The organism is Variovorax sp. UC122_21, from assembly GCF_044056785.1.
GTDB lineage: Bacteria > Pseudomonadota > Gammaproteobacteria > Burkholderiales > Burkholderiaceae_C > Variovorax.
In genome coordinates, this window is sequence record NZ_CP172004.1 from 5846914 (window position 1) to 5904584 (window position 57671).

The 57671-nt window shown below is 69.4% G+C and carries 44 protein-coding genes and 4 pseudogenes (2 of these 48 only partly in view); 13 read left to right on the forward strand and 35 right to left on the reverse strand.

All coding sequences use genetic code 11. The annotated features are described in order from the left end of the window. Positions 1 to 1258, reverse strand: a pseudogene (locus tag ACHMXE_RS40240) (benzoate/H(+) symporter BenE family transporter) (its annotated part extends 20 nt beyond the left edge of the window); the annotation flags it as partial. 107 nt (positions 1259 to 1365) lie between these two features. Between ACHMXE_RS40240 and ACHMXE_RS40245 the strand changes: the two are divergent. Further along, on the forward strand, positions 1366 to 2289 hold the full coding sequence (locus tag ACHMXE_RS40245; RefSeq protein WP_395349141.1) for a polysaccharide deacetylase family protein: 924 nt from the start codon (positions 1366 to 1368) through the stop codon (positions 2287 to 2289). Between the two features lie 73 nt (positions 2290 to 2362). Here the strand turns inward: ACHMXE_RS40245 and ACHMXE_RS40250 are convergent, their stop codons facing one another. From ACHMXE_RS40250 to ACHMXE_RS40280, 7 genes and pseudogenes are all read right to left on the reverse strand, one after another. Further along, positions 2363 to 4231: a potassium transporter Kup gene (locus ACHMXE_RS40250; protein ID WP_203204032.1), complete on the reverse strand. Its 1869-nt coding sequence runs from the start codon at positions 4229 to 4231 to the stop codon at positions 2363 to 2365. A gap of 189 nt (positions 4232 to 4420) precedes the next feature. Further along, on the reverse strand, positions 4421 to 5719 hold the full coding sequence (gene gshA / locus ACHMXE_RS40255) for a glutamate--cysteine ligase (protein ID WP_203204031.1): 1299 nt from the start codon (positions 5717 to 5719) through the stop codon (positions 4421 to 4423). Positions 5720 to 5864: 145 nt separating this feature from the next. Then, positions 5865 to 7156: pseudogene (locus ACHMXE_RS40260) on the reverse strand (glutamate-5-semialdehyde dehydrogenase). 47 nt (positions 7157 to 7203) lie between these two features. After that, the gene (gene holA, locus ACHMXE_RS40265; RefSeq protein WP_395349143.1) at positions 7204 to 8280 is read right to left on the reverse strand and encodes a DNA polymerase III subunit delta; all 1077 of its coding nucleotides are present in this window, start codon (positions 8278 to 8280) and stop codon (positions 7204 to 7206) included. A gap of 15 nt (positions 8281 to 8295) precedes the next feature. After that, a complete protein-coding gene (gene lptE, locus ACHMXE_RS40270) occupies positions 8296 to 8814 on the reverse strand; it encodes an LPS assembly lipoprotein LptE (RefSeq protein WP_203204028.1) in 519 nt (172 codons plus the stop codon). An 11-nt stretch (positions 8815 to 8825) separates the two neighbouring features. Then, complete coding sequence (leuS, locus tag ACHMXE_RS40275) at positions 8826 to 11456, reverse strand: leucine--tRNA ligase (RefSeq protein WP_395349144.1); 2631 nt, start codon at positions 11454 to 11456, stop codon at positions 8826 to 8828. A gap of 89 nt (positions 11457 to 11545) precedes the next feature. Next, positions 11546 to 13054: an FAD-dependent oxidoreductase gene (locus ACHMXE_RS40280; protein ID WP_395349145.1), complete on the reverse strand. Its 1509-nt coding sequence runs from the start codon at positions 13052 to 13054 to the stop codon at positions 11546 to 11548. A 94-nt stretch (positions 13055 to 13148) separates the two neighbouring features. Here ACHMXE_RS40280 and ACHMXE_RS40285 point away from each other — a divergent pair, with 94 nt between their 5' ends. The 7 genes and pseudogenes from ACHMXE_RS40285 (at position 13149) to ACHMXE_RS40315 (ending at position 25359) form a co-directional block, all read left to right on the forward strand. Then, the gene (locus ACHMXE_RS40285; protein WP_395349146.1) at positions 13149 to 14819 is read left to right on the forward strand and encodes an alpha-amylase family glycosyl hydrolase; all 1671 of its coding nucleotides are present in this window, start codon (positions 13149 to 13151) and stop codon (positions 14817 to 14819) included. Between the two features lie 4 nt (positions 14820 to 14823). Beyond that, positions 14824 to 16995, forward strand: a complete 2172-nt coding sequence (gene glgB, locus ACHMXE_RS40290; protein ID WP_395349147.1) for a 1,4-alpha-glucan branching protein GlgB — start codon at positions 14824 to 14826, stop codon at positions 16993 to 16995. A gap of 762 nt (positions 16996 to 17757) precedes the next feature. Beyond that, the gene (locus ACHMXE_RS40295) at positions 17758 to 18222 is read left to right on the forward strand and encodes a hypothetical protein (protein WP_395349148.1); all 465 of its coding nucleotides are present in this window, start codon (positions 17758 to 17760) and stop codon (positions 18220 to 18222) included. Continuing rightward, positions 18219 to 19883 carry a glycogen debranching protein GlgX gene (gene glgX / locus ACHMXE_RS40300; RefSeq protein WP_395349150.1) on the forward strand — a complete coding sequence of 555 codons (1665 nt, stop codon included), beginning with the start codon at positions 18219 to 18221 and terminating at the stop codon, positions 19881 to 19883. Before ACHMXE_RS40295 ends, glgX begins: the two co-directional genes overlap by 4 nt. Positions 19884 to 19988: 105 nt before the next feature. Continuing rightward, positions 19989 to 21317 (forward strand): glucose-1-phosphate adenylyltransferase, encoded by a 1329-nt coding sequence (gene glgC, locus ACHMXE_RS40305; protein WP_203204022.1) that lies wholly within the window; start codon positions 19989 to 19991, stop codon positions 21315 to 21317. Between the two features lie 8 nt (positions 21318 to 21325). Further along, positions 21326 to 22825 carry a glycogen synthase GlgA gene (gene glgA / locus ACHMXE_RS40310; protein ID WP_395349151.1) on the forward strand — a complete coding sequence of 500 codons (1500 nt, stop codon included), beginning with the start codon at positions 21326 to 21328 and terminating at the stop codon, positions 22823 to 22825. Positions 22826 to 22874: 49 nt separating this feature from the next. After that, positions 22875 to 25359: pseudogene (locus ACHMXE_RS40315) on the forward strand (glycogen/starch/alpha-glucan phosphorylase). A 21-nt stretch (positions 25360 to 25380) separates the two neighbouring features. Here ACHMXE_RS40315 and ACHMXE_RS40320 read toward each other — a convergent pair. The 4 genes from ACHMXE_RS40320 to ACHMXE_RS40335 form a co-directional block, all read right to left on the reverse strand. Further along, positions 25381 to 25848: an ExbD/TolR family protein gene (locus ACHMXE_RS40320; protein WP_395349152.1), complete on the reverse strand. Its 468-nt coding sequence runs from the start codon at positions 25846 to 25848 to the stop codon at positions 25381 to 25383. 13 nt (positions 25849 to 25861) lie between these two features. Continuing rightward, positions 25862 to 26569, reverse strand: coding sequence for a MotA/TolQ/ExbB proton channel family protein (locus tag ACHMXE_RS40325; RefSeq protein WP_395349153.1), 708 nt, complete (start codon positions 26567 to 26569; stop codon positions 25862 to 25864). 28 nt (positions 26570 to 26597) lie between these two features. Then, on the reverse strand, positions 26598 to 27437 hold the full coding sequence (dapB, locus tag ACHMXE_RS40330; RefSeq protein ID WP_395349154.1) for a 4-hydroxy-tetrahydrodipicolinate reductase: 840 nt from the start codon (positions 27435 to 27437) through the stop codon (positions 26598 to 26600). Between the two features lie 112 nt (positions 27438 to 27549). Then, positions 27550 to 28113, reverse strand: a complete 564-nt coding sequence (locus ACHMXE_RS40335; RefSeq protein WP_203204017.1) for an outer membrane protein assembly factor BamE — start codon at positions 28111 to 28113, stop codon at positions 27550 to 27552. A gap of 87 nt (positions 28114 to 28200) precedes the next feature. Between ACHMXE_RS40335 and fur the strand changes: the two genes are divergently transcribed. Next, positions 28201 to 28620, forward strand: coding sequence for a ferric iron uptake transcriptional regulator (fur, locus tag ACHMXE_RS40340; protein WP_057593829.1), 420 nt, complete (start codon positions 28201 to 28203; stop codon positions 28618 to 28620). 1 nt (position 28621) lies between these two features. Here the strand turns inward: fur and hprK are convergent, their stop codons facing one another. The 4 genes and pseudogenes from hprK to ACHMXE_RS40360 form a co-directional block, all read right to left on the reverse strand. Further along, complete coding sequence (hprK, locus tag ACHMXE_RS40345) at positions 28622 to 29581, reverse strand: HPr(Ser) kinase/phosphatase (RefSeq protein WP_057593828.1); 960 nt, start codon at positions 29579 to 29581, stop codon at positions 28622 to 28624. Positions 29582 to 29679: 98 nt separating this feature from the next. Further along, positions 29680 to 30147, reverse strand: a complete 468-nt coding sequence (locus tag ACHMXE_RS40350; RefSeq protein ID WP_057593827.1) for a PTS sugar transporter subunit IIA — start codon at positions 30145 to 30147, stop codon at positions 29680 to 29682. Between the two features lie 208 nt (positions 30148 to 30355). Beyond that, on the reverse strand, positions 30356 to 30685 hold the full coding sequence (hpf, locus tag ACHMXE_RS40355) for a ribosome hibernation-promoting factor, HPF/YfiA family (protein ID WP_057593826.1): 330 nt from the start codon (positions 30683 to 30685) through the stop codon (positions 30356 to 30358). A gap of 356 nt (positions 30686 to 31041) precedes the next feature. Further along, a pseudogene (locus ACHMXE_RS40360) lies at positions 31042 to 33175 on the reverse strand (ATP-dependent helicase). Between the two features lie 230 nt (positions 33176 to 33405). Here ACHMXE_RS40360 and corA point away from each other — a divergent pair. Beyond that, the gene (gene corA, locus ACHMXE_RS40365; protein ID WP_057593823.1) at positions 33406 to 34392 is read left to right on the forward strand and encodes a magnesium/cobalt transporter CorA; all 987 of its coding nucleotides are present in this window, start codon (positions 33406 to 33408) and stop codon (positions 34390 to 34392) included. On the opposite strand, the gene ACHMXE_RS40370 is transcribed toward corA, so the two are convergent. The 10 genes from ACHMXE_RS40370 to ACHMXE_RS40415 form a co-directional block, all read right to left on the reverse strand. After that, positions 34385 to 35119 (reverse strand): 5'-methylthioadenosine/adenosylhomocysteine nucleosidase, encoded by a 735-nt coding sequence (locus tag ACHMXE_RS40370; protein WP_395353013.1) that lies wholly within the window; start codon positions 35117 to 35119, stop codon positions 34385 to 34387. The two genes, corA and ACHMXE_RS40370, sit on opposite strands and share 8 nt — an antisense overlap. A 39-nt stretch (positions 35120 to 35158) precedes the next feature. Further along, complete coding sequence (locus tag ACHMXE_RS40375) at positions 35159 to 36790, reverse strand: ABC transporter substrate-binding protein (RefSeq protein ID WP_395349156.1); 1632 nt, start codon at positions 36788 to 36790, stop codon at positions 35159 to 35161. Between the two features lie 44 nt (positions 36791 to 36834). Next, entirely contained in the window at positions 36835 to 37872 is a 1038-nt protein-coding gene (locus tag ACHMXE_RS40380) for a peptide ABC transporter ATP-binding protein (protein WP_395349157.1), read from the reverse strand. Continuing rightward, a complete protein-coding gene (locus tag ACHMXE_RS40385; protein WP_093350487.1) occupies positions 37869 to 38906 on the reverse strand; it encodes an ABC transporter ATP-binding protein in 1038 nt (345 codons plus the stop codon). Before ACHMXE_RS40385 ends, ACHMXE_RS40380 begins: the two co-directional genes overlap by 4 nt. A gap of 17 nt (positions 38907 to 38923) precedes the next feature. Beyond that, positions 38924 to 39832 carry an ABC transporter permease subunit gene (locus ACHMXE_RS40390; RefSeq protein ID WP_395349158.1) on the reverse strand — a complete coding sequence of 303 codons (909 nt, stop codon included), beginning with the start codon at positions 39830 to 39832 and terminating at the stop codon, positions 38924 to 38926. Between the two features lie 4 nt (positions 39833 to 39836). Next, complete coding sequence (locus tag ACHMXE_RS40395; RefSeq protein ID WP_395349160.1) at positions 39837 to 40841, reverse strand: ABC transporter permease subunit; 1005 nt, start codon at positions 40839 to 40841, stop codon at positions 39837 to 39839. A 50-nt stretch (positions 40842 to 40891) separates the two neighbouring features. Continuing rightward, positions 40892 to 42571 (reverse strand): long-chain-fatty-acid--CoA ligase, encoded by a 1680-nt coding sequence (locus ACHMXE_RS40400; RefSeq protein WP_395349161.1) that lies wholly within the window; start codon positions 42569 to 42571, stop codon positions 40892 to 40894. Positions 42572 to 42675: 104 nt separating this feature from the next. Next, entirely contained in the window at positions 42676 to 44100 is a 1425-nt protein-coding gene (locus ACHMXE_RS40405) for an NAD(P)(+) transhydrogenase (Re/Si-specific) subunit beta (RefSeq protein WP_395349162.1), read from the reverse strand. Then, entirely contained in the window at positions 44097 to 44426 is a 330-nt protein-coding gene (locus ACHMXE_RS40410; RefSeq protein ID WP_093350473.1) for an NAD(P) transhydrogenase subunit alpha, read from the reverse strand. Before ACHMXE_RS40410 ends, ACHMXE_RS40405 begins: the two co-directional genes overlap by 4 nt. A 23-nt stretch (positions 44427 to 44449) precedes the next feature. Further along, positions 44450 to 45592: a Re/Si-specific NAD(P)(+) transhydrogenase subunit alpha gene (locus tag ACHMXE_RS40415; RefSeq protein ID WP_395349163.1), complete on the reverse strand. Its 1143-nt coding sequence runs from the start codon at positions 45590 to 45592 to the stop codon at positions 44450 to 44452. Positions 45593 to 46040: 448 nt separating this feature from the next. On the opposite strand from ACHMXE_RS40415, the gene ACHMXE_RS40420 reads away from it, so the two are divergent. Together ACHMXE_RS40420 and ACHMXE_RS40425 are read left to right on the forward strand one after the other, a co-directional pair. Next, positions 46041 to 46766 carry a response regulator transcription factor gene (locus ACHMXE_RS40420; RefSeq protein ID WP_203204007.1) on the forward strand — a complete coding sequence of 242 codons (726 nt, stop codon included), beginning with the start codon at positions 46041 to 46043 and terminating at the stop codon, positions 46764 to 46766. Between the two features lie 102 nt (positions 46767 to 46868). Then, entirely contained in the window at positions 46869 to 47351 is a 483-nt protein-coding gene (locus ACHMXE_RS40425) for an NUDIX hydrolase (protein WP_395349164.1), read from the forward strand. A gap of 6 nt (positions 47352 to 47357) precedes the next feature. Here ACHMXE_RS40425 and mnmA read toward each other — a convergent pair whose 3' ends face one another. The 6 genes from mnmA to ACHMXE_RS40455 form a co-directional block, all read right to left on the reverse strand. Further along, a complete protein-coding gene (gene mnmA / locus ACHMXE_RS40430) occupies positions 47358 to 48470 on the reverse strand; it encodes a tRNA 2-thiouridine(34) synthase MnmA (protein WP_203204005.1) in 1113 nt (370 codons plus the stop codon). Positions 48471 to 48535: 65 nt separating this feature from the next. After that, on the reverse strand, positions 48536 to 49528 hold the full coding sequence (locus ACHMXE_RS40435; protein WP_395349165.1) for an LLM class flavin-dependent oxidoreductase: 993 nt from the start codon (positions 49526 to 49528) through the stop codon (positions 48536 to 48538). A gap of 44 nt (positions 49529 to 49572) precedes the next feature. Continuing rightward, a complete protein-coding gene (locus tag ACHMXE_RS40440) occupies positions 49573 to 51246 on the reverse strand; it encodes an FxLYD domain-containing protein (protein ID WP_395349167.1) in 1674 nt (557 codons plus the stop codon). Further along, positions 51243 to 53087: a VanW family protein gene (locus ACHMXE_RS40445; protein ID WP_395349169.1), complete on the reverse strand. Its 1845-nt coding sequence runs from the start codon at positions 53085 to 53087 to the stop codon at positions 51243 to 51245. Before ACHMXE_RS40445 ends, ACHMXE_RS40440 begins: the two co-directional genes overlap by 4 nt. Beyond that, positions 53084 to 53689: a DUF6891 domain-containing protein gene (locus tag ACHMXE_RS40450; protein WP_395349170.1), complete on the reverse strand. Its 606-nt coding sequence runs from the start codon at positions 53687 to 53689 to the stop codon at positions 53084 to 53086. The genes ACHMXE_RS40445 and ACHMXE_RS40450 overlap by 4 nt, the downstream gene beginning before the upstream one ends. 540 nt (positions 53690 to 54229) lie before the next feature. Beyond that, positions 54230 to 54610 carry a helicase SNF2 gene (locus ACHMXE_RS40455; RefSeq protein WP_395349171.1) on the reverse strand — a complete coding sequence of 127 codons (381 nt, stop codon included), beginning with the start codon at positions 54608 to 54610 and terminating at the stop codon, positions 54230 to 54232. Positions 54611 to 54896: 286 nt separating this feature from the next. On the opposite strand from ACHMXE_RS40455, the gene ACHMXE_RS40460 reads away from it, so the two are divergent. Then, the gene (locus tag ACHMXE_RS40460; protein WP_395349172.1) at positions 54897 to 55382 is read left to right on the forward strand and encodes a DUF6314 family protein; all 486 of its coding nucleotides are present in this window, start codon (positions 54897 to 54899) and stop codon (positions 55380 to 55382) included. Here ACHMXE_RS40460 and ACHMXE_RS40465 read toward each other — a convergent pair whose 3' ends face one another. The 3 genes in view from ACHMXE_RS40465 to ACHMXE_RS40475 are tightly spaced (at most 32 nt apart) and all read right to left on the reverse strand, a layout consistent with a single transcriptional unit that may run on beyond the window. Beyond that, the gene (locus ACHMXE_RS40465) at positions 55383 to 55976 is read right to left on the reverse strand and encodes an energy-coupling factor transporter transmembrane component T family protein (RefSeq protein ID WP_395349174.1); all 594 of its coding nucleotides are present in this window, start codon (positions 55974 to 55976) and stop codon (positions 55383 to 55385) included. After that, complete coding sequence (locus ACHMXE_RS40470) at positions 55969 to 56709, reverse strand: energy-coupling factor ABC transporter ATP-binding protein (protein WP_395349176.1); 741 nt, start codon at positions 56707 to 56709, stop codon at positions 55969 to 55971. The genes ACHMXE_RS40465 and ACHMXE_RS40470 overlap by 8 nt, the downstream gene beginning before the upstream one ends. Before the next feature lie 32 nt (positions 56710 to 56741). Further along, a protein-coding gene (locus ACHMXE_RS40475) for a sensor histidine kinase (RefSeq protein WP_395353015.1) crosses the window boundary here: on the reverse strand, positions 56742 to 57671 show its final stretch. The gene runs 957 nt beyond the window's last position; 930 of the gene's 1887 nt are visible here — the last part of the coding sequence; its start codon lies beyond the right edge, outside the window; its stop codon occupies positions 56742 to 56744.

Genomic DNA, 57671 nt, shown 5'->3' on the forward strand with positions numbered 1-57671 from the left:
CCGGCGGGGCCGCCATGTTGCTGCTGTCGGTCGCGATGTTGCCGGAAGCCGCGAGGCCCTGGCCGGCCGGGGCTTTTGGCGGGCCCGGCCGGCGGCCCAGCCGCTGCACCGCGAGCGCGAACGCGCCCGCCACCACGCCCCAGAAGGCCGAGCCGATGCCGACGATGGTCACGCCCGAGAGCGTGACCAGGAAGGTGATCAGCGCGGCCTCGCGGTGCGGCTCGTCGCGTACCGCCGCAGCCAGCCCGCCGCCGATGGTGCCGAGCAGCGCGAGCCCCGCGATGGCCGCCACCAGTTCCTTCGGGAAGGCCGTGAGCAGCCCGGTCACGGCCGCGCCGAACAGGCCGATCACGACGTAGATCGCGCCGCAGCTCACGGCCGCGGTGTAGCGCCGCGCCGGGTCTTCATGGGCTTCGCGGCCCATGCAGATCGCGGCGGTGATGGCGCTGAGGTTGAGCGCGAAGGCGCCGAAGGGCGCGAGCACCAGCGTGGCGAGGCCGCTGAGGGTGATGAGCTTGCTGACCGGCAGCTCGCCATAGCCGGCGGCGCGGATCGCGGCCACGCCCGGCAGGTTCTGCGAGGCCATGGTGACGACGAACAGCGGCAGCGCCAGGCTCACGATCGCCTGCCAGTGGAACACCGGCATGACGAACACCGGCCAGGTCAGCGAGACATGCACCGCCGACCAGGCGAGCTCGCCGCGCGCGGCCGCGAAGGCGATCGCCACCAGCAGCGTGAGCGGCACCGCATAGCGCGGCAGCCAGCGCTTGCCCACGAGGTAGGTGGCCAGCATCAGCAGCACCAGCGGCAGCGCGGTCTGCGCCGCGGTGAAGGCCGCGAGGCCGAAGCGCGCGAGCACGCCGGCCAGCAGCGCCGAGGCGATGGCCATCGGGATGCGGTTCATCACGCGCTCGAACCAGCCGGTGGCACCGGCCGCCACGATCAGCAGCGCGCAGACGACGAAGGCGCCGACCGCCTCGCCCATGCCGTGGCCCACGCCGGCCACCGCCAGCACCGCGGCACCGGGCGTGCTCCAAGCGATCATCACGGGCTTGCGCCACCACAGCGAGGGCAGCGCCGAGGCCAGCCCCATGCCGATGCCCAGCGCCCACATCCACGAGGCCACCATCTCGGGCGTGGCGCCGAAGGCCTGCGCGGCCTGGAACACGATGGCCACCGAACTCGTGAAACCGACGAGCACGGCGACGAAGCCGGCGGTGAAGGCGGAAAGGCTCAGGTCCTTGAAGAAACGCATCGCGCGATTGTGCCGGGCCGCCCGCGCCGGCTTGCGCTGGCCGAACGATGGTCAACAATTTCCGATAGATATGCCAACCATCGGGCACGAGGCTTGCAGGCGGCCTGGGCATGACGACACGCTGGCCCGAACTGCTGCCCTCGCACGACCGCTTCGACTACCGGCCGATCACGCGCCGGCCCGACTACCGCTGGCCCAACGGCGCGCGGCTCGCGGTCTACCTCGGCTTCAACCTCGAGCACTTCGCCTTCGGCGACGGGCTGGGCGCCTGCCTCGGCCCGGCCTCGCCGCAGCCCGACGTGCTCAACCACGGCTGGCGCGAATACGGCAATCGCGTGGGCGCCTGGCGCTGCCTCGAGCTGTTCGACGCGCTCGCGCTGCCCACGGGCGCGCTGGTCAACACCGCGCTCTACGACCACTGCCCGGAACTGGTGCAGGCGGTGGTGGCGCGCGGCGACGAGCTGATCGGCCACGGCCACAGCAATGCCGAGCGCCAGGGCACGCTCGGCGAAGACCACGAGCGCGCGCTGCTGGTGCGCTGCCGCGAGCGCATGGCGCGCGAGAGCGGGCAGGCGCCCGCGGGCTGGCTGTCGCCGTGGATCTCCGAGAGCCCGCGCACGCCCGACCTGCTGGCCGAGACCGGCTACGGCTACACGCTCAACTGGTGCCACGACGACCAGCCGGTGCGCATGCGCACGCGCGGCGGCGGCGCGATCTGGTCGGTGCCCTATCCGCAGGAGCTCAACGACATCCCGATGATCGTGGGCCGGCTGATGGACGCGAAGGACTTCTGCGCGATGGTGCTCGACAACTTCGAGGAGATGCTCGCTCAGTCGCGCGCCCAGCCGCTGGTGATGGGCCTCGCGCTGCATCCCTACATCGTGGGCCAGCCCTACCGGCTGCGCCACCTGCGTGGCGTTCTGACGCAGCTGGCGCTCGCGCGCGACCGCGGCGAGATCTGGTTCACCACGCCCGGCGCGATCGCGGCGCACATGGGGCAGCTCGCGCGGGAGCGGCCAACGGACTTCGACTGAAAGCGAAAAGCCGAACGCAGAAGAAAGCCAAAAGCACGCAGAGGCCACGACTTCTGCGGTCGGCTGTCCGAATTCAGATCTCTATCTTCGAGCCCAGCTCCACCACCGCGTTGTTCGGCAGCCCCAGGAAGGCGGCCGCGCCGCTCGCGTTGTGGTGCATCTGCGCGAACAGCTTCTCGCGCCACGGCGCCATGCCGCTGCCCAGCGTCGGGATCACGACATCGCGCGAGAGGAAGTAGCTGGTCAGCATCGGCTCGAGCTGGCAGCCGCGCAGGCGCGCGTTGTCGAGCGCGCGCGGCAGGTCGATGTCGTTCTTGAAGCCGTAGTGCACGATCACCTGCCAGCAATGGCGGCCCAGCGGCTCGATCTCGATGCGCTTGTCCATCGGGATCCACGGCACCTCGTGGTTGCGCACGGTGACGAACAGGTTCTGCTCGTGCAGCACCTTGTTGTGCTTGAGGTTGTGCAGCAGCGCGTTGGGCACCACGCCGGGCTCGGCCGTGAGGAACACGGCGGTGCCGTCCACGCGCACCGGCGGGTTCTCGAACACCGAGTCGAGGAAGGCCTGCAGCTCGATCGCGTCGGAGCGCTGCACCTCGCCCATGAGGCGGCGCCCTTCCTTCCAGGTGATCATGAGCATGAACACCGCGCCGCCGATCACCAGCGGGAACCAGCCGCCCTCGGGCAGCTTGAGCAGGTTCGACGCGAAGAACATGAAGTCGATGAAGAAGAAGGCCGCGGTCGAGGCGATGCACAGTGCCAGCGGCAGCTTCCAGGCGTAGCGGATCACGAAGAAGGTCAGCACCGTGGTGATCAGCATGTCGGTGGTCACGGCGATGCCGTAGGCCGCAGCCAGGCTGCTCGAGGAACGGAACATGACGACCGCCAGCACGATCGCCACGAACAGGCCCCAGTTGACCAGCGGGATGTAGATCTGGCCGGCCGTGCGCACGCTGGTGTGCTCGATGTTCAGGCGCGGCAGGTAGCCGAGCTGGATCACCTGGCGCGTGACGCTGAAGGCGCCGGTGATCAGGGCCTGCGAGGCGATCACCGTCGAGGCGGTGGCCAGCAGCACCAGCGGGATCAGTGCCCACTCGGGCGCCATCATGAAGAACGGGTTCTTCACCGCCTCGGGGTTGGCCAGGAGCAGCGCGCCCTGGCCGAAGTAGTTGAGGATCAGCGCCGGCATCACCACGGTGAACCAGGCGATGCGGATCGGCGCCTTGCCGAAGTGGCCGAGGTCGGCGTACAGCGCCTCGGCGCCGGTCACGCACAGCACGATGGCGCCCAGCAGGATGAAGCTGGTGCCGGGGTTGTCCCAGATGAACTTGAGCGCGTAGAACGGGCTCAGGGCCTTGAGGATCTCGGGGTGGTCGACGATGTGCCACACGCCCAGCACCGCCAGCGCGAGGAACCACACCAGCGTGATCGGCCCGAAGAAGCGGCCGATGCCCGCGGTGCCGTGCTTCTGCACCGCGAACAGGCCGAACAGCACCACCAGGGTGATCGGGATCACGTAGTGCTTGAAGTGCGGCGACACCACCTCCAGGCCCTCGACCGCCGAGAGCACCGAGATCGCCGGCGTGATGACCCCGTCGCCGTAGAACAGCGAGGTGCCGAAGATGCCGATCACCAGCAGCAGGTGGCGCAGCCGCGGCTTGTCGGCCACCGCGCGCGAGGCCAGCGCCAGCATCGCGACCAGGCCGCCCTCGCCCTCGTTGTCGGCGCGCAGCACGAGCACCACGTACTTGAGCGAGACGATGGTGGTGAGCGTCCAGACGAACATCGAGAGGATGCCGTAGACGTTCTCGACGGTGAAGGGAACGTGGCCGTGGCCGAAGACTTCCTTGACGGCGTACAGCACGCTGGTGCCGATGTCGCCATAGACGACGCCGATGGCGCCGACGATCAGGCCGGCGGAGAGGGATTTGGGGGCTGACACGAGGTCGATGGGAAAAGGGCCGGTGGCTCGCGATGACGACGCATCAGGTATGCCAGGGGGCGTGCCCGGGCGGACGGTGCATCCGCCGCGCCTCGATCCTCGCCCTCGCCGCCCTTCGATTTCCGTTGCTGTGGGGCCGCTTATTCTGCCGTCACCCGCGCGGGCCGCAAAGACGGCGCGCGGCGGGGGTCATTCGTAGACTTCGGCGTCCGGGTCGGTGGCTTCCATCTCGTAGCTGGCGGCGACCATCGCGAGCCGGCCGACCACGCCATACATGTAGAAGCGGTTGGGCGCGCTGGCGCCGGGCTTGGCGCCGGGCTGCGGCATGTGGGCGCTCTCGGAGAAGGCCAGCGGCACGAAGCTCGCGCCCGGCAGCTTGAGGTTCTCGTCGGGCGCGCTGTCGGCATGCACGCGGTAGAAGCCGCCGACCACGTAGCGGTCCATCATGTAGACCACCGGCTCGGCCACGCCGTTGTGCACGCGCTCGTTGGTCAGCACGCCTTCCTGCACGATGATCTCGCCGGGTTCGCGCGCACCCGCCGGCCGGGCCGCCGCGCCGCGCGCCTTGGCCACGAGGCCCTCGACCTCCTTGGCGTCGCGCACCGTCAGCACGCGCGGGCCCTCGGCGCCGCTCTGGCCCTTGACCACCACGAAGGGCTTCTCGTTGATGCCGTATTCCTTGTACTTGCGCCGCACCTTGGTCAGCACCGCGTCGACGTGGCTGGTCAGCACGTCGAGGCCGCGGCCCTCGGCCAGGTCGACGCCGTCGGCGCGCGCGTAGATCGGGTTGATGAGCCAGGGATCGATGCCCAGCAGCTTGCCGAAGCGCTTGGACAGTTCCTCGTAGCTGTGCAGGTGGTTGCTCTTGCGGCGCACCGACCAGCCCGCGTGCAGCGGCGGCAGCAGGTACTGCTCGTGCAGGTCCTCGAGGATGCCCGGCGTGCCCGCCGAGAGCGAGTTGTTCAGCAGGATGGTGCAGGGATCGAAGTTCTTCAGCCCCAGGCGGCGCTTGGTGCGCACCACCGGCTCGAGCGTGACGACGTCGCCGTGCGGCAGCTCGATCTTCTTGGGCGACTTGATCGCCGGATCGATCGAGCCCACGCGCACGTTGAGCCCGGCCATGTGGAAGATCCGCACCATCTGCGCCACGTTGGCGAGGTAGAAGCTGCTGCTCTTGGCGTTGTTCTCGGGGATCACCAGCAGGTTGCGCGCCTCGGGACAGATCTTCTCGATCGCGGCCTGCGCGGCCTGCACCGCCAGCGGCAGCATTTCCTTGGTGAGGTTGTTCCAGCCGCCGGGGAAGAGATTGGTGTCGACCGGCGCCAGCTTAAAGCCCGCGTTGCGGATGTCGACCGCGCTGTAGAACGGCGGCGTGTGCTCCATCCACTCGAGCCGGAACCAGCGCTCGATGGCGGGCATCGAGTCGAGCACCCGCTGCTCCAGTTCGTTGATCGGGCCGGTCAGGGCTGTGACGAGATGCGGAACCATGCGGCGGCCTTCTTTGTTTTCTACTGAACGGTATGCGGATTCTAGGATTTGGGGACGCGCCCCTCGATGACAAGCACCATGGCCTACGTGGAATCCACACGCGCCGCCGGTGCGAAGGGCACCGGACGGCGCCTGTCGCGCCCCCTCAGGTCCGGACTTCGCCCTGCCCCAGCACCACGTACTTGAGCGAGGTCAGCCCTTCGATGCCCACCGGTCCGCGGGCGTGGAACTTGTCGGTGCTGATGCCGATTTCGGCCCCCAGGCCGAACTCGAAACCGTCGGCGAAGCGTGTGCTCGCATTGACCATGACGCTGGCCGAATCGACCTCGCGCAGGAAACGCTGGGCATTCACGTGGTCGCGCGTGACGATCGCGTCGGTGTGATGGCTCGAGTAGTGGTTGATGTGCGCGATGGCCTCCTCGAGGCCCGCCACCACCTTGATGCTGATCACCGCGGCCAGGTATTCCTCGGACCAGTCGGATTCGACCGCATCGACCACCTTTGCTCCCGGATCGATAGCACCATCGGCGCGCAGGATCTGGGCCGCGGCCGGATCGCAGCGCATCTCGACGCCCTTGGCGGCGAAGACGGCGCCGATCTTCGGCAGGAAGTCCTCGGCCACCGAGGCCGCCACCAGCAGGCCTTCGGCGGCGTTGCACGGGCTGTACTTCTGGGTCTTGGCGTTGTCGACGATGCGCAGCGCCATGCCGAACTCGGCCGTGTCGTCGACGTAGACGTGGCAGTTGCCGTCCAGGTGCTTGATGACCGGCACCTTGGCGTCGCGGCTGATGCGCTCGATCAGGCCCTTGCCGCCGCGCGGGATGATCACGTCGACGAACTGCGGCATCGCGATCAGCTGGCCAACGGCCTCGCGGTCGGTGGTCTGCACCAGTTGCACCGCCTCGACCGGCAGGCCGGCCTCGGCCAGCGCCTCGGACACCAGCAGCGCCAGCGCCTTGTTCGACTCGATGGCCTCCGAGCCGCCGCGCAGGATGGCGGCGTTGCCCGACTTGATCGCCAGGCTCGCGGCCTCGATGGTCACGTTGGGACGGCTCTCGTAGATCATGCCGAAGACGCCGATCGGCACGCGCATCTGGCCGACGCGGATGCCGCTGGGCTGCTGCTTCATGCCGATGATCTCGCCGATCACGTCGGCCATGCCCGCGAGCTGCTCGCAGCCGAGGGCGACGGTCTCGATCACCTTGGGCCCGAGCTTCAGGCGGTCGACCATCGGCGCCGACAGGCCGGCGGCCGTGGCGCGCTCGAGATCCTTCTGGTTGGCCGTGGCCAGCACCGCGCCGGCTTCGCGCAAGCGCCGGGCCAGCGCCTTCAACGCTACGTTTTTGGTAGCTGCATCCGCACGCGCCATGAGGGCGGCGGCCGTTTTGCCTGCAGACCCAGGGTCTGCATGTGTTCACTGACATTGAACGCGTTCATGTGGGCATTTTCCCACGCCAACCCCGCGGGCGGCTGACGCCGGGAATTCAGGCGCGGCGCGATGCCGCGGCGCCGCCGTTGCCGCAGGCGCGGCACAGCATCAGCGCCAGCCGCTGCAGCGCCTGCCAGCCGCCGGCCGGCCAGTCGGGCTGCTTCAGGCCCTTGACGATGCCGTCGACCAGGTGCGCCGCGCGCAGCAGCCGCGCGAGCATGCGGTCGTCCAGCCGCGGCAGCACGCGCTCGAAGGCGCGCTCGCGCGGGCCCCAGATGCGGTTCTCGCGCAGCGCCATCGGCAGCGGCCGGCCCGCGGCCATGGCGTCCTTCACGCGCTTGAGCGCGCGAATGTCCTCGGCCAGCGTGTAGTGCACCAGCACCTCGGCCTCGCCCTCGGCATGCAAGCCGTCGAGCATGCGCGCCACGCGCTGCGGGTTGCCGCCGAGCACGGCTTCCGACAGCTTGAAGACGTCGTAGCGCGCGACGTTGTTGACCGCGCCCTCGACCTCCTCCCAGCCGAGTTCGCCCTCCGGATGCAGCAGCGCGAGCTTCTGGATCTCCTGGTGCGCCGCGAGCAGGTTGCCCTCGACGCGGTCGGCGAAGAACTGCAGCGTGCGCTGGCCTTCGTCGCCGGGCTTCACGCGCTGGCCCTGCAGCGCGAGCCGCTGCGCGATCCACTGCGGCAGCGCGGCGCGCTCGATCGGGTCGACCTGGATGCTGGCGCCGTGGTTCTCGAGCGCCGAGAACCAGGCGCCGGTGCGCGTGGCCTTGTCGAGCCGCGGCAGCATCACCAGCGTGAGCGTGCCCTCGTTCGAGGCCGCGCCCTCGGCGATCTGCTGCAGCGCGACGCTGCCGTCCTTGCCGGGCTTGCCCGAGGGGATGCGGATCTCGACCATCTGCTTGTCGGCGAACAGCGAGAGCGATCCGCCGGCCGCGAGCACCGCGCTCCAGTCGAAGTGCGCGCCGGCCACGGTGTACGAGCTGCGCTCGGTATGGCCCTGCGCGCGCGCCGCCGCGCGGATGGCGTCGGCCGCCTCCTGCGCGAGCAGCGGCTCGTCGCCGTGGATGGTGTAGAGCGGCTTCAGCCCCTTCTGCAGGTGGGCCGAAAGCTGGGCGCTGGCAAGCTGCATCGCGTCAGCGGCCGCTCACAGCGCCTTCACCGCCCCGAGGCGGCGCACCAGCTGCTGCGCGATGTCGATCTGCATGTCGCGGTACAACAGTTCGGCCTCGCCTTCCTTGGCCAGCGCGTTGGTCTCGTTGAAGGTCAGGTCGCGTGTCTGCGTGAGCTCGGTGGCCGCCAGCAGGTCCTTGCCGTCCTGCGAGCGCAGCCGGAAGCGCACCTTGAGCACGAGCTGGGTCTCGCGCAGCAGGCCGACCGAGTTGGTCGACACCACCAGCCGCTCGCGGTCCTCGCCGAGGATCTCGAGCACCGCCTCGGCGCTCTTGTCGTCGCCCGGCAGCAGGGTCACCGTGCCGGCCGCGCGCAGGTTGCGGCGGATCTGGCTGACGAGTGCCGAGTTGCCCGAGATCGCGATCGACTTGAAGGCGAAGACCGGCGGCTTGCGCAGCTCGAAGCCACAACCGGCCAGGCCCAGCGAGGCGCCGCCGGCCGCCAGGCCCAGGAGGAAGCCGCGGCGCGGCAGCGAGACAGTGCGGATGTTCATGCTTGGCTTGTTCAAATGACCACGTTGACCAGGCGGCCCGGCACCACGATCACGCGCTTGGCGCTCGCGCCCGGCGCGAAGGCGGTGAAGTCCTCGCAGGCCAGCGCGAGCTTCTCGATCTCGTCCTTGGAAGCGCCGGCCGGCACCAGCAGCTTGCCGCGCAGCTTGCCGTTGACCTGCAGCATCAGCTCGATCTCGTCCTGCGCCAACGCCTCGACGTCGACCGTGGGCCACGGCGCGTCGAGCAGGGCGCCGAGCACCTTTTCGTAGCCGAGCTCGGTCCACAGCTGCTGGGCGATGTGCGGCGTGGCGGGATAGAGGCAGCGCAGCAGGATGCCGAAGCCCTCGTGCAGCGCGGCCGCGTCGCCCGCGCTGCCGTCAGGCTTGAAGCCCTCGAGCGCGTTGAGCAGCTTCATCGCGCCCGACACCACGGTGTTGTATTGCATGCGCTGGTAGTCGTAGTCGACCTGGCGCAGCACGGTGTGCACCTCGCGACGCAGCGCCTGGGCCGGCTTGCCGTAGGCCGGCTTGCCGCCCGCGGGGGCCGCGAGCGCGGACTGCGCAGCGCCGAAGTTCCACACGCGGCGCAGGAAGCGGTAGCTGCCCTCGACGGCCGCGTCGTTCCACTCGAGCGTGGCTTCGGGCGGTGCCGTGAACATGGTGTACAGGCGCGCGGTGTCGGCGCCGTACTTCTCGATCAGGTCCTGCGGGTCGACGCCGTTGCGCTCGCTCTTGCCCATCTTGCCGACGCCGCCGTACTCGACCTTGGTGCCGTCGGCCGCGGTGCCGCCGACGATGCGGCCCTGCGCATCGAGCTCCGGCGTGACTTCCGAGGGCGGGAAGTAATCCTTGCCGCCCTTCTCGTTGCGCGCGTAGAAGATCTGGTTGAGCACCATGCCCTGGGTCAGCAGCTTGCTGAAGGGCTCGTCGGCCTTCACCAGGCCGAGGTCGCGCATCACCTTGGTCCAGAAGCGCGCGTACAGCAGGTGAAGGATCGCGTGCTCGATGCCGCCGATGTACTGGTCCATCGGCATCCAGTAGTCGGCGCCCTCGGCCACCATCGCCTGGTCGCTCTTCGGGTCGCAGTAGCGCATGAAGTACCACGACGAATCGACGAAGGTGTCCATCGTGTCGGTCTCGCGCCGCGCGGCCTTGCCGCACACCGGGCACACCACGCCGGCATGGAAGCCTTCGTGCTTGTTCAGCGGATTGCCGGAACCGTCGGGCACGCAGTCGGTGGGCAGCACCACCGGCAGGTCCTTCTCGGGCACCGGCACCGCGCCGTGCTCCTCGCAATGGATGATCGGGATCGGCGTGCCCCAGTAGCGCTGGCGGCTCACGCCCCAGTCGCGCAGGCGCCAGGTGGTCTGCAGCTCGCCCAGGCCCTTCTGGCCCAGCGCATGCGCCACGGCGGCCACGGCCTCCTTGTAGCTCATGCCGCTGAAGTTGTCGGAGTTGATGGTCACGCCGCGCTGCTTGTCGCCGTACCAGTCCTGCCACTTGTGATAGTCGAAGTGCGGCTCGTCATCGACCAGCACCACCTGGATGATCTCGATGCCGTACTTGTTGGCGAAGGCGAAGTCGCGCTCGTCGTGCGCGGGCACGCCCATCACGGCGCCGTCGCCGTAGCCGATCAGCACGTAGTTGCCGACCCACACCGGCACCTGCTCCTCGGTGATCGGGTGCGTCACGGTCAGGCCCGTGGGCACGCCCTTCTTCTCCTGCGTGGCGAGCTCGGCCTCGGTGGTGCCGCCGCTCTTGCACTCCTCGATGAAGGCCGCGACTTTCGGGTCGAGCGTGGCGGCATGCGCGGCCAGCGGATGCTCGGGCGCGACGGCGCAGAAGGTCACGCCCATGATGGTGTCGGCGCGCGTGGTGAACACGTACATGCGGCCGTCCTGGATCGGCTGGCCGTCGGCACCCTGGATGTCATGGGTGAAGGCGAAGCGCACGCCCTCGCTCTTGCCGATCCAGTTCTCCTGCATCAGCTTGACGCGCTCGGGCCAGCCCGGCAGCTTGTGCTGGGTGTGCTCGAGCAGTTCCTCGGCGTAGTCGCTGATCTTCAGGTAGTAGCCCGGGATCTCGCGGCGCTCGACCGTGGCGCCGGTGCGCCAGCCCTTGCCGTCGATGACCTGCTCGTTGGCCAGCACGGTCTGGTCGACCGGGTCCCAGTTCACGACCTGGGTCTTGCGGTAGGCGATGCCCTTCTCGAGCATCTTGAGGAACAGCCACTGGTTCCACTTGTAGTAGCTCGGATCGCAGGTGGCGATCTCGCGGCTCCAGTCGATCGCCAGGCCCATGGCCTGGAGCTGGCCCTTCATGTAGGCGATGTTCTCGTAGGTCCACTTGGCCGGCGGCACGCCGTTCTTGAGCGCCGCGTTCTCGGCCGGCAGGCCGAACGCGTCCCAGCCCATGGGCATCAGCACGTTGTAGCCGCTCATGCGCAGGTAGCGCGTGAGCATGTCGTTGATCGTGTAGTTGCGCACGTGGCCCATGTGCAGCTTGCCGCTGGGGTACGGCAGCATCGAGCAGGCGTAGTACTTCTTGCGGCTCGCGTCCTCGGTCACGCGGTAGGCATCGGCGGCGCTCCATTGCGCCTGGGCAGCGGACTCGACGTCGCTGGGTTTGTAGCTGGGGTTCATGACGGGGCTTCGGCAGGAGCCCGGCGCGGGGCGGCCGGGAAGGCGGATTATCGCGCCCCGGCCGCCGGGCTCCCGCCGGGCCGGGCCATTCAGCCGGCTTTGGGGGCCGGCCGCCGGTCGGGCGGCGGCGCGGGCGTCCATTCGTCGCCGTACAGCTCGGGCTCGGCGTAGGCCTCGATGTTGGCGAAATGGCGCTCGAAATCCTCGCGGTAGAACAGCCCCGCGATGCCCGCGGCCAGCCGTTTGGCGCCGTCGCTGATGGCCGGGATGTCGCCCGAGACCGTGCCGTGCGAGAGCGCGGCCGGATAGCAGAAGCAGTGGATGCGCGCGAGCCCGGGGCAGGCGCCCACCACGCGTTCCTTGAACTCGAACGCCGGGCCCAGGTCGGGCGAATCGGCCAGTTCCTGGTCCTCCTCGCCGGGCGCGGGCACGAAGCGTTCCTTCCAGGTCCGCACATGGGGCGCGAGTGCCGCGAACTCGGGGCGCGCGGCCCAGTCGACCTTGAAGCCGGTCGAGACGATCAGGAAGTCGAAATCGAATACCGCGCGCGGCGTCGTCACGCGGATCGCGCCGTCGCCGGCCAGCGCCACCGCCTCCACCGGGCAGCCGAAGTTGAAGAAGGCGTTGGCGAAGCGCGACACGCGCAGGGTGCTGCCGTGCGGCGGCGGCACGTTGAGCCGGTTGATGTAGTGGCGCACGCGCCACTTGTGCTCGTCTGGCAGGTCGTAGTGCCCCTGGGTCAGGCCCGGCACGCCGGCGCCCTTGCCCTTGTTGACGCGCGGCAGGTCGGGGCGGCGGATCAGCAGCTCGACGCTGTGGGCGCCGGCCTCCAGCGCGGTGGCGGCACTGTCCATGGCCGAGGAGCCCGCGCCGATCACGCCCACGCGCAGCCCGGCGAGCCGGCCGTAGTCCATGGCGTCGGACGAATGCGCCCAGCGCTCGCGCGGCAGCCGGCCCACGAAATCCGGCACCGCCGGGCCGCCAAGGCCGTCGCGCCCCGTGGCCAGCACCACGCGGCGCGCGAGCACGCGCCGCGCGCCGGCGGACGTGCGCAGGTCCAGCCGCACCAGCGCCCCATCGGCCTCGGGCACGATCGCCGTCACCGCGCAGTCGTTGCGCACCTCGAGCGCCATCGCGCGCCGGTACCAGCGCAGGTAGTCCATCCATTGCAGCCGCGGGATCTTGTCGAGCGCGGACCAGGCGGCGCTTCCGTGCTGGGCCTCGAACCAGGCGCGGAAGCTCAGCGCCGCGAGCCCCAGCGCCGGGCCGGTGAGCTCCTTCGGCGAGCGCAGCGTCTCCATGCGCGCGGTGGTGGCCCAGGGCCCCTCGAAACCCTCGGGCGCGCGGTCGAACACCACGGCGCGGATGCCCTGGTTCGCGAGCGCCGCCGCCGCGGCCAGCCCGGCCTGTCCGCCGCCGACGATGGCCACGTCGAGCACCGCCTCGCCCTCGTGTTCGCAGGCGGGCATCCAGGCACGGGCGCGCCAGCCCAGGATGTCGAGGTCGCGCGCGAGCCGGCGCTCGAGCGCGGGCAGGCCTTCGGCATCGGAAGCGGGGGGCGGGGAACCCGCGGCGGCGTGGGGAGTCGTCTCTGTCATGGAGGGCGTGCAGTGTAGAGAGTCGCGGGGCGCGCACGAGCGTACCGCTGGCCCGGATTTCGCATGCCACAATGATTTCAGACCAAGGGACAGCATGGGCAGCAGCAGCAACGGCAGCAAGAGCGATGACTGGTGGCGCGGCGCGGTGATCTACCAGATCTATCCGCGCAGTTTCATGGACAGCAACGGCGATGGCATCGGCGACCTGCCCGGCATCACGGCGCGGCTGCCGCATGTGGCCTCGCTCGGAGTCGATGCGATCTGGGTCTCGCCCTTCTTCCGTTCGCCGATGAAGGACTTCGGCTACGACGTGGCCGACTACCGCGCGGTCGACCCGATGTTCGGCACCCTGGCCGACTTCGACGCCATGCTCGCGCGGGCGCACGAGCTGGGCCTGAAGCTCATCATCGACCAGGTGCTCTCGCACACCTCCGACCAGCACGCCTGGTTCGCCGAGAGCCGCGCGAGCCGCGACAACCCCAAGGCCGACTGGTACGTATGGGCCGACCCGAAGCCCGACGGCACGCCGCCCAACAACTGGCTCTCGGTCTTCGGCGGGCCGGCCTGGCAATGGGATTCGCGCCGCCGCCAGTACTACCTGCACAGCTTCCTGGCCGAGCAGCCCGATCTCAACTTCCATTGCCCCGCGGTGCAGGACGCGCTGCTCGGCGAGGTCGGCTTCTGGTGCGAGCGCGGCGTCGACGGCTTCCGCTTCGACGCCTGCAACCACCAGTTCCACGACGCCCTGCTGCGCAGCAACCCGCCGGCCTCGGCGCAGTCGGTGGGCGAGGTCAGCACGGTGCGCGCCGACAACCCCTATGCGATGCAGCAGCACCTGTACGACAAGAGCCAGTCCGAGAACCTGCTGTTCCTCGAGCGGCTGCGCGCCCTGCTCGACCGCCACGGCGCGGTGGCGCTCGGCGAGGTCGGCGACGAGAACGCGCCGCCCGTGATGGCGCAATACACCGCGCGCGACCGGCGCCTGCACCTGGCCTACAGCTTCAGCCTGCTGACCGCCGACCACGCGGCGAAGCACCTGCGCCAGCAGGTCGAGGCGCTCGACCATGCGCTCGCGGCCACCGGCGGCTGGGGCTGCTGGGCGGTGTCGAACCACGACGTGCCGCGCGTGGCCACGCGCTGGAGCGACGGCGCGGCGCCCGACGTCCGGCGCAACCGCCTGTGGCTCGCGCTGCTGCTGTCGCTGCGCGGCAGCGCCGGCATGTACCAGGGCGAGGAGCTGGGCCTGCCCGAGGCCGAGGTGCCGTTCGAGTTGCTGCAGGACCCCTACGGCCGCGCCTTCTGGCCCGAGTTCAAGGGCCGCGACGGCTGCCGCACGCCGATGCCCTGGCGCGGCGACGATGCGCAGGGCGGCTTCACCACCGGCACGCCGTGGCTGCCGATGTCGCCCGCGCACCTGCCGCTGGCGGTCGACCGCCAGCAAGACGATGCGCAGTCGATGCTGGCCTTCAGCCGCGCGATGCTGCACTGGCGCCGCGCACAGCCGCTGCTGCACACGGCAGCCATCGCCTTCTTCGACGCGCCCGAGCCGCTGCTGTGGTTCGAGCGGCGCGAGGGCGCGCGCTCGTTGCAGGCCGTGTTCAACCTCGGCGCGGCGCCGGTGTCGATCGTGCTGCGCGACGACCTGCGGCCGCTGGCCGGCGCGCCGCTGGCCTCGACCGCGACGCTCGGCGGCGCCGACGCTCGCACGCTCACGCTCACGCTCACGCCCTTCGGTGCCTTCTTCGGCGAACCGATCACCGACTGACCCCATGGCCCCGACGCAACTGCCCGAAACCGAAGTCCATGCGCTGATGCGCGCCGAGCACGGCAACCCCTTCGGCGTGCTCGGCCCGCACGAGACCTCGCGCGGCCTGGTGGTGCGCGCGCTGCTGCCCGGCGCGCAGGGCGTGACGGTGCTGCATGCGCGCACCGGCTGGCCGCTGGCCACGCTCGAGCGGCACGAGGGCTCCGACATCTTCGCGGGCCTGGTGCCCGCGGCCGAGGCGCGCATGGGCTATGCGTTCCAGGTCGACTGGGGGTCGCACGTCTCGCGCATCGACGACCCCTACCGCTTTCCCTTCGTGCTCGGCGACACCGACGTCTGGCTGCTGGCTGAGGGCACGCACCTGCGCCCCTGGGAGCGCCTGGGCGCGCACCTGCGCGAGATGGACGGTGTCAAGGGCGTGGCCTTCGCGGTCTGGGCGCCGAATGCGCGGCGCGTGTCGGTGGTCGGCGACTTCAACAACTGGGACGGCCGGCGCCACATGATGCGGCTGCGCCGCGAGTGCGGCGTGTGGGAGATCTTCGCGCCGCACGTGGCGGTGGGCGACGCCTACGAATTCGAGATCCTGTCGGCGCAGGGCGAGCTGCTGCGCAAGGCCGATCCCTTCGCCTTCTCGTCGCGGCTGCGGCCCGACACCGCCTGCGTGGTGCGCCCGCTGCCGCCGGTGGCCACCCTGCCCGCCGGCCGCGCCAAGGCCAACGGGCGCGATGCGCCGATCAGCATCTACGAGGTGCACCTGGGCTCGTGGCGGCGCAAGAACGGCCACGAATGGCTGGACTACATCGAGCTCGCCGACACCCTGGTGCCCTACGTGCGCGACCTGGGCTTCACGCACATCGAGCTGCTGCCCATCACCGAGCATCCGTTCGATGGCTCCTGGGGCTACCAGCCGATCGGCCTCTATGCGCCGACCTCGCGCTTCGGCACCCCGAGCGACTTCCGTTTCTTCGTGGCCGCGGCCCATGCGGCCGGGCTCGGCGTGATCCTCGACTGGGTGCCCGCGCACTTCCCGACCGACGCGCACGGCCTGGGCCGCTTCGACGGCACGGCGCTGTACGAATACGCCGATCCGCGCGAGGGCTTCCACAACGACTGGAACACGCTGATCTTCAACTGGTCGCGCACGGAGGTGCGCAACTACCTCGTGGGCAATGCGCTGTACTGGCTCGAGCGCTACGGCATCGACGGCCTGCGCGTGGACGCCGTGGCCTCGATGCTCTACCGCGACTACAGCCGCGGGCCCGGCGAGTGGGTGCCGAACGCGCAGGGCGGACGCGAGAACCTCGAGGCGATCGAGTTCCTGCGCCGCATGAACCGCGTGGTGGGCACCGAGCGCCCCGGCGCGGTGACGATCGCCGAGGAGTCGACCAGCTTCCCCGGCGTGACGCGCCCGCCCGAGGACGGCGGGCTGGGCTTCCACTACAAGTGGAACATGGGCTGGATGAACGACACCCTGGCCTACGCGGGCAAGGACCCGCTGTACCGGCCGCATCACCATCGCGAGATCACCTTCGGGCTGATGTACGCGCACAGCGAGAACTTCGTGCTGCCGTTCTCGCACGACGAGGTGGTGCACGGCAAGGGCTCGATGATCGCGCGCATGCCGGGCGACGAGTGGCAGAAGTTCGCGGGGCTGCGCAACCTGTACGGCTACCTCTGGGCCTATCCGGGGAAGAAGCTGCTGTTCATGGGCTGCGAGTTCGCGCAGGTGGCGGAGTGGAATGCGGACCGCAGCCTCGATTGGCATCTGCTCGAGCATGCATCGCATCAGGGCGTGCGGCGGCTGGTGCGGGATCTCAACAACGTGTATCGGCACTATCCGGCGTTGCACGAGCTCGACCATGAAGGGGCGGGGTTCGAGTGGCTGGTGCATGACGATACGGCGCAGTCGGTGTTTGCCTTTGTTCGTCGGGGGCGGGATGGGGCATTCGTTCTGGCGGTTTGCAACTTCACGCCTGTGGTTCGGCATGGGTATCGGGTGGGGGTGCCTTGTTCGGGGTCCTATCGGGAGATCATCAATACCGATGGGGTTGTTTATGGGGGGAGTGGGGTGGGGAATGGGGTGGTTGCCAGTGAGGCTTTGGCTTGGCATGGGAAAGTCGACTCGGTGGTTATTGACTTGCCGCCCTTGGCTACGTTGATGTGGGTGTTGGTTTGAATTTGAGTTGTTTGCCTTGCGACGGCAGGGGCCGGGAATTCCGCCCGGCGGCGGACCTACTTTCTTTTGCTTCGCCAAAAGAAAGTAGGCAAAGAAAAGGCGACCCCACTGTCTGTGTCCCTCCGCTTCGCTACGGGCAACCTGCGGTGCTCGGCTACGGCGGGGGTCCGCAGAACTCGCTGCGCTGCGCTTCGCTCAGACAGCTGCGGCCCTTATCCCGCCTACGCCTGCGCTCCTCGGCACAGCCAGAGGGGAGTGGTCGGGCCATCGCTGCGCTCGGCCTTGCATATCCAACGGGCCATCGCTTCGTTCGGCGGTCTTGCTCCCTCTCCCTCTGGGAGAGGGCTGGGGTGAGGGCTCCGGGGCGGTGGATACCGTCAGACCGTTGGCAAGGCCCGGTGCCCTCACCCTAACCCTCTCCCAGAGGGAGAGGGAACAAGAAAAACACAAGGCCGAGCGAAGCGATGGCCCGAGCGGCATTCCAAGGCCGAGCGAAGCAAAGGCCCGAGCGCCCCCCCTCTGGCTGCGCCGAGGAGCGCAGCGTTTCGCGGATCAGGGCTCGCAGCTGTTTGAGCGAAGCGAGTTCTGCGAGACCCCGCGAAACGCGAGCACCGCAGGTTGCCCCGTAGCGCAGCGAAGGGGTCGCAGACAGCGGGGTCGCCTTTTCTTTGGTTACTTTCTTTTGGCGAAGCAAAAGAAAGTGACTCGCCCGCCGGGGCGAGACCCGGCCAACAGCCTCAGCAAAAGAAAGCCTCACCCATCGTGCTGAACCCAGGCCAACCTTTCCCCCTGGGCGCCACAGCAACCCAGACAGGCGTCAACTTCGCCCTGGCAGCACCAGCAGCCGAAAAGGTAGAACTCTGCCTCTTCGACCCCACAGGCATCCACGAACAGCAGCGACTCAAGCTCCCCGAATTCACAGACGGCATCTGGCACGGCCAACTCCCCAGCGCCCGCCCCGGTCTCGTCTACGCCTACCGCGTCCACGGCCCCTGGTCCCCGACCGAGGGCCATCGCTTCAACCCATCGAAGCTGCTGCTCGACCCCTACGCCCGCGAGATCGTCGGCCGCTACGACGGCAGCGACCTCTTCCACGGCCACGCCACGGCCGACCCGACGCAGCGCGACACACGGGACAACGCCGGCATCGCCCTCAAGGCCCGCGTGGTGCCCGCGCCAACCCATCCGAACCCAGGCCACGCCCGCATCCCCCCACGGACCGCGTGATCTGCGAACTCCACGTCCGCGGCCACACGCAACTGCATCCCGCCGTCCCCACCCCCCTGCGCGGCAGCTACGCCGCCCTCGCCGAGCCGGCCGTGCTCGACCACCTGCAGCGCCTGGGTGTCACCACGCTGAGCCTGATGCCGGTGCAGCACCGCGCCGACGAGGAGCGGCTGCTCGCGATGGGCCTCACGAACTACTGGGGCTACAACACCATCGGCTGGTTCGCGCCCGAGGCGCGCTACTGGAGCGGCCGCCCCGGCACCACGCCGGCCGGCGAGTTCCGCGCGCTGGCCGACGCGGTGCATGCGCGCGGCATGGAACTGGTGATCGACGTGGTCTACAACCACAGCGCCGAGAGCGACGAGCTCGGCCCCACGCTGTCGCTGCGCGGCATCGACAACGCCCTCTACTACCACCTGCGCGCCGACGACCGCGCGCTCTACGAGAACTGGACCGGCACGGGCAACTGCCTGAACCTCGGCGAGCCGCGCGTGCTGCAACTCGTGATGGACAGCCTGCGCTTCTGGGCCGGCGAGATGGGCGTGGACGGCTTCCGCTTCGATCTCGCGCCGGTGCTGGGCCGCGCCACGGCCACGGGCTTCGATCCGCGCGCGCCCTTCTTCGCGGCCATCGCGCAGGACCCGCTGCTGTCGCGCACGCTGCTGATCGCCGAGCCCTGGGACATCGGCCCAGGCGGCTACCGGCTCGGCGAATTCCCGCCGGGCTGGCTCGAATGGAACGACCGCTTCCGCGACACGCAGCGCGGCTTCTGGCTGCGCCAGGACCGCGAGGGACGCGCGGGCCTCGGCGACTTCGCGCACCGCTTCACGGCCTCGAGCGCGCAGTTCGCGCACGCCGGGCGCTCGCCCGCCGCGAGCGTGAACTTCGTGACCGCGCACGACGGTTTCACCCTGCGCGACCTGCTGAGCTACGACACGCGCCACAACGAGGCCAACGGCGAGAACAACCGCGACGGCCATGGCCACAACCTGAGCCGCAACTGCGGCGTGGAAGGCCCGAGCGACGATCCCGCGGTGCGGGCCGAACGGCTGCGGCTCTCGCGCGCGCTGCTGGCCGCGCTGATGCTGTCGCAGGGCACGCCGATGCTGCTGGCCGGCGACGAGATCGGCCATACGCAACAGGGCAACAACAACGCCTACTGCCAGGACAACGAGACCACCTGGCTGCACTGGGTCGGCAGCACCGACCCGGCCGGCGAGCCGGCGCAACTGAGCGCCTTCGTGGCGCGGCTGGCCGCGCTGCGGCGCGCGGCGCCGGTGCTGCGCAGCACGCGCTGGTGGCCAGCCGACCCGGCGCCGGGCACGGCCGGCATCCGCTGGCTGCGGCCCGACGGCGCACCGATGCAGCCGCCGGACTGGGAAGGCGGCACGGCCCTTGCAATCCTGTTCGGCAGCCTGGAGGCAGGCACCGCCAAGGAGACACCGACATCGACCACCACCCCCTCGACACCGAAGGCAGCGCCGGCCTGGCTGCTGCTCGTGAACGCGGGCGCGCGGGCGCAGCCGTTCCGCCTGCCGCCCGGCGCCTGGAGGTGCGTCCTCGCGAGCGACCCCGCCATCGACCCGGGCCCCGAGCCCTCGGCGGTGAACGCCACCGAGGTCGAGATACCGCCCTCGAGCCTCTGGATTGCAACGACGTAGGAGCCTGCGCCGCGCGGCGGTGCTAGTGTGCAAGGGCCCGAGCGGGTACACGCACGCACAGAAACTCTGACGACACACGAACGAACGAAAGAACGGAGACACAGGATGGATCACAAGACACCCGCGGCCGCCCCCGGCACGCCGCTGCAATCGCACCAGCTCGTGCGCCGCACCATCGCGCTGGTGCTGGCCGGCGGACGCGGCTCCCGGCTCAAGCAGCTGACCGACCGGCGCGCCAAGCCGGCCGTGTATTTCGGCGGCAAGTTCCGCATCATCGATTTCGCGCTCTCCAACTGCCTCAACTCGGGCATCCGGCGCATGGCGGTGGTCACGCAGTACAAGTCGCATTCGCTCATGCGCCACCTGCAGCGCGGCTGGAGCTTCCTGCGCGCCGAGCTCAACGAGATGGTCGACGTGCTGCCCGCGCAGCAGCGCATGGGCGACGAGCACTGGTATCGCGGCACGGCCGACGCGGTCTACCAGAACCTCGACATCATCCAGACCCGCTCCACGCCGCACGACTACGTGGTGGTGCTCGCGGGCGACCACATCTACAAGATGGACTACTCGATCATGGTCAAGGACCATGCCGAGAGCGGCGCCGGCTGCACCGTGGGCTGCATCGAGGTGCCGCGCATGGAGGCCACGGCCTTCGGCGTGATGGCGATCGACGACAGCCGCCGCATCACCAGCTTCCTCGAGAAGCCGGCCGACCCGCCCGCGATGCCGGGCCACCCCGACGTGGCGCTGGCCAGCATGGGCATCTACGTGTTCGATTCGGCCTACCTCTACAAGCTGCTCGAGGACGACAGCCGCGACCCGAACTCCAGCCACGACTTCGGCAAGGACATCATCCCGCGCGCGGTGGCCGAGGGCCGGGCGCTCGCGCATCCCTTCGGCATGTCCTGCGTCACGCGCGCCTCGCGCGGGCCGGGCGCCAAGGCCTACTGGCGCGACGTGGGCACGATTGATGCATTCTGGGCTGCGAACCTCGACCTCGCGTCGATCACCCCGGAGCTGGACATCTATGACACCGACTGGCCCATCTGGACCTACCAGCGGCAGCTGCCTCCGGCGAAGTTCGTGCTCGACCACGACGGCCGCCATGGCATGACGGTCAACACCATCGTCTCGGGCGGCTGCATCGTCTCGGGCTCGCAGGTCAGCAGCTCGGTGCTGTTCTCGGGCGTGCGCATCCATTCGTTCTGCACCATCCACGAGGCGGTGCTGCTGCCCGACGTGGAGGTCGGGCGCGGCTGCCGGCTCAGCCGGGTGGTGATCGACCGCGCCTGCGTGATCCCCGACGAGATGGTGATCGGCGAGGACGCGGAGGCCGATGCCGCGCGCTTCGAGCGCACCGAAACGGGCGTGGTGCTGGTCACGCGCGAAATGCTCAAGCGGCTGGCGGAGCGCTCCGCGGCACCCGCCGCCTGATGTCGCCGATGAGAGTCCTCCAGGTCAGCGCCGAACTCTTTCCCTTGCTCAAGACCGGCGGCCTGGCCGACGTCGCCGGCGCGCTGCCGCTCGCGCTGATGGCCGCGGGCCAGGACGCGCGCGTGCTGCTGCCGGGCTTCCCGGCCATCGTGGCGGGCGTGCGCGGGCTCGCGCCGGTCGCCACTTTCGCGGCGCCCTGGGGCGAACGCTTCGGTCTGCTGCGGGGGCGCATCGAGATCGACGGCGCGCCGCCGATCCCGGCCTACGTGGTCGACGCGCCCGCGCTGTTCGACCGGCCCGGCGATCCCTACGAAGACGCCAACCGCCAGCCCTATGGCGACAACCACCGGCGCTTCGCGCTGCTGGGCTGGACCGCGGCCGAACTCGCGCGGGGGCTCGATCCCGCCTGGCTGCCCGAGGTGGTCCATGCGCACGACTGGCACGCCGGTCTCGCGCCGGCCTACATGGCCTTCGCGCGTGGCGTGGACGGGCCGCGCGTGGGCAGCGTCTTCACGGTCCACAACCTGGCCTACCAGGGCCTGTTCGCGCCCTGGCACTTCCCCGAGCTCGGCCTGCCCGCGCCGGCCTTCCAGATGAACGGGCTCGAATACCACGGCCAGCTCTCGTTCATGAAGGGCGGGCTCGCCTATGCCGACCGGCTCACCACCGTGAGCCCGACCTACGCGCGCGAGATCCAGACGCCCGACCAGGGCTGCGGCCTCGACGGCCTGCTGCGCCAGCGCGGCGGCGTGCTCGACGGCATCCTCAACGCGGTCGACGACCAGGTCTGGAACCCGGCCGCCGACCCGGCGCTGGTGCAGGGTTACCAGACGCCCGAGGGCCGCCACATGGCGGGCAAGGCGCGCTGCAAGTCCGTGCTGCAGCACCAGCTCGGGCTGGCCGCGCGGCCCGATGCGCCGCTGTTCATCCTCGTGAGCCGGCTCACCGAGCAGAAGGGGCTGCGCCTGGTGCTGCAGGGCCTCGACGCGCTGCTCGCGCAGGGCGGCCAGCTCGCGCTGCTGGGCAGCGGCGAAGCCTGGCTCGAAGACGCCTTCCGCCAGCGCGCGGCCGCCGCGCCCGACGCGGTCAGCGTCACCATCGGCTACAACGAGACGCTCGCGCACCAGCTCTTCGGCGCGGGCGACGTGACCCTGGTGCCCTCGCTGTTCGAGCCCTGCGGCCTGACGCAGATGTACGGCCTCAAATACGGCAGCCTGCCGCTGGTGCGCCGCGTCGGCGGGCTGGCCGATACGGTGGTCGACAGCACGCTCGAGGACATGGCCAGCGGCGAGGCCACCGGCTTCGTGTTCGACCGTTTCGACTCGGCGGACTACGATCGCGCGGTGCGCCGCGCCTTCGCGCTGTATCAGCGCGCGCCCGACTGGCGGCGCGTGCGCGGCCACGCGATGCGGCGCCCCGCCGACTGGGCCACCGCGGCCGCGCAGTACGTGGCCGTGTACCGTCAGGCGCTGGCCGCGGCCCAGGCACCGACGCCCCTGCCCCACTGAAGAAGGCGCAGGGCATCCGTTCAACCCGCAGACACAAGACACACCCACCATGACGATCGAAGACTTCGCCTACGACCATCCCGACCGCGATGTCGCGGCCTTCAAGCGCGCCGTGGCCAACAAGCTGATCTACGCGGTCGGCAAGGACCCCGTGGCCGCGAGCCAGGACGACTGGCTCTACGCCACCGCGCTCGCGGTGCGCGACCAGCTGGTGGAGCGCTGGATGGCGACCACGCGCGCCAACTACGCGCAGGACCTCAAGCGCGTGTACTACCTGTCGATGGAGTTCCTGATCGGGCGCACCTTCACCAACGCGCTGCTCGCGGTCGACCTCCATGCCACCGTGCGCGACGCGCTGGCCGACTTCGGCGTCGACATGGAGGCGCTGTCCGAGCGCGAGCCCGACGCGGCGCTGGGCAATGGCGGCCTCGGCCGGCTCGCGGCCTGCTTCCTTGACTCGATGGCCACGCTCGGCGTGCCGGGCATGGGCTACGGCATCCGCTACGAATACGGCATGTTCCGCCAGCGCATCGTCGACGGCCAGCAGGTGGAGACGCCCGACTACTGGCTCACGCGCGGCAACCCCTGGGAATTCAAGCGGCCCGAGGTCAACTATCGCGTGCGCTTCGGCGGCCGCGTGCAGAAGCGCGAGGGCACCAACGCGCCCTACGGCGCGGCCGACTGGGTCGACACCCACGACGTGCGCGCCGTGGCCTACGACACCATCATTCCCGGCTACGGCACGCAGGCCACCAACACGCTGCGCCTGTGGTCGGCGCGCGCCACCGAGGAGATCGACCTCTCGGCCTTCAACCGCGGCAACTACATGGCGGCGGTGGAGAGCAAGAACCACTCCGAGAACGTCTCGCGCGTGCTCTACCCCGACGACTCCACGCCCTCGGGCCGCGAGCTGCGGCTGCACCAGGAGTACTTCTTCTGCAGCGCCAGCGTGCAGGACCTGCTGCGCCGCTACCTGCGCAACCACACCAGCTTCGACCGGCTCTCGGAGAAGGTCAGCATCCACCTCAACGACACCCACCCGGTGCTCGCGGTGCCCGAGCTGATGCGGCTGCTGCTCGACGAGCACGGCCTGCCCTGGGACACGGCCTGGGCCCACACGCAGAAGGTGTTCAGCTACACCAACCACACGCTGATGCACGAGGCGCTCGAGACCTGGCCGGTCGAGATGCTCGGGCGCATCCTGCCGCGCCACCTGCAGATCATCTACGACATCAACGCGCGCTTCCTCGCCACCATCACGCAGACGCACGGCAACGACGTCGAGCTGATGCGCCGCCTCTCGCTGGTCGACGAGGCCGGCGAGCGCCGCGTGCGCATGGCCTACGTGGCGGTGCTCGCGAGCCACTCGATCAACGGCGTGTCGGGGCTGCACTCGGAGCTGATGAAGCAATCGATCTTCGCGGACTTCGCGAAGATCTTTTCCGAGCGCTTCAACAACAAGACCAACGGCGTCACGCCCAGGCGCTGGCTCGCGCAGGCCAACCCGCCGCTGGCCGCGCTGCTCGACCAACGGCTGGGCAAGGGCTGGCGGCGCGACCTCTCGCAGCTCGAGGCGCTGCGGCCGATGGCGGTCCAGCCGCCCTTCGTGCGCGCCTTCCGCCACGCCAAGCGCGAGAACAAGCTGCGGCTGGCCAACTGGATCGAGCAGCACATGAACATCGTGGTCGACACCGACGCGATGTTCGACGTGCAGGTCAAGCGCATCCACGAGTACAAGCGCCAGCTGCTCAACGTGCTGCACGTGATCTCGCGCTACCACCGCATCCTCGACGCCCAGGCCGCAGGCGGCGGCGCCGACATCGTGCCGCGCGTGGTGGTGTTCGCAGGCAAGGCGGCCTCGGCCTACGTGATGGCCAAGCAGGTGATCCGCCTCATCAACGACGTGGCCGCGACCATCAACGCCGACGCGCGCGTGGGCAAGCTGCTGAAGGTGGTGTTCCTGCCCAACTACAGCGTGAGCCTGGCCGAGATCATCATGCCGGCGGCGGACCTGTCCGAGCAGATCTCCACCGCCGGCACCGAGGCCTCGGGTACCGGCAACATGAAGTTCGCGCTCAACGGCGCGCTGACCATCGGCACGCTCGACGGCGCCAACGTCGAGATGCGCGAGAACGTCGGGCCCGAGAACATCTTCATCTTCGGCAACACCACGCCCGAGGTGGCCGAGATCCGCGCGCGCGGCTACCAGCCACGCGACATCTACGACGGGAACGAGGAGTTGCGGCGCGTGCTCGACGCGATCCGCGACGGCGCCTTCTCGCCGGCCGAACCCGCGCGCTACCAGGGCATCTACGACGCGCTGGTGAACTGGGGGCGACCACTACCTGCTGCTGGCCGACTACGCGAGCTACGTCGCGAAGCAGGCCGAGGTCGATGCGCTCTACCGCGACGCCGACGCCTGGACGCGCACCGCGATCCTCAACGTCGCGGGCATGGGCGCCTTCTCGTCGGACCGCACGATCGCCCAGTACGCGCACGACATCTGGCAGACCAAGCCGGTGGTGCTGGGCTGACGAGCCCGGCGCCGGCCGGCGTCAGCGCGGCGTCGCCGGCGGCGGCGCCTCGGTGACGAAGCCGATGCGGCTCAGGCCCGCCTTGTTGGCGATGCCCATCAGGGCCACCACGCGGCCATAGGGCACGGTCTGGTCGGCGCGCAGCTGCACTTCGGTGTCCTTGCTGTCGGCCGCGGCCTTCGCGAGTCCGGCGGCGAGTTCCTCGTCGGTCACGGGCCGGTCGTTGAGGAAGACCTTGCCCGCCGGGTCGACCGACAGGCTCACGAACTTCGGCGTGTCGTTGGGCTGGCCCGCATCGGTCTGCGGCAGGTCGAGCTTGATCGAGCTGGCCATCAGCGGCGCCGTGATGATGAAGATCACCAGCAGCACCAGCATCACGTCGACCAGCGGCGTGACGTTGATGTCGGACAGCGGCCGCTGGCCGCCGGCACCGGTGGCACGGCCGCCGCCGGCGGAGCCGCTGCCGAGCGAGGTGCGTCCGAAGGCCATGGGGCGACGCGGTTCAGACCGGCATCGGCCGCGCGGGCGGCGGCGGTGCCGGCACCGCCGCGGGCGCTTCGCCGAAGCTGCCGAGCAGGTCGTGGGCGAAGCCTTCGAGCTCGGCCTCGATGCGGCCGATGACGCGGCCGAAGACGTTGTAGGCCAGCACGGCCGGGATCGCCACCGCGAGGCCGAAGGCGGTCATCACGAGCGCTTCGCCGACGGGTCCGGCCACCTTGTCGATGGTGAAGCCGCCGGCCTGGCCCGCGATGCCCACGAGCGCGCCGTAGATGCCCCAGACCGTGCCGAGCAAACCGACGAAGGGTGCCGTGGCGCCGACCGTGGCGAGCAGGATCTGACCGGCCTGCAGCCGGCGCAGCGCGCCGTGCAGCGCCTCGCGCAGCACGCGGGTGAGCCGCTGGTTGCGGTCGCCCGCGGCGCCGAGGGTGGCGGCGTCACGGTCCTGCGTGGCCGCGGCCTGGCGCAGCGCCGCGACCGTGGGCAGCACCAGCGCCGAGCGGTCGAAGGCCCGCAGCCGTTGTTCCGCCTCGGTGAGGCTGGTCGACTGCCAGAAGGCCGCGATGCTGCGCAGCACCTCGCGCGTGCCGCCGCGCAGCAGCCAACTCTTCCAGAGGATCACGACCCAGCTGGCGACCGACATCGCGAGCAGCAGCGCGGCCACCGAGCGGCTGACGCCGTCGCCGTGGGTCAGCAGTTCGAGGACGCTCATCGTCGGGGATGGCGGAGGAGGATTCGTCTCAGCGCAGGCCGAGCACGTCGAACATGTCGAACAGGCCGGCGCGCTGGTCGGCCAGGAAGCGCACCGCGCGCAGGCTGCCCTGCGCGTAGTTGGCGCGGCTCGAGGACTTGTGGGCGATCTCGATGCGCTCGCCGGTGCCGGCGAACAGCACCGTGTGGTCGCCGACGATGTCGCCGCCGCGCACGGTGGCGAAGCCGATGGTCGAGGGGTCGCGCTCGCCGGTCACGCCTTCGCGGCCGTAGACCGCGCATTCCTTGAGGTCGCGGCCCAGCGCGTCGGCGATGACCTCGCCCATCTTGAGCGCGGTGCCCGAGGGGGCGTCGATCTTGTGGCGGTGGTGGGCTTCGACGATCTCGATGTCGTAGCCGGTGGACAGCGCCTTGGCCGCCATCTCGAGCAGCTTGAAGGTGACGTTGACGCCCACGCTCATGTTGGGCGCCATGACGATCGCGATGTCCTTGGCGATCTCGGCGATCTCGGCCTTCTGCGCGTCGCTGAAGCCGGTGGTGCCGATCACGGCCTGCACGCCGAGTTCGCGGCAGACGGCCAGGTGGGCCATCGTGCCCTCGGGGCGGGTGAAGTCGATCAGCACCTGGGCGTCCTGCAGGCCCGCACGCAGGTCGGCGGCGATGGCCACGCCGCTGGCGAAGCCGAGAAAGGCGCCCGCATCGCTGCCGATGGCGGGGCTGGCGGCCACGTCGAGCGCGCCGGCCAGGCGGCAGTCGGGGGTGTTGCGAACCGCCTCGATCAGCATGCGGCCCATGCGGCCCGACGCGCCGGCGACGGCAACCCGGCGCGCGGCCGGCGTGGAGGAGGTGGTGGTGTTGGAGTCGGTCACGCGGATTCGGGCTTGCTTGCCATCGATGGACGATGGGGACGGAGGAGACGATGGGTGGGGAAACCGCGCCGCCCCGCCAAGCCAGGTTCGGCGCGCCGGCCGGGCGCCGCTGTTAGCGCGCGGCCTCGAGCGGCGGGTAGGCGGCCGGCAGCGGAGGCAGCGTGGCGGGTGCCTTGCTCTCGGTGTCGGAGGCTTTCCGGTCGCCCTTGGGATCGAACTTCTTGAGTTCTTCTTCCGTGGCCTCGAGCGGCGGCACCTTGCCGGTCTTCTTGCGGGTGTCGAGCGTGGCGACGAATTCTTCCTCGCTCGGCATCTCGCCGCCTTCCCAGCGCTCGAGCTGCTCGCCGTTGAAGAAGACGGTGAAGCGGCGCTCCTGCGGCTCCACGCCCTGGCGCCGGATCGTGAAGACGTAGTCCCAGCGGTTCGAATGAAAGATGTCGGTGAGCAGCGAGGTGCCGAGGATCTCGCGCACCTGCTGGCGCGACATGCCGGTCTTGAGCGCCGCGACCTGTTCCTTGGACACGAAATTGCCCTGGACCACCTCGACCTTGTAGGGAGTGACGGCCGACAGCGCGCCACGCGAGCGCTCGCTGAAACCGCTGCAGGCACCGAGGCCCAGGGTGACGGCAACGGCCGCAGCCAGCAGCCAGGGACGGCGTTGGAAAATGGCAGGCATGGGGGGAAAAGGGGGTAGCGATATGATCGACCATTGTAGCGGCTGCCCCCTCCGGGGCCTTTGGCCGTCCAGGGCGCAGGAACCATCATGGCCAACATCGACGAACTCAAGAACACCGGCCTCAAGGCCACCCTGCCGCGGCTGAAGATTCTGGAAATCTTCCAGACCGGCGGCCAACGCCACATGACCGCCGAGGACGTGTTCCGGGTGCTGCTCAACGAGCACTCCGACATCGGCCTGGCCACCGTCTACCGCGTGCTCACCCAGTTCGAGCAGGCCGGCATCCTCGAGCGCAGCCATTTCGAGAGCGGCAAGGCCGTCTACGAACTCAACGAAGGCACGCACCACGACCACCTGATCTGCACCGCCTGCGGCAAGGTCGAGGAGTTCTACGACGCCGAGATCGAGCGCCGCCAGCAGCTGGTGGCCAAGGACAAGGGCTGGATCCTGCAGGACCACGCCATGTCGCTCTACGGCCTGTGCGGCGACTGCGTCAAGAAGCGCTGAGCTAGTCCGCGTCGCGCGCGCTTTCCATCGCCTTGTGGTGGCGCGCCACGAAATCGGCATAGGTGTCGATGCCGCGCAGCTGCAGGATCGAATTGCGCACCGCGGCCTCGACCAGCACGGCGATGTTGCGGCCCGCCACCACCTGGATGATGACCTTGCGCACCGGGATGCCCAGCACGTCCTGCGTGAGCGGCGTCGAGGGCATGCGCTCGTAGTCGCGCTCGAAGCTGTCGCGCCGAACCAGGTGCACGATGAGCTTGAGCCGCATCTTCCGCCGCACCGCCGTCTCGCCGAAGATCGCGCGGATGTCGAGCAGGCCGATGCCGCGCACTTCCAGCAGGTTGAGCAGCAGGTCGGGGCAGCGGCCCTCGATGGTGTTCTGGTTGATGCGGTAGAGGTCGACCGCGTCGTCGGCCACCAGGCCGTTGCCACGCGAGATCAGCTCGAGGCCGAGCTCGCTCTTCCCGAGGCCTGATTCGCCCGTGATCATCACGCCCATGCCCAGGATGTCCATGAACACGCCGTGCATCGAGGTGCGCTCGGCGAAGTGCTTGGACAAGTAGGCGCGCAGCAGGTCGATCACGAAGGCCGAGGATTCGCGCGTGGCGAACAGCGGCAGCTGGGCGCGCTCGCAGATCGACAGCAGCTCGTCGGGCGCGGCCTGGCCGTCGGCCAGCACCAGCATCGGCGGCTCGAGCGTGACGATGCGGGCGATGCGCCGCGCGGTGTCCTCGGGACTGCCGCGCGTCAGGTAGGCGACCTCGCGCGCGCCGAGGATCTGCACGCGGTACGGATGGATGTAGTTGAGGTAGCCGACCAGGTCGGCGGCCGACTGGGCGCGGCTGATGACCTCGGGATCGAACTGGCGCTCGGACGCGCCGAGCCCCGCGAGCCATTCCCAGCGCAGCGAGCCGCGGAACTCCTCGAACATGGCATCGGCGCTGATGACGGTCGGCTTCATGCGTTCAGGGCGCGGCGCGCGGCACCGCTTCGGAAGTGAGGGGGACGGAAAGAAGGGCAGCGCAGCTTAGCAGCAGCCACGCCCCGCGAGCCATGGGCTCAGGCGACTTGCGTGGAGTGCCAGCCGGCGATCAGGCCGTGCAGCGCGGCCGCGTCGGTGCTCGACTTGATCTGCTCGCGCAGGCCGGCGTCGCTCAGCAGTTCGGCGATCTCGGAGAGGATCTCGAGGTGCTTCTGCGTCGCGGCTTCGGGCACCAGCAGGAAGATCAGCAGCCCGACGGGTTGCTCGTCGGGTGCATCGAAGCCGATCGGGTTCGCGAGCTGGAACACCGCGGCCATCGGCGCCTTGAGGCCCTTGATGCGGCCATGCGGAATGGCGACGCCGTGACCGAGGCCGGTGGAGCCGAGGCGCTCGCGCGCGAAGAGGCTGTCGGTGATCAGGGCGCGGCCCAGCCCGTGAAGGCTTTCGAACAGCAAGCCGGCTTCCTCGAAAGCACGCTTCTTGCTGGTGGCGTCAACGCTCACAAGCACTTGAGCGGGCGGCAGGATGGACGCGAGACGATTCATGGTGGGTCAGAGCGGGGGCGATTATGCACCTGCTTGGTAAAAACCCCCACTCCGCTTATCTACTTTCTGGTTACATGTTGCCCGCAGGCCTCGCTTCCCTCGACAGAGGCCCTTCAAAGCCTTGATGGGCAGTCGGAAAAGCGCATGAAAAAGCCGCCCTGAGGCGGCTTCGAGAGTCTCCGGCGCGACAGCCGGAAACCTCTTCGTCTTACATCAGGCGCTTGGGCGCGCTGTGGTGATGGTCCTGCAGGCGGTCCTTGTGGCGCACCACCTGGCGGTCGAGCTTGTCGACCAGTTCATCGACCGCGGCATAGAGATCAGCGTGGCTCGACTCCGCGAACATGTCATTGCCCTTGACGTGGATGTTGCACTCGGCGCGTTGCCGACGTTCCTTTTCCTTCTGCTTTTCCACCGTGAGGATCACCTTCACATCGACCACCTGGTCGAAATGCCGGATGACCCGGTCCAGCTTGCTCGTGACGTAGGTGCGCAAGGCAGGGGTGACGTCGAGGTGATGACCGCTGATCGTCAAATTCATGAATGACCTCCTGGAATTGACGGTTGGGGAAATGACCACCGCTGCGGATGCAGCGCGGCCGGCGAAAACGATTGGGGACTGGGAGAAGAAAGGGGGGAGAGGGGAAAGAGGGAGAGGTGCGGGAGAGGAGAAGGTCGATTCACTATGCCCAAGCTGTCACGGTATTGCAATACCGGGGGATGCCCGGATGACGCACCGGAGGACCGCATCGCATGCTCAGCTATTTCTTCCATAGCAGGCCCCGGCGGCGCCGCAGGCTGCGGGCCGTTTCGCGACCTGTTGGGGGCCGGGCCATCCTTCGCGGCGGCCCGGGCATGACCCTGCTGGGGAAAGGGCCGGGCTTCTCCAGGGCCTCTTCAGCGCCAGGCCGCGCGCATGCGGTTGCGCAGGTCGATCACCGCGGCCGGCGGCGGCACCGCGGGCGCGCGCGGTGGCGGGGGCGGCCAGGTGCGGGACTCGAAGCGCGCGAGGTCGGCATCGGGAATGAAGCGGCTGCGGTTGGCGTAGAGATGCCGGTCGCCGCGCGCGGCCTGCTGCGGGATGTAGAAGCGCTGCGGCACCAGCAGGTGCAGGTGGTCGCGGGCCCGGGTCATGGCCACGTAGAGCAGCCGCCGTTCCTCCTCGAGTTCCTGCGCGCTCTGCGCCACGTCGGCCGGCATGCAGCCGTCGACCACGTTGAGCACGTGGACCGAGTTCCACTCCTGCCCCTTGGCCGAATGGATGGTCGAGAGGATCAGGTAGTCCTCGTCGAGCAGCGGCGGCCCCGGCCGGTCGCTGGTGGCTTCGGGCGGGTCGAGCGTGAGCTCGGTGAGGAAGCGTTCGCGCGAGGCGTAGCCCGAGGCCATGTGCACCAACTGCTCGACGTCGCCGCGGCGCGTGCCCGCGGTGTCGTCGTAGAGCCGCTCGAGGTGCGGCAGGTACCAGTCCATCGCGATGCCCACGTCGGCCGGCCAGGCCAGCGACGGCGCACGCAGCGCGGCGTAGGCCTCGGCGAACGCGGCCCATTCGACGCGCGCGGCGCTCGGCGGCACGAAGTCGCGCAACGCGACGGCCGGATCGGCCGCCTGGTCCATCGCGTCGAGCAGCTTCGCGCTGGTGGCCGGCCCGATGCCCGGGATCAGCTGCGTGACGCGAAAGCCCGCCATGCGCCCGCGCGGGTTCTGCGCGAAGCGCAGCATCGCGAGCAGGTCCTTGACGTGCGAGGCCTCGAGGAACTTGAGCCCGCCGTACTTCACGAACGGGATGTTGCGGCGCGCCAGCTCGAGCTCGAGCGGCGCGCTGTGGCTCGAGGTGCGGAACAGCACCGCCTGCGACTTGAGCGCGAGCCCGCCCTCGCGGTGCGCGAGCACCTGGTCGGCCACCCAGCAGGCCTGCTGGGATTCGTCGGGCACGCGCACGATCTGCGGCCGCCCGGCCGAGGGCTTGTCGGTCCACAGCGTCTTGGCATGGCGCTCGGCCGCATGCGCGATGCATGCGTTCGACACGTCGAGGATCGGCTGGGTGGAGCGGTAGTTGCGCTCCAGCGTGACCACGCGCGCCGGTCGCGAGAACTGCGAGGGGAAGTCGAGGATGTTGCGCACCGTCGCGCCGCGGAACGAGTAGATCGACTGCGCGTCGTCGCCCACCACGGTCACGCCCCGGCCGTCGGGCTTGAGCGCGAGCAGGATCGCGGCCTGCAGCAGGTTGGTGTCCTGGTACTCGTCGACCAGCACGTGGTCGAAGCGCGCGCCCAGGTGCTGCGCCAGCGTGGGCTCCTCCATCATGCCGGCCCAATAGAGCAGCAGGTCGTCGTAGTCGAGCACGTTCTGCTGCTGCTTGGCCTCGACGTAGGCGCCGAACAGCTGCTGCAGCTCGACGCCCCATTCGGCGCACCACGGAAAGGACTGCCTGAGCACCGACTCGAGCGGCGCGCGCGTGTTCACGCAGCGCGAATAGATCGAGAGGCAGGTGCCCTTGTGCGGAAAGCGGCGCGCGCTCGACGAGAAGCCGAGCTCGGTGCCGCGCCAGCCCCATCAGGTCCTCGGCGTCGCCGCGGTCGTGGATGGTGAAGTTGTCGTCCAGCCCGATCTGCGCGGCGTACTCGCGCAGCAGCCGCGCGCCGATGCCGTGGAAGGTGCCGGCCCAGGGTAGCGCGGGCGCGGTGTGGGCCTGCAGCCCCAGCACGCGCGCGAGCACCTGGCCGGCGCGCTGCGCCATTTCCTGCGCGGCGCGGCGCGAGAAGGTCAGAAGCAGCAGGCGCTGCGGATCGACCCCGCGCGCGATCAGGTGCGCCACCCGGTGCGCCAGCGTGCTGGTCTTGCCCGAGCCGGCGCCGGCGATGACGAGCAAGGGCCCTGCACCGGCCGCGTCCGGCGCGCCACCGGCCAGCGCCTCCACCCCGTGCTCGACCGCCGCGCGCTGCTCGTCGTTGAGGCTGGCGAGGGCGGCCGCGAGGCGCTCGGCCTGGGTCGCCGGCGGGCTGGAGAAAACGGGGGACACGGCGCTCGGCATGGGCCCCACTCTACTGGATGTTCGTCCAGTCCAGCCAACTCTGCGCTCATTCGCCGATGACATAATCGCGCCTCGCTGCAACTGGAGACCGCATCGTGGAAACCGCCCCGTCTCGGCAGCTTTCAACTCCCGGCTGAGTCCGGCCGACCGGGTCCGGGATTTGAAAGCGCCCCCTTTCTCGCCCCCCGCCCGTCCGCCCGATCGCCCCAGCCATTTCACGGGAGTGAGCCATGCTCAATATCTTCACGCTCGCCAACGGCCGCCTCGTCCAGGAAGAGATCGAGGCCCTCGAGGAGCTCTCCCGCTTCCAGCCGATCTGGGTCGACCTCGAATCGCCCACGCTCGAGGAGAAGCGCTGGATCAAGCAGTACTACGGTCTCTCGATCCCCGAGGACGCGATGGACGAGGACATCGAGGAATCGGCGCGCTTCTATGAAGAGGACAACGGCGAACTCCACATCCGCAGCGACTTCCTGATCGACGACGACGAAGCCCCGCGCGCGGTGCGCGTCGCGTTCATCCTCAACCAGCACAACACCGACCTGCGCAGCCGCGGCGTGCTGTTCTCGATCCACGACGAGGACGTGCCCGTGTTCCGCCTGCTGCGCATGCGCGCGCGCCGCGCCCCGGGGCTGATCGAGGACGCGAAGGAAGTGATGCTCAAGCTCTTCGACGCCGACGCCGAGTACTCGGCCGACTCGCTCGAGAACATCTACGACGAGCTCGAGGCCGCCAGCAAGAAGGTGCTCTCGGGCAACGTCAGCGACGAGCTCGCGGGCGAGGTGCTGGGCGCCATCGCGCGCCAGGAAGACCTGAACGGCCGCATCCGCCGCAACGTGATGGACACGCGCCGCGCGGTCAGCTTCATGATGCGCAGCAAGATGCTCAATGCCGAGCAGTTCGAGGAAGCGCGGCAGATCCTGCGCGACATCGAATCGCTCGACAACCACACGGCCTTCCTGTTCGACAAGATCAACTTCCTGATGGATGCGACCGTCGGTTTCATCAACATCAACCAGAACAAGACGATCAAGATCTTCTCGGTGGCCAGCGTCGCGCTGCTGCCGCCAACCTTGATCGCGAGCATCTACGGCATGAACTTCAAGTTCATGCCCGAGCTCGACTGGGCCATGGGCTATCCCTACGCCATCGTGCTGATGGCCGCGAGCGCGCTGGTGCCGATGTGGTACTTCCGCCGGCGCGGCTGGCTCAAGTAGTCGACTCGGCAGCCAGCCAGGCGCCGACCAGCGCGAGGCTGTAGCGGCTCGCGACCTCGGCGACGAAGCGCGCGAAGTCGCCATGGGCCGCGTCGTCGGCGCGGTCCGAGATCGTGCGCATCGCGGCGAAGGGCACGCCGTAGTCGTGGCACACCTGCGCCACCGCGGCGCCTTCCATCTCCACCGCCAGCGCATCGGGCAGCGCGCGGCGCAGCGCCTCGCTTTCGGCCGCGGTCGAGACGAAGCGGTCGCCGCTGACCAGCAGGCCGCGATGCACGGTCGGCGAACGCAGGCCGAACTCGTCGACGGCGCCCTGCCCCACCAGGGCCACGGGATCGCGCAAGGTCGCCTCGGCCACGGCCGCCAGCGCATCGCCGATCGCCGCGTCGACCTTGAAACGCGAGATTTCCATCAACGGCACCTCGTGTTTCGGAAAGAGCGGCGAGGCATCCATGTCGTGCTGCAGCAGCTCGGTCGCCACCACCACGTCGCCGACCTTGACGCCCGGCGCGAGCCCGCCCGCGACGCCGCTGAAGACGATGGCGCGCACGCCGAAGCGCTCGAGCAGCAGTGTGGCCGTCACCGCCGCCGCGACCTTGCCGATGCGCGACAGCACCGCGACCACGGGCTGGCCCTGCAGGTGGCCGACCCAGAAGTCGCGGCCCGCCACGCGCACGCGCTGCTCGTCGGGCATCAGCGCAAGGAGCGCCTTGAGCTCCTCGTGCATCGCCGCGACGATCGCGATGGGTGCGGTGGCGCCCACCGCTTACTTGATGTCCACGCCGTAGAAGGTGTGGCGGCCGAAGGGGCTGAGCTTGAAGTCGATCACTTCCTTGCGCACCGGCTTGAGCTGCACCGCGTGCGCGATGGTGAACCACGGCGCCTGCTCCTTGAAGATCAACTGCGCCTTCTTGTAGAGCGCGTCGCGGTCGGCCTGCTTGGTCGTGCTCTTGGCCTTCACCACGATGTCTTCGTAGGGCTGGTAGCAGAACTTCGAGATGTTGCTGCCGCTCGCCGACTTGGCCGAGGCGCAGCCCAGCAGCGTGTAGAGGAAGTTGTCGGGGTCGCCGTTGTCGCCGGTCCAGCCCAGCATGCCCATCTGGTGCTCGCCGGCCTGCAGCCGCTTGCGGTACTCGCCCCATTCGAAGCTCTTGATCTCGGCCTTGACGTTGATCTTGGCGAGATCGGCCTGCATCAGCTCGGCGATGCGCTTGGCGTTCGGGTTGTAGGGCCGCTGCACCGGCATGGCCCACAGGTCGGTCGAGAAGCCGTCGGGGAAGCCGGCCTGCGCCAGCAGCTTCTTCGCGGCCTCGGGATCGTAGGGATCGTCCTTCACCGCATCGTTGTAGGACCACATGGTCGGCGGGATCGGGTTCTTCGCGGCCACGCCGGTCGAGAGGTACACGCCGTCGATGATCGCCTTCTTGTTGATCGCCATGTTGATGGCCTTGCGCACGCGCACGTCGTCGAAGGGCTTCTTGGTCGTGTTGTACGAGAGGTAGCCGACGTTCAGGCCCGGCTGCTCGAGCACCTGCACGTTCGGGTCCTTGCGGATCGCGTCGAGGTCGGCCGGGTTCGGGTACGGCATGACGTGGCACTCGCCCTTCTGCAGCTTGGCCCAGCGCACCGAGGCGTCGGGCGTGATCGCGAACACCAGGTCGTCGATCTTGGCCTTGCCGCCCCAGTACTGCGGGAAGGCCTTGAAGCGGATGACCGCGTCCTTCTGGTACTGCACGAGGTAGAAAGGGCCGGTGCCGATCGGGTCCTGGTCGACCTTCTCGGGCGTGCCGGCCTTGAGCATCGCGATCGCGTACTCCTTCGACTGGATGCCCGCGTACTGCATCGCGAGGTTGGCGAGGAACGGCGCCTCGGCCTGGTTGAGCGTGATCTTCACCGTGTAGTCGTCGATGCGGTCCACCGACTTCAGCAGCTTGGGCATGCCCATGTCGTTGAAGTAGGAGTGGTTCTGGCTCGTGACCTTGAAGAAGGGATCGCTCTCCTTCCACTGGCGGTCGATCATGAAGATGAAGTCGTCGGCGTTGAAGTCGCGCGTGGGCTTGAAGCTCTTGCTCGTGGTGTGCCACTTCACGCCCTTGCGCAGGTGGAAGGTGTAGACCGTGCCGTCGGCCGAGATGTCCCACTTCTCGGCCAGGCCCGGCACGACCTTGGTGCCGCCGCGCTCGAACTCGACGATGGTGTTGTAGACCTGCGTGGTCACGTCGAACGAGGTGCCGGTGGTGTTCATGCCCGGATAGAAATTCTCGGGGCTGCCCTCGGAACAGTAGACCAGCGTCTTGGCCGACACCGCGCCGCAGGCCAGGGTCAGCGCCGCGATCGCCACGGGTGCCAGCAGCGCCAGCCGTCGTGCGCGGCGCGGGAGGAAGGAACGGTTCGTCATGGGGACTCCTTGAGACACGGGTTGGAGAAAACGGAAAACGGGTTTCAGGGATTCATCGCGACGGGCGCGACGAACGGCGGTGCCGACGGCAGGTCGGCGCGCACCACCGGCGCGCCTTCGAGAAAGCGCTCGGCGTAGTGGCAGGCAACCTGCCGCTCGTCGAGCTCGCGCAGCGCGGGCCGCTCGTCGCGGCAGCGCTGCGTGACATGCGGGCAGCGCGTGCTGAAGACGCAGCCCGTGGGCGGCGACAGCGGCGACGGCAGCTCGCCCTTGAGCACGATGCGCTGGCTGCTGAGGCCCGGCGTGGAGGCCAGCAGCGCCTGCGTGTAGGGATGCAGCGGGCGCTCGAAGATGCGCGCCTTCGGGCCCTGCTCCACCGCGTGGCCGAGATACATCACCAGCACGTCGTGCGCGATGTGGCGCACCACGCCGAGGTCGTGCGAGATGAACAGGTAGGCCAGGCCGAGCTCGGCCTGCAGGTCGGCCAGCAGGTTCAGCACCTGGGCCTGGATCGACACGTCGAGCGCCGACACCGGCTCGTCCGCCACCACCAGCCGCGGCTCGAGCATCAGCGCGCGCGCGATCGCGATGCGCTGGCGCTGGCCGCCCGAGAACATGTGCGGATAGCGGTTGGCATGCTCGGGCCGCAGGCCCACGCGCGCGAGCATCTCGCGCGCCTTTGCGGCACGCTCCGCCTTGCCGAGCGTGGTGTTGATCGCGAGCGGGTCCTCGAGCACCGCTGCGACCTTCTTGCGCGGATTGAGCGAGCCGTAGGGGTTCTGGAACACCAGCTGCACGGCCTGGCGCAGTTCGCGGCGCCGCTCGGACGGCGGGTTCACGGCATCGTGGCCGACCAGCGTGAGCTGGCCCGCCGTCGGCTTCTCGATCAGCGCGACCATGCGCGCGAGCGTCGACTTGCCGCAGCCCGATTCGCCGACCACCGCGAGCGTGCGGCCGCGCTCGAGCCGGAACGAGATGTCGCCCACCGCGCGCAGTTGCGCGTTCGGTCGGAACAGGCCGCGGCGCACCTCGTAGATGCGCTGCAGGTTACTCGCCTCGACCACGATCTCCGCGGCGCTCACGATGCGGCCTCCTCGACGCGCGGCAGGCGCGGCCGGTCGCGCTCGATCGCGGCCATGCGCCCCGGTTCGCCGAGCGGGAAGTGGCAGCGCACCTGCGCGCCGGGCAGCGCTTCGACGCCGCGCAGGGCCGGGCGCACCTGGCAGGCGCGTGTCGTCACGTAGCCGCAGCGCGGCGCGAACAGGCAGCCCGCGGGCCGGTCGTGAACGCCGGGCACCACGCCCGCGATGGTGGCGAGCCGGCCGTCGGGCGGCGCGCGCTCGGGCAGCGCGGCCAGCAGCGCCTCGGTGTAGGGATGCTGCGGCGTCGCGAACAGCCGGTCCACGCGCTGCTGCTCCATCACCTGGCCCGCATACATCACGGCGATGCGCTGTGCCATCTCGCTGACCACGCCCATGTTGTGCGTGATCAGCACCAGCGCCATGCCGCGCTCCTTCTGCAGGTCGCGCAGCAGGTCGAGGATCTGCGCCTGGATCGTGACATCGAGCGCCGTGGTGGGCTCGTCGGCGATCAAGAGGCGCGGGTTGCAGGCGATCGCCATCGCGATCATCACGCGCTGGTTCATGCCGCCCGAGAGCTGGTGCGGATAGCTCGAGAGGCGCGACGACGCGGCCGGGATGCCGACCTGCTCGAGCAGCTCGGTGGCACGCTTCTTCGCCGCGCGCCGGTCGAGCCCGAGATGCAGGCGCAGCGTCTCCATCAACTGGAAGCCGATGGTGAAGCAGGGGTTGAGGCTGGTGGTGGGCTCCTGGAAGATCATCGCGACCTCCTTGCCCACCAGCGCGCGGCGCGCCTTGTCGGAGATGCCGAGCAGGTCGCGGCCCGCGAAGCGCATATGGTCGGCGCGCACGCGGCCCGGGAAGCCGATCAGTCCCATCAGCGCCATCATGGTCACGCTCTTGCCCGAGCCCGATTCGCCGACGATGCCGAGCACCTCGCCCTCCTCGAGCGAGAGGCTCACGCCGTCGACCGCGTGCATCACGCCGCCCTGGGTCGGGAATTCGACGTGCAGATCCTGGATGTCGAGCAAAGGCATCGATGCGTTCCCTTGCTTCAGCGCTTGAGCTTCGGATCGAGCGCGTCGCGCAGACCGTCGCCCAGCAGGTTGAAGGCCAGCACCGCCGCGAGGATCGCGAGGCCGGGGAAGGTCACGACCCACCAGGCGCGCAGCACGAACTCGCGCGCATCGGCCAGCATGGTGCCCCACTCGGGCGAGGGCGGCTGCGCGCCGAGGCCGAGGAAGCCGAGCGCTGCCGCGTCGAGGATGGCGGTGGAGATGCCCAGCGAGGCCTGCACGATCAGCGGCGCCGCGCAGTTCGGCAGCACCTCGCGAAACATCAGGCGCAGCGTGCCGGCGCCGCTGACGCGCGCCGCGGTCACGTAGTCGCGCGAGACCTCGGCGATGACGGCCGCGCGCGTGATGCGCACGTAGTGCGGCAGCACGACGATGGCCACGGCGAGCATCGCGTTGATGAGGCCGGGCCCGAGGATGGCCACGATCACGATCGCGAGCAACAGGCTTGGCAGCGTGAGGATGATGTCCATCAGCCGCATGATCGCGATCTCGAGCACGCCGCGGAAGAAGCCCGCGACCAGGCCGAGCACCACGCCCACCACCACCGAGATCGCGACCACCGCGACGCCGATCGACAGCGATAGGCGCGCGCCGTACATGAGGCGCGAGAGGATGTCGCGGCCGATGGCGTCGGTGCCCAGCAGGTAGGTGAGCGAGCCGCCCTGCTGCCAGGCCGGCGGCTGCAGGAACACGGCGCTGTTGGTCTGGTTCGGCGCATGCGGCGCGATCCACGGCGCGAGCAGCGCGACCAGCAGCAGCACGGCGATGGTGACCAGGCCGATCACCGCGCCGCGGTTGGCGCAGAACGCGCTCCAGAATTCGCGCCAGGGTCCGGGCGGCGCCGTGGCGGCGGGGGCCGCGTTCGCGAGGGTGTGGGTCGATGCCATGGATTCAGCGCCGGATGCGGGGGTTGATGACGCCGTAGGTCACATCGACCAGCAGGTTGACCAGCATGACGATGCCGCCGAGCAGCAGCATGCCGCCCTGCAGCACCGGATAGTCGCGCCGGCCGATGGCCTCGATCAGCCACTTGCCGACGCCGGGCCACGAGAAGATGGTCTCGGTGAGGATGGCGCCGGTGAACAGCACGCCCACCTGCAGGCCGATCACCGTGACGACCGGGATCAGCGCATTGCGCAGCGCATGCAGGCCCACCACGCGAAAGGGCGACAGGCCCTTGGCGCGCGCGGTGCGGATGTAGTCCTCGCCGAGCACCTCGAGCATGGCCGAGCGCGTCATGCGCGCGATCACCGCCAGCGGCACCGTGCCCAGCACCACGGCCGGCAGCACGAGGTGATGCAGCGCCGACCAGAAGGCATCGATCTCGCCGGCGCGCAATGCATCGAGCAGCAGGAAGCCGGTGTCGGGCTCGACGTAGTACTGCACCGCGATGCGGCCCGAGACCGGCGTCCAGCCGAGCTGCACCGAGAAGAAGAGGATGAGCAGCAGGCCCCACCAGAAGATCGGCATCGAGTAGCCGGTCAGCGAGGTGGCCATCACGCCGTGATCGAAGATCGAGTTACGCCGCACCGCCGCGAGGATGCCCGCGGGCAGCCCGAGCAGCAGCGCGAACACGATCGCGCAGACGCCGAGCTCGATGGTGGCGGGGAACAGCGCGAGGAACTCGTTGATCACCGATTCCTGCGTGATCAGCGACTTGCCGAGGTCGCCATGCAGCACGCGCGCGATGTAGATGCCGTACTGCACGATCACCGGCTTGTCGAGGCCGTAGGCCGTGAGCAGCTCGGCGTGGCGCGCGGGGTCGATCCCGCGCTCGCCGGCCATGGTTTCAATGGGGTCGCCCGGCACCAGCCGGATGAGGAAGAAGGCAAGCAGCGTCATGCCGAAGAAGGTCGGCACCAGCAAGCTCACGCGCGTGAGGAGGAAGCGAAACATCGACCCGCAATATGCAAGATCGATGCCGCGGCCCCACCCGGGCCGAACCCTTACTTTTTGGCGTCGCGCAACTCTCTGCGCAGGATCTTTCCGACCGGTGTCTTCGGCAGGTCAGTGCGAAACTCTACGATTCGCGGCTGCTTGTAACCCGTAAGGTTTGCTCTGCAGTATTCGCGCACCTGCGCCTCGGTGAGCGACTCGTCCTTCTTCACGATCACGAGCTTCACGGCCTCGCCGGTCTTCTCGTCGTTCACGCCCACGGCCGCGCATTCGAGCACGCCCGGAATCTGTGCGACCACGTCCTCGATCTCGTTCGGGTACACGTTGAAGCCCGACACCAGGATCATGTCCTTCTTGCGGTCGACCACCTTGAAGTAACCGCGCTCGTCGACCACGCCGATGTCGCCGCTCTTGAAGTAGCCGTCGCTGGTCATGACCTTCGCGGTCTCGTCGGGGCGCTGCCAGTAGCCGGCCATCACCTGCGGTCCCTTGATCGCGATCTCGCCGGGCTCGCCGAGTGCAACTTCGTTGCCGTTGTCGTCGAGCAGCTTGAGCCAGGTGCTCGGCAGCGGCACGCCGATGGTGCCGGTGTAGGCCTTGCTGTCGGTCGGGTTGCAGGTGGTCGAGGGCGAGGTCTCGGACAGGCCGTAGCCTTCGCAGATCGGGCAGCCGGTCTTCTCGAGCCAGAGCTTCGCGACCGCGGCCTGCACCGCCATGCCGCCGCCCACCGAGACCTTGAGGTTGGACCAGTCGACGGTGTTGAAGTCGGGATGGTTGGCCAGGCCGTTGAACAGCGTGTTGACCGCGGGGAAGCTGTGGATCGTGTGCTTCGACAGTTCCTTGAGGACCGCGGGCAGGTCGCGCGGATTCGGGATCAGGATCAACTTGCCGCCCGTGCGCATGCTCAGCATCATGCCGACCGTGAACGCGAAGATGTGATACAGCGGCAGCGCGCACACGCTCGTGGGTTGCTGGCCCGCGGGCACCTTGCGCATCACCGGTTCGTTCCAGGCCTCGGACTGCAGCACGTTGGCGATCACGTTGCGATGAAGCAGCACCGCGCCCTTCGACACGCCCGTGGTGCCGCCGGTGTACTGCAGCACCGCGACGTCGTCAGCACCAATGGCCGGCGGCTGCAGCTTGCGGCCCGCGCCCTGGTCGAGCGCATCGTTGAAGCGCACCGCGCCCGGCAGGTTGAAGGCCGGCACCAGCTTCTTGACGTTGCGCACCACGTAGTTGACGAGCGCGCCCTTGAGGAAGCCGAGCCGGTCGCCCATCGAGGCCAGCACGATGTGCTTGATCGGCGTGGCCGCGATGCACTGCTGCAGCGTGACGCCGAAGTTCTCCATGATGACGATCGCCTTCGCGCCCGAGTCCTTGAGCTGGTGCTCGAGTTCGCGCGGCGTGTACAGCGGATTCACGTTCACCAGGATCAGGCCCGCGCGCAGGATGCCGGCCACCGCGATCGGGTACTGCGGGCAGTTGGGCATCATGGCCGCGACGCGATCGCCCTTGGCGAGGCCCAGCCCCTGCAGGTAGGCCGCGAAGGCCTTGCTGAGCTTGTCGGTCTCGGCATAGCTCACGTCCTTGCCCATGAAGCTGTAGGCCGTGCGGTCGGCGTACTTCGAGAAGCTCTCTTCCATGAGACCGACCAGCGAGGGGTACTGCGATGGGTCGATGTCGGCAGGCACGCCTTGCGGGTAACTGCTGAGCCAGGGACGATCGGTCATGGATGTGTCTCCTCCGGAGTCGGATTGGGATGAAAACGAAAACGGCGCCTGAGCGGCGCCGTAAGGGTTTGCCCGCAGAGCGCGGGCCGGGACGGAACCTCGGCCTATTCGATGGCCTTGCCCATATCTTCCACTACTTTTTTGGCATCGCCAAAGACCATCATGGTCTTGTCCATGTAGAAGAGTTCGTTGTCCAGCCCCGCGTAGCCGGCGGCCATGGAGCGCTTGTTCACGATCACCGTCTTGGCCTTGTAGGCCTCCAGGATCGGCATGCCGTAGATCGGGCTGCCCTTGGTGTGCGCGGCCGGGTTCACCACGTCGTTGGCGCCCAGGATGATCGCCACGTCGGCCTGGCCGAACTCGCCGTTGATGTCCTCCATCTCGAACACCTGGTCGTACGGCACCTCGGCCTCGGCCAGCAGCACGTTCATGTGCCCCGGCATGCGCCCGGCCACCGGATGGATCGCGTACTTCACCGTGATGCCCTTCTCGGTGAGCTTGGCCGCGAGTTCCTTGACCGCATGCTGCGCGCGGGCCACCGCCAGGCCATAGCCCGGCACGATCACCACCGTCTCGGCATTGCCCAGCACGAAGGCCGCGTCGTCGGCGCTGCCGCTCTTCACGGGACGCTGCTCCTTCGCGCCGCCCGTGGCCGCGGCCGCGTCGCCGCCGAAGCCGCCCAGGATCACGTTGAAGAACGAGCGGTTCATCGCCTTGCACATGATGTAGCTCAGGATCGCGCCCGAGCTGCCCACCAGGCTGCCCGCCACGATCAGCATCGCGTTGTTCAGGCTGAAGCCGATGCCCGCGGCCGCCCAGCCCGAGTAGCTGTTGAGCATCGACACCACCACCGGCATGTCCGCACCGCCGATCGGGATGATGATCAGCACGCCCATCACGAAGGCCAGCGCGAGCATCGCGAAGAACGCCGTCCAGTTCTCCGTTGCCATGAAGACGAGGCCCAGGCCCACGGTCGCCAGGCCCAGCACGAGGTTGAGCATGTGCTGGCCCGCGAACTGCACCGGCGCGCCCTGGAACAGGCGGAACTTGTACTTGCCCGAGAGCTTGCCGAAGGCGATCACCGAGCCGCTGAAGGTGATGGCGCCGATGGCCGCGCCCAGGAACAGCTCCAGGCGGTTGCCCGCGGGGATCGGATCGCCCTTGAGCGCGATGTTGAAGGCATGCGGCTCGGCCACGGCGGCCACCGCGATGAACACGGCCGCCAGGCCGATCATGCTGTGCATGAAGGCCACCAGCTCGGGCATCTTGGTCATCTCGACCTTGTTGGCCCTGTAGGCCCCGAGCCCGCCGCCCACGACCAGCGCGACCAGCACGTAGGCCAGGCCCTCGAGGTTGCCGCTGGCGAGCTTGTAGATCAGCGCGCCGGTGGTCAGCACGGCGATCGCCATGCCGGTCATGCCGAAGACGTTGCCGCGGATCGAGGTGGTGGGATGGCTCAGGCCCTTGAGCGCCTGGATGAAGCAGATGCTGGCCAGCAGGTACAGCAGGGTGACGAGGTTCATGCTCACTTGGAAGCTCCCTCGGCGGCTGCGGGCGCGGCCTTGCGCTCCTTCTTCTTGAACATCTCCAGCATGCGCCGCGTGACCAGGAAGCCGCCGAAGACGTTGACCGCCGCCAGCGCGACGGCCAGCACGCCCATGGTCTTGCCCAGGCCGGTCTCGGTGAGCGCGGCGGCCAGCATGGCGCCCACGATGACGATCGCCGAGATGGCGTTGGTCACGGCCATCAGCGGCGTGTGCAGCGCGGGCGTGACGGTCCACACGACGTGGTAGCCCACGTAGATGGCCAGCACGAAGATGATGAGGTTGATGACGGTGTGAGAGACGATGTCCATGGTTCTTCTCCTCGCGTGTTCGCTTACTTCTTCGTGACCTGGCCGTCCTGCGCGACGCGGCAGGCGGCGACGATGTCGTCCTCGAGGTCGATCTTCAACGTGCCCTCCTTGGTCAGCACGAGCTTGAGGAAGTCGAGCACGTTGCGCGCGTACAGCGCCGACGCATCGGCCGCCACCAGCGCGGCGAGGTTGGTCTCGCCGACGATGGTCACGCCGTGCTTGACGACGGTCTTGTCGGCTTCGGACAGCGGGCAGTTGCCGCCCACCCCTCCATCTGGATTGACCGGGCCTTTACCGGCGGCGATGTCGACGATGACCGAACCCGGCTTCATCGACTTGACCATGTCCTCGGTGATGAGGGTCGGCGCGGCACGCCCCGGGATCAGCGCGGTGCTGATGACGACGTCGGCCAGCGCCACGCGCTTGGCGACCTCGGCCTGCTGGCGCGTGAGCCAGCTCGCGGGCATCGGGCGCGCATAGCCGCCCACGCCTTCGGCCGCGTCCTTCTCTTCCTGCGTCTCGTAGGGCACGTCGATGAACTTGCCGCCCAGCGATTCGATCTGCTCCTTGACGCTCGGGCGCACGTCCGAGGCCTCGATGACCGCGCCCAGGCGCTTGGCCGTGGCAATGGCCTGCAGGCCCGCGACGCCCACGCCGAGGATGACGACCCGCGCGGCCTTCACGGTGCCGGCGGCGGTCATCAGCATCGGGAAGAAGCGCTGGTACTTGTCGGCCGCGATCATCACGGCCTTGTAGCCGGCGATGTTGGCCTGGGAGCTGAGCACGTCCATGCTCTGGGCGCGCGTCGTGCGCGGGGCCGCTTCGAGTGCGAAGCCGGTGAGGCCGGCCGCGGCCACGCGCTGCAGGCCGGCGGCGTCGAAGGGGTTGAGCATGCCCACGAGCACGCTGCCGGACTTGGCGAGCGCGCATTCGGCGTCGCTCGGCGCGCGCACCTTGAGCACGATGTCGGCACCGAAGGCACCGGCCTGGTCGGTGATCTCGGCGCCGGCCGCTTGATAAGCCGCGTCGGTCACGCTGGCCGCCACGCCCGCGCCGCTCTGCACACGCACCGTGTGCCCCAACGCCACCAGTTTCTTCGCCGTCTCCGGGGTCACGGCCACTCGGGTTTCGCCTGTCGTTGTCTCGGCAGGCACGCCTATCAGCATAGAGTTCTCCTCAGGGCAAGGTGCAGCGCGAAATGCGGGCGAAGCTTACAGCAAGACATTCGGCCCGATCTGTCGCGCAAGGGGCGAAGTATCCATGCTCCAACGTCCGTGGCTGCTGAAAATCTAGCTATCCATTTGATAGCTTATTAGTGATGGATTGGCGGCGCTCCCTCTGGCGCGCTGTAAGGAAACCGGTCTCAGGCGGCGCCTGCGCGGCATGCGTCGTGCGGCGCAAAAACAACGACGGCGCCTGCACGAACTTCGTGTCATCTACAGGACAAAGATGTAGGCCTTTGTAATCATTCTTCCAATGATCGATTTAAAAGAACGGTTCATGTGCATTAGTTGCAGGGCAGATTGCTTACCTTAGACGCAGATAGATACACTTCGCCTCACTTGGAGTCGCACACAGAGGCGACCCACGGGAGGAAGTAAGGGGGTAATAAAAATGCGCATTGCTGTCCTCGACCACGAGGCCCATCAGAGAAAACTGATTCATCAGACCATGGCGTCGCTCGGGCACGAGTGCCATGAGTACGCAGATGGAAAGTCGCTGTTGCACTCCATGCGACGACAGACCTTCGATCTGCTGCTTCTCGACTGGCAGTTGCCCGACATCCGAGGCCTCGACGTGGTGAAGACCATTCGCCACGACCTCAAGAGCCGCCTGCCGGTGCTGTTCGTCACGGCCAAGCACGACGACGCCGACATGGTCGCCGGGCTCAACGCGGGGGCCGACGACTTCATGAGCAAGCCGATCCAGGCCACCGAGCTCGAGGCGCGCGTCAATGCCCTGCTGCGGCGCTCCTACCCCGCACAGCACGAGACCGAGCTGGTCTTCGGCCCCTACCACTTCTATCCGCCCTCGCGAACGCTCAAGGTGCGCGGCATGCCGGTCGAGCTCAAGAACCGCGAGTACGAACTGGCGCTGTTCCTGTTCCAGAACCTCGGCCGCCTGCTGTCGCGCGAGCACCTGCACGAAGCCGTCTGGGGCCTGGGCGTCGAGGCGCTCTCGCGCTCGCTCGACACCCACATCTCGCGCCTTCGCACCAAGCTCGACCTGCGGCCCTCCAACGGCTTCCTGCTGCTGGCGATCTACGGGCTCGGCTACCGGCTCGAAACGGTCGAGGCCGGCCAGCTCGGCGTTCGCGGGCCCGAGCTGCGCGGCTCCTGAGCCTTCCCGGCGCTTCGCGTCCAATACGGGAATGATTCCGCGCGGCGGCGGGCCGGCCCATGGCCCGCCGCCCGCGCGCGACCGCAGAAGGAAGCCATCCCCATGAACACCACCGTCCGCTGGAAACCCAATGTCACCGTCGCCGCGGTGATCGAACACGAGGGCCGCTTCCTGCTGGTCGAGGAGCACACCGAGCAGGGCCTTCGCCTCAACACCCCGGCCGGCCACCTCGCCCCCGGCGAATCCCCGGCCGAAGGCTGCGCGCGCGAGGCGCTCGAGGAAACCGCCCATGCCTTCACGCCGACCGCGCTGATCGGCATCTATCTCGCGCGTTCGGCCGACGATCCCGACGTGACCTACATGCGCTTCGCCTTCAGCGGCGAGCTCGGCGAACGCGAGGCAGGCCGGGCGCTCGACACCGGCATCGTGCGCACGCTCTGGATGACGGCCGACGAGATCCGTGCCAGCGTGGCGCGGCATCGCAGCCCGCTGCTGCTGCAGTGCATCGAAGACCACCTGGCCGGCCAGCGGCATCCGCTGGACCTGATCCACGTCGACGATTCGGTGCGGCAGAAGCCGCGCTGAAGAGACTCAGACGATGACGCCGCCGCCCAGGCAGCGTTCGCCGTCGTACAGCACGGCCGACTGGCCCGGCGTCACCGCCCACTGCGTCTGGCCGAAGCGCAATGCGAAGGCATCGCCGCGCGGGGCCTCATCGCCCTCCACCATCTCGCACGCCGCGTCGGCCTGCCGGTAGCGCGACTTGGCGCCATAGGCCCCGGGCACCGGCGACTCGCCCGCGACCCAGCTCGCATCGTCGGCGCGCAGCGAGGTCGACAGCAGCCAGGGATGGTCGTGGCCCTGCACCACCCACAGCGTGTTGTTCTCGACGTCCTTGCGCGCGACGAACCACGGCGAGTGATCGCCCGCGCCGCGCTGCGCGCCCTTCTCCTTCACGCCGCCGATGCCCAGGCCCTGGCGCTGGCCCAGCGTGTAGAAGCTCAGGCCCTGGTGCTCGCCGAGCTTGCGGCCGCGGTCGTCCTTGATCGGGCCCGGCTCCTTCGAGATGTAGCGGTTGAGGAACTCGCGGAACGGCCGCTCGCCGATGAAGCAGATGCCGGTCGAGTCCTTCTTCTTCGCGTTCGGCAGGCCGATCTCCTCGGCGATGCGGCGCACCTCGGTCTTGTGCAGCTCGCCGACCGGGAACAGCGTCTTCGACAGCTGCGCCTGGTTCAGGCGGTGCAGGAAATAGCTCTGGTCCTTCGAGGGATCGAGCCCCTTGAGCAGCTCGTGCCGGCCCGTGGCCTCGTTCAGGCGCACGCGCGCGTAGTGGCCGGTGGCGATCTTCTCGGCGCCCAGCCGCATCGCATGGTCGAGGAAGGCCTTGAACTTGATCTCGGCATTGCACAGCACGTCGGGATTGGGCGTGCGGCCGGCCTTGTACTCGCGCAGGAACTCGGCGAACACGCGGTCCTTGTAGTCGGCCGCGAAGTTCACGTGCTCGATCTCGATGCCCAGCACGTCGGCCACGCTGGCGGCATCCACGAAGTCGATGTTCGACGAGCAGTATTCGCTGTCGTCGTCGTCTTCCCAGTTCTTCATGAAGATGCCGACCACCTCGTGCCCCTGCTGCTTGAGCAGGTGCGCGGTCACCGCGGAATCCACACCGCCGCTCAGCCCCACCACGATCCGTTGCTTTGCCATAGGGGCGACATTGTCCCAGCCCCGGCGAGGCGGGGTCGGCGTGGGGGAAATCGGGGCGCGCCCGCTCAGGCGCGCAGGCTGTCGCGGATGCGGGCCAGCAGCTCGTAGGAGCGCAGCCGCGAGTCATGGTCGAAGACCTGCGAGGTGATCATCAGCTCGTCGGCGCCGGTGCGCTCGATGAAGGCCTCCACGCCCGCGCGCACGGTGTCGGGCGAGCCCACGGCCGAGCATGACAGCACCGAGTCGAGCAGCGCGTTCTCGGCCGGGCCGACCTTCTGCCGGTAGCCCTCGACCGGCGGCGGCAGCCGGCCGGGCCGGCCGCTGCGCAGGTTGACGAAGGCCTGCTGCCACGAGGTGGCGCGGAACTCGGCCTCGGCGTCGGTGTCGGCCGCGAACACGTTGAAGCCCAGCATCACGTAGGGCTTGGCGAGCTGCGCCGAGGGCTTGAAGGTCTCGCGGTAGATCTGGATCGCCTGCATCATCTGCTGCGGCGCGAAGTGCGAGGCGAAGGCATAGGGCAGGCCCAGGTGAGCGGCCAGCTGCGCGCCGAAGGTGCTCGAGCCGAGGATCCACACCGGCACCTCGAGCCCCGCGCCCGGCACGGCGCGCACCGCCTGCTGCGGGTTCTTCGACATGAAGTCCATCAGCTCGATCACGTCCTGCGGGAACTGGTCGGCGTCCGATTCGAGGTTGCGGCGCAACGCGCGCGCGGTGCGCTGGTCGGAACCGGGCGCACGGCCCAGGCCCAGGTCGACGCGGCCCGGGTAGAGCGACTCGAGGGTGCCGAACTGCTCGGCGATGACCAGCGGCGAATGGTTGGGCAGCATCACGCCGCCGGCGCCGATGCGGATCGTCGAGGTGCCCGCGCCCACGTGCGACAGCAGTACGGCGGTGGCCGCGCTCGCGATGCCCGGCATGCCATGGTGCTCGGCGAGCCAGTAGCGCCGGTAGCCGAGCTTTTCGCCATGCTGCGCCAACGACAGCGAGTTGCGAAAGGACTGCGCGGCATCGCTGCCTTCGACGATCGGGGAGAGGTCGAGGATCGAGAAATCGGTCATCCACCGATCATGGCGCGAAGCGCGCGCGAACGCTGGCTGCGGGGCTATTCGGTTTGGTATAGCGTGCCGACGCTCGCGAAGTCGCGGCCGTTCTGCTCCACGTTGACCTGGAACGGCACGCTCTCGCCGGGCGCGATGGCCGGCAGGTTGTCGACCAGCTTGAAGCCGCTGAGCTGCCCGTCGCGGTCGCGCAGGCTGACCCACAACCGCACCTTGCCGACGATGTTCGTGCCCGGATTGCCGACCTTGCCCGTGACCTGCACGCTCTTGTAGAGGAAGCGCTGGCTGAAGTTGAGCAGCACGCTGCCGGTCTCGGCCTTGGTGCCGGTCACCTGCACCTCGAGTGGCGTGCGCGGGCCGGGCAGCGCCGCGCGGCGCATCGGCTTCCATTCGACGCGGGTCTGGGTGATGCGGTCGACATCGCGCGGCTCCAGCAGGATCGGGAAGCGCTCGCCCGGGTAGAGGTAGGCCAGGCCCTGGATGACGGTGGCGCCGTCGGCCTTGCTGCCGCCGAAGCGCGAGATCACGCCGCCGGGCGCGAGCACCACCGCCTCCTTGCTGCGGTTCACGAGCTCGGTCAGGAACAGCGGCCGCTGGATGTTGCTGCGGCCCGCCACCAGCGGCAGCAACTCGAGCTCCTTGAGATCGAAGCGTTCGCTGTCCTCGGCCAGCAGGTCCTCGGTGCTCAGGCGCAGGTCGGCATGGAAGACCTCGGGCGCGCCCACGGTGCGGATCACGCGGTCGGCACCGCGCACCGCGCTGCGCGAGCCGCCGGAGTCGATGGTGCTGTAGGCGATGCGGTAGTCCCAGGCCGCGACCTGCGCGGCGCGGCCGAAGCGCGCGATGTCGACGTCGATCGCGCTGCGCGCGCCGGGCGGGATGTCGTTGCCCTGCGCATAGCCGCGGCCGAAGCCGATCACGTTGCCGGCATCGTCGTAGAGCGTGGCGAGCGCCTCGACGCCACCGATCGCCGCGTCCTTGCGCTCGTTGACCACGCGCCCCACCAGCCGCACGCGGTCGCCCTGCTGCACCAGCCGCAGGCGCGAGAACGCGAGCCGCGGGCCGTCGGCCGAGCGGTAGGGCGCCGACAGGCGCTGCACCTGCAGCTCCTGGCGCGTGACGTTCTTGCCGCTCGGCAGGTCGATCAGCAGCGGCGCGCTCTCGCCGGGCTCGAGCACCGAGATCGGCAGCGACTCGCCGCGCTCCTCGAGCCGGGTCTCGCCGTCGTAGTAGGTGGCCTTGACGCTCACGCGCTCGAGCGGCTTGCCGGTCTCGTTGCGCGCCACCACCAGCAGCTTGGGCCGTGCCGAGCTGCCGCTGCCCACCAGCACCTGGCGCGGCTCGCCGAGCTTGAGGCCGTCGGTGGGGATGTTGCGGTCGACCACCGAGGCGACCGCGGCGCGGCGGCCGACCTCGGGCGTGTCCTTGCGCGTGAACATCTGCACCACCGTCACGAGCACGGTGATGCCGACCACCGCCGCGACCGCGAAGCCCGCGGTGCGCATCGCCACCTTCTGCCGCGCCGCCTGCTCGTCGGCGAGGCGGCGCGCGGCCGCATCCTTGACCTGGTCGAGCACACGGTCGAGGCGGTCGGAGATGTCGTCCTCCACCAGCGTGACGGAGCCGCAGTGCTGGCAGGTGAATTCGTTGAGGCCGGTGCGCTTGAGCACGCTGCTGCCGCATTCGCCGCACTTGAGCGTCTGGAGATCGATGGTCATGGGAAGCGCTGGTCGTTGTCGTCTTGTTCGTTGGAATGGCCCGCGTCGTCGATCGCCTCGCGCAGCGCGGCGCGCAGGCCTTCGATGTCGCCCGCGCTCAGCTCGCGCACGCCCCGCAGGCCCGCGAGGCCGCAGGCGGTGGAAGCCACCACCGGCACGCCGGCCGCGAGCGCGCGCAGCGCGGCGCGCGGTGCGTGCTCCACATGCGCGGGCAGCGCCACCACGCTGGCGCCCTCGAGCCAGTCGCCGCGCGGATCGCGGGCCGTGTCCAGCGCGATGCCCTGCCAGAGCGAGGCATCGGCCGATGGCGTGCCGAGCACGCGCAGGCGCCATCCGCTGCCGCGCAGTGCCGCGGCCAGCTCGCGCGCGCCCTTGCGCGCGAGGGCGCTGGCGGGCAGCACGACCAGCGGTGCGCCGTGGTCCAGCATTCGGTTCGTGCGCGGCGACATGCCGGGCAGCACCCATTCGAGCCGCTCGAGCGTGGCCTGCGGCGCCGCGCTGGCCATCGCGGCCGCCACCGCCGCATGCGGCGTGACCACCGTGGCCGCGCGCGCGAATGCCTGGGCCTCGGCGCGCACCATCGACGGCGCGGCGCGGAAGTCGCGCAGCGTGGCGTCGTCGGGCCAGCGCGCCGCGGCCGCATCGAGACGGGCCTCGATCCCGGCCATCGGCAGCGCGCCGGCCAGCACGGTGAACGCGCGTCCGTCGAGCGCGCCGAGGCGCTGCAGATGCGGCAGCAGCGCCTGGTCGACCACCAGCTGCGTGTGCTCGGGCAGCAGCCGTGCCGCGAAGGCCCGCGCGAGCCAGCGCTGCGCATCGATCACGCCGGCCTGCCGCCGCCCGCCCTCGTGGCGCGCCCACAGTCGGCGCCACAACGCGCCGCGAACGCTGGCCAGCCAGGGGCGATGCACCTGCGCCTCGCCGCCGCGCCAGTCCGTCATCGGCCGCCAGAACGCCAGCCGCACGGGCGCGCGCTGCAGGCGATCGGCGCCGGGATGATGGGCTTCGAGGTAGCGCGCGAATTCGGGCGTCCATGCATCGAGCAGCACGGCGGTCCGCCCCTGCGCCGCGACCGGCAGCGCGGGCCGGTGACGGAAGCAGTCGTTGCGCTCGCAGCTCAGGCAGCCGCGCGCCACGGGCGACCATGCCGCATCGACGCCGGCGTCGTGCGGCGCGCGCCACATCACGCGCGGCGCGACCGGCGGAGCGACCGGTGGCACATGGGCGCGGATGCGCAGCACCAGCTCGGTGGCCGTGAGCTCGACCTCGAGCCGCCACGCATGGCGCGCGCGCAGCTTGAGATCGACGTAGTTCCAGAACACGGTCGCGTCGACCGCATCGTCGGGCGTGGCCGCGGCCTGCTCGATGCGCGCGGTGTGCGCATGGCGCTCGACCAGTTCGAGCCCCGCGCGAGCGCCGACCGTGGCCAGTGCGTTCGAGAGCTGGCACAGCCCGCCCGCCAAGGTCGGCACCACGCAGCCGCCGCGCAGCTCGCGGCCCTGCACGAAGCCGCGCGATGCGCCGGGCCGGCCGAGCTGGCGCCAGAAGCTCAGCACCTCGCCCGCGGGCACCTCGATGGCATCGAAGGCGGCGCGCGCCACGCGCAGGTTCTGCACCTTGCCGGCAACCAGCGCGAATTCGTCGTCGCGGCCATCGGTCCACAGCGGGCTGCTGAAGCGCGCCAGCACCGGCGCATCGGCCAGCGCATCGGCCAGGGGCCAGCGCCGCGCGGAAGGACGCAAGGTCTCGCGCAACCCGTGCGCGGTGGCCAGCAACCGGGAGCGCAGCCAGAAATCGATCGCATCGATGCGGCGCGGCGGCTGCCAGGCCTGCACGCTCACGCCGATGGACCTCGCTTGCGCCACTGGCCGAGATCGACCTCGATGCGTTCGTCGATGTTGCCGCTCCAGTGCACGGCGAAACCGACGCCCTGGAGCAGCGCGGCGATGCGCCGCCCGACCGCCACGGTGTTGGCCTCGCGCCGCGCGATCTCGGGGATCAGGCCGCCGCTGAAAGCCAGGTGCAACCGGCCGGTGCGCACCGCGCGCTCGAGGTCCTGCGCGTGATAAAAGCAGCAGCCCACGATGCCCGAGGCGTCGCGGCCCGCGGCGCGCCAGGCTTCGCGCACGTCGTCCTGGCCATCGGCCAGCGTGTTGCCCGCGCGGTGCAGCGCGATGATCTTCTCTGCGCGCAACTGCGCGAACGCGGTCTCGAGGCGGTCGTATTCGGTCTGCGCGGGCCACGCGGCCTCGGCCGCATGCTTGGCGGCGCAGGCGCGCGCGGTCTCGGCCTTGACCCAGGCCCGGTCCTCGGAAGACAGCTCGTCGGGATCGAGGTACTCGTCGGTGATCATCCATTCGACGTCGGCGTCGTGATGAAAGCCTGACCACACGAGGTCGTGGATCCTTTGTCGCGTGTCTTCGGTGTCGAGAGTGAGGGCCATGCGTAATGGGTCAGCCGCGCTCGGCGGCGGGGTCGTGCTTGCTTTTGTCGTGGCAGAAGCGCCCGTACATTTTCGCGTGCCCGCACCACAATGGCGCTGTAGGTCGAAAGCATGACGTTGTGCGGTCCATCGAGCCGCGAGCCACATCATCGATCATGCATTGCAGCATGGCAATGCGCCATTCGGCGGACGACGGCTCGTGCGATCGGCCGATGGGGAGAACGAAGTGCACCGCGGCGGTGCAACGTTGCAGTGGCGTCCCGCGGTGCTCCAGCGACCACAGAGGGTTCGCGCGTGATGGCAGGAGAGCCGAAAGCGCTCGATGCGCCGCATGCAGGTCTGTGCGATTTGCGCGACAGCCCTGACGTCACGGTCGCATCGGCCGCGAGCCGCACTGCATCGGCGATTAATGCTTTGGATTAACCGGCCATCAAGCGAAAGGCCGGCCCCTGCTTTCGCAAGGGCCGGCCTCCGGGTGGCTAAACCTCTCGACTCAGCGCGGGAACGAGCCCCGCGATGCGACCGAGTTCTGGGTGCCGATTACAGCGGCAGCGCGTCGCCGCGAGCGGCGGCGCGGGCTTGTGCGCGCACCGCATTGCGGTCCACGGTGCTGGCGACCAGCGGAGCCACGCCAGCCGAAGCGCCTTCGGCGTACGGGTCGGCGCTGTGTGCAGCGTCGACGGCTTCGGCACGGACGGCGGCACGGCTGGTGTCCGAAGCGACCACTTGGGCCGGACCGGCGTTGGCGCCTTCGGCATAGGGGTCGGCGCTGCGGGCGGCGATGACGGCCTGGCCGGCGACTTCGGCGCGGCTGGCGGCCGAGGTCAGGGGATGCACACCCTCATAGGTTTCTGCATGGGCTGCACCGGCAGCGGCGAGCAGGGAGAGGGCAACGGCGGAGAGGAGCTTCGAGGCGTTCATTTGAGTATTCCTTCAATTCTTTTGACTTGACTTTGGATGATTCGAACCGGTCTTGGGGGGCGCCGTCCGTGAAGGGGGCGGCCACCTCGCTAGTGCCTGTTCACCCAGATCAGTCGCTGCCTTCTACTTGTCTTGGAGCCGGCGGCTGGTCCGTGAGATGAATTGTGCGCCTCGAACCTAGGTAAAAACCCTAGGCAAATGGAACCGCGGCGTTCACGGGAAGGAAACAATCAATCGCCTCCGTCCGACATGGAGGGCCATTTCGCCTGGAGATAGAGTCGCCGCCATGTCCGCGCCCGGCCCCTCCCTTTCGCTCTCGCCATGGGGCGAGGCCGACCAGCTCTGGCGCCGGCTCGCTGGCGCCTGGACCTTCGAGCGCACGATCGAAGGCCAGGCCTCGATGCACGGCAAGGCCGTCTTCCGCTCCATGCCGGGCGCGGCGCACGACACCCTGCACTACCGCGAGGAAGGCCGGCTGCGCCTGCTCGACGGCCGCGCCTTCGACGCCCATCGCGAATACCTGTACCAGCGACGTCCCAACGGCTTCGCGGTGCTGTTCGCCGAACGGCCGCCCCGCCTGTTCCACGAGATCGCGCTGCAGCCCGGCGACGCCGACGGCACCGCCTGGGCCGGCACCGCCGCGCACCAGTGCGCCGCCGACCTCTACGACAGCCACTACCGCTTCCTGATCGACGGCGGCTTCACGCTGCGCCACATCGTGCGCGGCCCGCGCAAGGACTACGTGAGCCTCACGCGCTTCAGCGCCGCCTGATCAGCGCCCGAGCCGCGCCGCGAGCGCATCGGCCACGCGCTCCGCGGTCTGCAGCGTGCGGATGGTCAACGGCGCCAGCAGCCGCAGTCCGCCGCCGCGGCCGGCGCGCGCGCGATGCGCGTCGTCGAGGCGCTGCCACTGTACGTAGAAGTTCTCGGCGAAGCGCAACGTGAGCCCGAGGCCGAGCGCGATGCGGTCGGTGGGCACGCCGAAGCGGCGCAGCGGATGCAGCAGCGTCTCGAGCACCACGAGCAGGTCCTCGAAGCGCGTGGTCAGCGTGAGCATCAGCGCGAGCACCGCGGCGGTGGCGATGCGCAGCGCGCTCGCCACGCCGAGCAGGGTGGTGCCGAGCAGCGCATGGAAGCCGACGATGAGCGCGCAGGCGATCGCGATGCCGAACAGCGTGCGCACGCGGCCCCAGGCGGGTCGGCCGAGCGAAGCGAACAGCGCGAGCGCCAGCCCGCAGGCCGCGCCCAGCACCGCGGGCCGGTTGGTCAGCACGAGCGCGGTGCCGCCGGCCGACAGCAGCGCGAGCTTGAGCCACGCCGGCACCGCGTGCATCCAGGTGCGGCGATCGAGGTAGAGGCTACGCATGCGTCGGGTCCGTCGCCGCGCGGCGCCGCACGTCCTGCGCGTAAGCCTCGCAGACCTCGCGACCCGGACCGTCGGCCTGCACCCGACCCTGCGCCAGCCACAGCACGCGCTCGAAGTCGTGCACGTGCTCGAGCACATGCGTCGACACCAGCACCTGCTGGTCGCTGGCGGCGAGCTGCGCCGACAGCCGGGCCTGGCTCAACAGGTCGAGACTCGCGAAGGGCTCGTCGAGCAGCAAGGTGGCGGGCCGGCTGATCAGCAAGGCCAGCAGGCACACCTGCTGGCGCTGGCCCTGGCTCAGTTCGCCGATGGCGCGCTCGGCCCAGGCCGCGAGGCCGCGCCGTGCGAGGAAGTCGCGTGCCTGCCGGCGCGCCTCGGTGCGCGATTCGCCGCGCGCCGTGAGGCTGAAGGCCAGCTCCTCCGCCACGGTCGGAAAGATGATCTGGTCATCGGGGTTCTGGAACATCAGGCCGACATGCTGCGAGAGCCGGCGCCGATCGGCCACCGTGTCGCAGCCATGCACGCGCACCCGGCCCTCGAGCGGCTGCTCCAGCCCGCTGACGAGACGGAACAGGCTGCTCTTGCCGGCGCCGTTGTCGCCGATCACGCCGATGCGCGCCTCGCGCAGCGCGAGCGAGAGGCCATCGAACACGCGCTGCGCGCCGCGCTCCAGCACGACGGATTCGAGACGGATGCCGTGGTCGGCGGAAGAGGGGTCGGTGTGCGGCGGCAAGGGGCCGTCACTGTACCCGACGGCTCATGCTCCTAAGCGCGCTCGGCCCGCACCAGCGGCAGCCACAGCAGGAAGCGCGTGCCCGCGGCGTCCGACTCCCATGCCACGTGGCCCTGCACCGCGAGCGCGCGGCGCTGCATGTTCTGCAGGCCGCGGCCGCGGCCGCCGGTCAGGGCCTGCTCGACGTCGAAGCCCTGGCCGTTGTCCTCGATGCGCACCCACACGTGCGCGGCATCCGTGCCGGTCGCCACGCGGATGGTGGTGGCGCGCGTGTGGCGCAAGGTGTTGGAGATGCTTTCCTGCACGATGCGCAGCACGTGCAGGGCGCTCGACGGATCGAGCCACGGCAGCGGCGGGATCTCCTGCACCTCCCAGGTCAGCGACACGCCCATGCCCTCGAGCCGCGGGCCGAGCCGGTAGCGCAAGGTGGCGAGCAGCAGCAGCAGGTCGGCGTCGATCGGCTCCATCGAATCGATGGTGAGCTTCAGGTCGTCGAGGCAGCCCTGGAGGATCTGCGACACCTTCTGGTCGCTCAGGCGCCCCTCCTCCACCGAACGGATCGCGCTGATCAGCGAGGAGCCCAGCCCGTCGTGCATGTCCTGCATCAACCGCTGGCGTTCGTCGCTGATGGTCTTCTGGCGCTCGGCCTCGCGCAGCCGGCGGTGGCTCAGGTCGAGCTCGCTCTCGCGCGCCTGCAGCCGCTGCGCGAGGCTGGCGTTGACGCGCTCCACCTCGCCGATCGCATGCACGTAGCGCCGGTACAGCAGGATGCCGAAGACGGCGAAGGTGACGGCATTGGTGTAGGCGCCCAGGTACCAGCCCTCGGGGCTCACGAGGTTGTTCTGCACCAGCCAGTCGGTGGCGCCGAGCAGCACGCACACGCCGATGCCGGCCGCCACCAGCCGCCCCTCGGGCGAACGGCGCCAGGCGCTGATGCCGCCCACCAGCCCCACCACCGTGGC

Excerpts from the sequence above, each read along its gene's own strand:
- ACHMXE_RS40245 (WP_395349141.1), top strand. The coding sequence starts at position 1,366 with ATGACGACACGCTGGCCCGAACTGCTGCCCTCGCACGACCGCTTCGAC.
- gshA (WP_203204031.1), bottom strand. The coding sequence starts at position 5,719 with ATGGTTCCGCATCTCGTCACAGCCCTGACCGGCCCGATCAACGAACTG.
- holA (WP_395349143.1), bottom strand. The coding sequence starts at position 8,280 with ATGCAGCTTGCCAGCGCCCAGCTTTCGGCCCACCTGCAGAAGGGGCTG.
- lptE (WP_203204028.1), bottom strand. The coding sequence starts at position 8,814 with ATGAACATCCGCACTGTCTCGCTGCCGCGCCGCGGCTTCCTCCTGGGC.
- leuS (WP_395349144.1), bottom strand. The coding sequence starts at position 11,456 with ATGAACCCCAGCTACAAACCCAGCGACGTCGAGTCCGCTGCCCAGGCG.
- ACHMXE_RS40280 (WP_395349145.1), bottom strand. The coding sequence starts at position 13,054 with ATGACAGAGACGACTCCCCACGCCGCCGCGGGTTCCCCGCCCCCCGCT.
- ACHMXE_RS40285 (WP_395349146.1), top strand. The coding sequence starts at position 13,149 with ATGGGCAGCAGCAGCAACGGCAGCAAGAGCGATGACTGGTGGCGCGGC.
- glgB (WP_395349147.1), top strand. The coding sequence starts at position 14,824 with ATGGCCCCGACGCAACTGCCCGAAACCGAAGTCCATGCGCTGATGCGC.
- glgC (WP_203204022.1), top strand. The coding sequence starts at position 19,989 with ATGGATCACAAGACACCCGCGGCCGCCCCCGGCACGCCGCTGCAATCG.
- glgA (WP_395349151.1), top strand. The coding sequence starts at position 21,326 with ATGAGAGTCCTCCAGGTCAGCGCCGAACTCTTTCCCTTGCTCAAGACC.
- ACHMXE_RS40320 (WP_395349152.1), bottom strand. The coding sequence starts at position 25,848 with ATGGCCTTCGGACGCACCTCGCTCGGCAGCGGCTCCGCCGGCGGCGGC.
- ACHMXE_RS40325 (WP_395349153.1), bottom strand. The coding sequence starts at position 26,569 with ATGAGCGTCCTCGAACTGCTGACCCACGGCGACGGCGTCAGCCGCTCG.
- ACHMXE_RS40335 (WP_203204017.1), bottom strand. The coding sequence starts at position 28,113 with ATGCCTGCCATTTTCCAACGCCGTCCCTGGCTGCTGGCTGCGGCCGTT.
- fur (WP_057593829.1), top strand. The coding sequence starts at position 28,201 with ATGGCCAACATCGACGAACTCAAGAACACCGGCCTCAAGGCCACCCTG.
- hprK (WP_057593828.1), bottom strand. The coding sequence starts at position 29,581 with ATGAAGCCGACCGTCATCAGCGCCGATGCCATGTTCGAGGAGTTCCGC.
- ACHMXE_RS40350 (WP_057593827.1), bottom strand. The coding sequence starts at position 30,147 with ATGAATCGTCTCGCGTCCATCCTGCCGCCCGCTCAAGTGCTTGTGAGC.
- hpf (WP_057593826.1), bottom strand. The coding sequence starts at position 30,685 with ATGAATTTGACGATCAGCGGTCATCACCTCGACGTCACCCCTGCCTTG.
- corA (WP_057593823.1), top strand. The coding sequence starts at position 33,406 with ATGCTCAATATCTTCACGCTCGCCAACGGCCGCCTCGTCCAGGAAGAG.
- ACHMXE_RS40370 (WP_395353013.1), bottom strand. The coding sequence starts at position 35,119 with ATGCACGAGGAGCTCAAGGCGCTCCTTGCGCTGATGCCCGACGAGCAG.
- ACHMXE_RS40375 (WP_395349156.1), bottom strand. The coding sequence starts at position 36,790 with ATGACGAACCGTTCCTTCCTCCCGCGCCGCGCACGACGGCTGGCGCTG.
- ACHMXE_RS40385 (WP_093350487.1), bottom strand. The coding sequence starts at position 38,906 with ATGCCTTTGCTCGACATCCAGGATCTGCACGTCGAATTCCCGACCCAG.
- ACHMXE_RS40390 (WP_395349158.1), bottom strand. The coding sequence starts at position 39,832 with ATGGCATCGACCCACACCCTCGCGAACGCGGCCCCCGCCGCCACGGCG.
- ACHMXE_RS40395 (WP_395349160.1), bottom strand. The coding sequence starts at position 40,841 with ATGTTTCGCTTCCTCCTCACGCGCGTGAGCTTGCTGGTGCCGACCTTC.
- ACHMXE_RS40400 (WP_395349161.1), bottom strand. The coding sequence starts at position 42,571 with ATGACCGATCGTCCCTGGCTCAGCAGTTACCCGCAAGGCGTGCCTGCC.
- ACHMXE_RS40410 (WP_093350473.1), bottom strand. The coding sequence starts at position 44,426 with ATGGACATCGTCTCTCACACCGTCATCAACCTCATCATCTTCGTGCTG.
- ACHMXE_RS40415 (WP_395349163.1), bottom strand. The coding sequence starts at position 45,592 with ATGCTGATAGGCGTGCCTGCCGAGACAACGACAGGCGAAACCCGAGTG.
- ACHMXE_RS40420 (WP_203204007.1), top strand. The coding sequence starts at position 46,041 with ATGCGCATTGCTGTCCTCGACCACGAGGCCCATCAGAGAAAACTGATT.
- ACHMXE_RS40425 (WP_395349164.1), top strand. The coding sequence starts at position 46,869 with ATGAACACCACCGTCCGCTGGAAACCCAATGTCACCGTCGCCGCGGTG.
- mnmA (WP_203204005.1), bottom strand. The coding sequence starts at position 48,470 with ATGGCAAAGCAACGGATCGTGGTGGGGCTGAGCGGCGGTGTGGATTCC.
- ACHMXE_RS40435 (WP_395349165.1), bottom strand. The coding sequence starts at position 49,528 with ATGACCGATTTCTCGATCCTCGACCTCTCCCCGATCGTCGAAGGCAGC.
- ACHMXE_RS40440 (WP_395349167.1), bottom strand. The coding sequence starts at position 51,246 with ATGACCATCGATCTCCAGACGCTCAAGTGCGGCGAATGCGGCAGCAGC.
- ACHMXE_RS40450 (WP_395349170.1), bottom strand. The coding sequence starts at position 53,689 with ATGGCCCTCACTCTCGACACCGAAGACACGCGACAAAGGATCCACGAC.
- ACHMXE_RS40455 (WP_395349171.1), bottom strand. The coding sequence starts at position 54,610 with ATGAACGCCTCGAAGCTCCTCTCCGCCGTTGCCCTCTCCCTGCTCGCC.
- ACHMXE_RS40460 (WP_395349172.1), top strand. The coding sequence starts at position 54,897 with ATGTCCGCGCCCGGCCCCTCCCTTTCGCTCTCGCCATGGGGCGAGGCC.
- ACHMXE_RS40465 (WP_395349174.1), bottom strand. The coding sequence starts at position 55,976 with ATGCGTAGCCTCTACCTCGATCGCCGCACCTGGATGCACGCGGTGCCG.